50 protein-coding genes and 2 pseudogenes (1 of these 52 cut by a window edge) are annotated in these 56563 nt (G+C 67.5%); 25 read left to right on the forward strand and 27 right to left on the reverse strand.

Annotated features, from left to right (window positions below):
- Together AB4Z27_RS12085 and AB4Z27_RS12090 are read right to left on the reverse strand one after the other, a co-directional pair.
- Positions 1-419 (reverse strand): class II aldolase/adducin family protein (locus AB4Z27_RS12085; protein WP_441644538.1); only part of this gene is annotated, 419 nt, incomplete at its 3' end.
- Positions 420-471: 52 nt separating this feature from the next.
- Positions 472-1470, reverse strand: a complete 999-nt coding sequence (locus AB4Z27_RS12090; protein WP_092293938.1) for a Bug family tripartite tricarboxylate transporter substrate binding protein — start codon at positions 1468-1470, stop codon at positions 472-474.
- 146 nt (positions 1471-1616) lie between these two features.
- On the opposite strand from AB4Z27_RS12090, the gene AB4Z27_RS12095 reads away from it, so the two are divergent.
- A complete protein-coding gene (locus AB4Z27_RS12095) occupies positions 1617-2213 on the forward strand; it encodes a helix-turn-helix domain-containing protein (protein WP_092293936.1) in 597 nt (198 codons plus the stop codon).
- Positions 2214-2294: 81 nt separating this feature from the next.
- Here AB4Z27_RS12095 and AB4Z27_RS12100 read toward each other — a convergent pair whose 3' ends face one another.
- From AB4Z27_RS12100 to urtA, 7 genes are read right to left on the reverse strand one after another with little or no spacing between them, the layout of a single operon-like run.
- Entirely contained in the window at positions 2295-2609 is a 315-nt protein-coding gene (locus tag AB4Z27_RS12100; RefSeq protein ID WP_092293934.1) for a zinc ribbon domain-containing protein, read from the reverse strand.
- A gap of 37 nt (positions 2610-2646) precedes the next feature.
- The gene (gene fmdA / locus AB4Z27_RS12105) at positions 2647-3879 is read right to left on the reverse strand and encodes a formamidase (protein WP_092293932.1); all 1233 of its coding nucleotides are present in this window, start codon (positions 3877-3879) and stop codon (positions 2647-2649) included.
- 52 nt (positions 3880-3931) lie between these two features.
- Positions 3932-4621: an urea ABC transporter ATP-binding subunit UrtE gene (urtE, locus tag AB4Z27_RS12110; protein WP_441591257.1), complete on the reverse strand. Its 690-nt coding sequence runs from the start codon at positions 4619-4621 to the stop codon at positions 3932-3934.
- Between the two features lie 30 nt (positions 4622-4651).
- The gene (urtD, locus tag AB4Z27_RS12115; RefSeq protein WP_092293928.1) at positions 4652-5395 is read right to left on the reverse strand and encodes an urea ABC transporter ATP-binding protein UrtD; all 744 of its coding nucleotides are present in this window, start codon (positions 5393-5395) and stop codon (positions 4652-4654) included.
- Between the two features lie 12 nt (positions 5396-5407).
- Entirely contained in the window at positions 5408-6535 is a 1128-nt protein-coding gene (urtC, locus tag AB4Z27_RS12120; RefSeq protein ID WP_441644539.1) for an urea ABC transporter permease subunit UrtC, read from the reverse strand.
- 19 nt (positions 6536-6554) lie between these two features.
- Entirely contained in the window at positions 6555-7469 is a 915-nt protein-coding gene (urtB, locus tag AB4Z27_RS12125) for an urea ABC transporter permease subunit UrtB (protein WP_092293926.1), read from the reverse strand.
- 37 nt (positions 7470-7506) lie between these two features.
- Positions 7507-8787, reverse strand: coding sequence for an urea ABC transporter substrate-binding protein (urtA, locus tag AB4Z27_RS12130; protein ID WP_441644540.1), 1281 nt, complete (start codon positions 8785-8787; stop codon positions 7507-7509).
- Positions 8788-8955: 168 nt separating this feature from the next.
- Here urtA and AB4Z27_RS12135 point away from each other — a divergent pair, with 168 nt between their 5' ends.
- From AB4Z27_RS12135 to AB4Z27_RS12155, 5 genes are all read left to right on the forward strand, one after another.
- Complete coding sequence (locus AB4Z27_RS12135) at positions 8956-12303, forward strand: hybrid sensor histidine kinase/response regulator (protein ID WP_441644541.1); 3348 nt, start codon at positions 8956-8958, stop codon at positions 12301-12303.
- 22 nt (positions 12304-12325) lie between these two features.
- On the forward strand, positions 12326-12970 hold the full coding sequence (locus AB4Z27_RS12140; protein ID WP_441644542.1) for a response regulator transcription factor: 645 nt from the start codon (positions 12326-12328) through the stop codon (positions 12968-12970).
- Between the two features lie 125 nt (positions 12971-13095).
- Positions 13096-14079, forward strand: a complete 984-nt coding sequence (locus AB4Z27_RS12145) for a Bug family tripartite tricarboxylate transporter substrate binding protein (RefSeq protein WP_441591262.1) — start codon at positions 13096-13098, stop codon at positions 14077-14079.
- Positions 14072-14938, forward strand: a complete 867-nt coding sequence (locus AB4Z27_RS12150; protein ID WP_441644543.1) for a PhzF family phenazine biosynthesis protein — start codon at positions 14072-14074, stop codon at positions 14936-14938. Before AB4Z27_RS12145 ends, AB4Z27_RS12150 begins: the two co-directional genes overlap by 8 nt.
- Complete coding sequence (locus AB4Z27_RS12155; RefSeq protein ID WP_092293914.1) at positions 14935-15420, forward strand: RidA family protein; 486 nt, start codon at positions 14935-14937, stop codon at positions 15418-15420. The genes AB4Z27_RS12150 and AB4Z27_RS12155 overlap by 4 nt, the downstream gene beginning before the upstream one ends.
- Positions 15421-15439: 19 nt before the next feature.
- Here AB4Z27_RS12155 and AB4Z27_RS12160 read toward each other — a convergent pair whose 3' ends face one another.
- Positions 15440-16252, reverse strand: coding sequence for a helix-turn-helix transcriptional regulator (locus tag AB4Z27_RS12160; protein ID WP_369823413.1), 813 nt, complete (start codon positions 16250-16252; stop codon positions 15440-15442).
- A 125-nt stretch (positions 16253-16377) separates the two neighbouring features.
- A complete protein-coding gene (locus AB4Z27_RS12165) occupies positions 16378-17937 on the reverse strand; it encodes a methyl-accepting chemotaxis protein (protein WP_092293911.1) in 1560 nt (519 codons plus the stop codon).
- 291 nt (positions 17938-18228) lie between these two features.
- On the opposite strand from AB4Z27_RS12165, the gene AB4Z27_RS12170 reads away from it, so the two are divergent.
- The 6 genes from AB4Z27_RS12170 to AB4Z27_RS12195 all read left to right on the forward strand — a co-directional run bounded on the left by AB4Z27_RS12170 (position 18229) and on the right by AB4Z27_RS12195 (position 25520).
- Positions 18229-18882 (forward strand): PepSY-associated TM helix domain-containing protein, encoded by a 654-nt coding sequence (locus AB4Z27_RS12170; protein ID WP_092293909.1) that lies wholly within the window; start codon positions 18229-18231, stop codon positions 18880-18882.
- A 34-nt stretch (positions 18883-18916) separates the two neighbouring features.
- Complete coding sequence (locus AB4Z27_RS12175; RefSeq protein ID WP_092293907.1) at positions 18917-19438, forward strand: DUF2271 domain-containing protein; 522 nt, start codon at positions 18917-18919, stop codon at positions 19436-19438.
- A gap of 53 nt (positions 19439-19491) precedes the next feature.
- A complete protein-coding gene (locus AB4Z27_RS12180) occupies positions 19492-20325 on the forward strand; it encodes a DUF4198 domain-containing protein (RefSeq protein WP_441591264.1) in 834 nt (277 codons plus the stop codon).
- 9 nt (positions 20326-20334) lie between these two features.
- A complete protein-coding gene (locus AB4Z27_RS12185) occupies positions 20335-21357 on the forward strand; it encodes an FAD:protein FMN transferase (RefSeq protein ID WP_441644544.1) in 1023 nt (340 codons plus the stop codon).
- Entirely contained in the window at positions 21354-22949 is a 1596-nt protein-coding gene (locus tag AB4Z27_RS12190; protein ID WP_441644545.1) for a sulfite reductase subunit alpha, read from the forward strand. The genes AB4Z27_RS12185 and AB4Z27_RS12190 overlap by 4 nt, the downstream gene beginning before the upstream one ends.
- A 111-nt stretch (positions 22950-23060) precedes the next feature.
- Positions 23061-25520: a penicillin acylase family protein gene (locus tag AB4Z27_RS12195; protein WP_441644546.1), complete on the forward strand. Its 2460-nt coding sequence runs from the start codon at positions 23061-23063 to the stop codon at positions 25518-25520.
- A gap of 47 nt (positions 25521-25567) precedes the next feature.
- Here AB4Z27_RS12195 and AB4Z27_RS12200 read toward each other — a convergent pair whose 3' ends face one another.
- Together AB4Z27_RS12200 and AB4Z27_RS12205 are read right to left on the reverse strand one after the other, a co-directional pair.
- Positions 25568-26317, reverse strand: coding sequence for a creatininase family protein (locus tag AB4Z27_RS12200; protein ID WP_092293895.1), 750 nt, complete (start codon positions 26315-26317; stop codon positions 25568-25570).
- 20 nt (positions 26318-26337) lie between these two features.
- The gene (locus tag AB4Z27_RS12205) at positions 26338-27627 is read right to left on the reverse strand and encodes an MFS transporter (RefSeq protein ID WP_092293893.1); all 1290 of its coding nucleotides are present in this window, start codon (positions 27625-27627) and stop codon (positions 26338-26340) included.
- 141 nt (positions 27628-27768) lie between these two features.
- Here AB4Z27_RS12205 and AB4Z27_RS12210 point away from each other — a divergent pair, with 141 nt between their 5' ends.
- Together AB4Z27_RS12210 and AB4Z27_RS12215 are read left to right on the forward strand one after the other, a co-directional pair.
- Positions 27769-28698, forward strand: coding sequence for a LysR family transcriptional regulator (locus AB4Z27_RS12210; RefSeq protein ID WP_092293890.1), 930 nt, complete (start codon positions 27769-27771; stop codon positions 28696-28698).
- A 96-nt stretch (positions 28699-28794) separates the two neighbouring features.
- Complete coding sequence (locus AB4Z27_RS12215) at positions 28795-29247, forward strand: DUF2501 domain-containing protein (protein WP_092293888.1); 453 nt, start codon at positions 28795-28797, stop codon at positions 29245-29247.
- 22 nt (positions 29248-29269) lie between these two features.
- On the opposite strand, the gene AB4Z27_RS12220 is transcribed toward AB4Z27_RS12215, so the two are convergent.
- From AB4Z27_RS12220 to AB4Z27_RS12250, 7 genes are read right to left on the reverse strand one after another with little or no spacing between them, the layout of a single operon-like run.
- Positions 29270-29680, reverse strand: coding sequence for a VOC family protein (locus AB4Z27_RS12220; protein WP_092293886.1), 411 nt, complete (start codon positions 29678-29680; stop codon positions 29270-29272).
- A 36-nt stretch (positions 29681-29716) separates the two neighbouring features.
- A complete protein-coding gene (locus AB4Z27_RS12225) occupies positions 29717-30166 on the reverse strand; it encodes a helix-turn-helix transcriptional regulator (protein ID WP_441591269.1) in 450 nt (149 codons plus the stop codon).
- Positions 30167-30208: 42 nt separating this feature from the next.
- On the reverse strand, positions 30209-31678 hold the full coding sequence (locus AB4Z27_RS12230) for a porin (RefSeq protein WP_441644547.1): 1470 nt from the start codon (positions 31676-31678) through the stop codon (positions 30209-30211).
- 48 nt (positions 31679-31726) lie between these two features.
- Positions 31727-33091: an MFS transporter gene (locus AB4Z27_RS12235; RefSeq protein WP_441644548.1), complete on the reverse strand. Its 1365-nt coding sequence runs from the start codon at positions 33089-33091 to the stop codon at positions 31727-31729.
- 57 nt (positions 33092-33148) lie between these two features.
- On the reverse strand, positions 33149-34321 hold the full coding sequence (locus tag AB4Z27_RS12240) for an FAD-dependent monooxygenase (protein ID WP_441644549.1): 1173 nt from the start codon (positions 34319-34321) through the stop codon (positions 33149-33151).
- A gap of 14 nt (positions 34322-34335) precedes the next feature.
- On the reverse strand, positions 34336-35193 hold the full coding sequence (locus AB4Z27_RS12245) for a fumarylacetoacetate hydrolase family protein (RefSeq protein WP_092293874.1): 858 nt from the start codon (positions 35191-35193) through the stop codon (positions 34336-34338).
- Between the two features lie 38 nt (positions 35194-35231).
- Positions 35232-36284: a cupin domain-containing protein gene (locus tag AB4Z27_RS12250; RefSeq protein WP_092293872.1), complete on the reverse strand. Its 1053-nt coding sequence runs from the start codon at positions 36282-36284 to the stop codon at positions 35232-35234.
- 133 nt (positions 36285-36417) lie between these two features.
- On the opposite strand from AB4Z27_RS12250, the gene AB4Z27_RS12255 reads away from it, so the two are divergent.
- Entirely contained in the window at positions 36418-36897 is a 480-nt protein-coding gene (locus tag AB4Z27_RS12255) for a MarR family winged helix-turn-helix transcriptional regulator (protein WP_092293870.1), read from the forward strand.
- An 18-nt stretch (positions 36898-36915) separates the two neighbouring features.
- Here the strand turns inward: AB4Z27_RS12255 and AB4Z27_RS12260 are convergent, their stop codons facing one another.
- The 5 genes from AB4Z27_RS12260 to AB4Z27_RS12280 are packed head-to-tail and all read right to left on the reverse strand — an operon-like array spanning position 36916 to position 41263.
- Positions 36916-37323: a dTDP-4-dehydrorhamnose 3,5-epimerase family protein gene (locus tag AB4Z27_RS12260; RefSeq protein ID WP_441644550.1), complete on the reverse strand. Its 408-nt coding sequence runs from the start codon at positions 37321-37323 to the stop codon at positions 36916-36918.
- Positions 37324-37369: 46 nt separating this feature from the next.
- Entirely contained in the window at positions 37370-38305 is a 936-nt protein-coding gene (gene rfbD, locus AB4Z27_RS12265) for a dTDP-4-dehydrorhamnose reductase (RefSeq protein WP_441644551.1), read from the reverse strand.
- Positions 38295-39368, reverse strand: a complete 1074-nt coding sequence (gene rfbB, locus AB4Z27_RS12270) for a dTDP-glucose 4,6-dehydratase (RefSeq protein ID WP_441644552.1) — start codon at positions 39366-39368, stop codon at positions 38295-38297. The genes rfbD and rfbB overlap by 11 nt, the downstream gene beginning before the upstream one ends.
- A gap of 17 nt (positions 39369-39385) precedes the next feature.
- The gene (locus tag AB4Z27_RS12275) at positions 39386-40186 is read right to left on the reverse strand and encodes a 2OG-Fe(II) oxygenase (RefSeq protein ID WP_092293862.1); all 801 of its coding nucleotides are present in this window, start codon (positions 40184-40186) and stop codon (positions 39386-39388) included.
- 21 nt (positions 40187-40207) lie between these two features.
- Positions 40208-41263, reverse strand: coding sequence for a GlxA family transcriptional regulator (locus AB4Z27_RS12280; protein ID WP_441591272.1), 1056 nt, complete (start codon positions 41261-41263; stop codon positions 40208-40210).
- Between the two features lie 533 nt (positions 41264-41796).
- Between AB4Z27_RS12280 and AB4Z27_RS12285 the strand changes: the two genes are divergently transcribed.
- The 10 genes and pseudogenes from AB4Z27_RS12285 to rfbA all read left to right on the forward strand — a co-directional run bounded on the left by AB4Z27_RS12285 (position 41797) and on the right by rfbA (position 54492).
- Positions 41797-43326 (forward strand): mannose-1-phosphate guanylyltransferase/mannose-6-phosphate isomerase, encoded by a 1530-nt coding sequence (locus AB4Z27_RS12285; RefSeq protein ID WP_441591273.1) that lies wholly within the window; start codon positions 41797-41799, stop codon positions 43324-43326.
- 301 nt (positions 43327-43627) lie between these two features.
- Positions 43628-44224, forward strand: a pseudogene (locus AB4Z27_RS12290) (sugar transferase); the annotation flags it as partial.
- A 54-nt stretch (positions 44225-44278) separates the two neighbouring features.
- Entirely contained in the window at positions 44279-46534 is a 2256-nt protein-coding gene (locus AB4Z27_RS12295) for a GNVR domain-containing protein (protein WP_441591274.1), read from the forward strand.
- On the forward strand, positions 46531-47541 hold the full coding sequence (locus tag AB4Z27_RS12300; RefSeq protein ID WP_092293852.1) for a glycosyltransferase: 1011 nt from the start codon (positions 46531-46533) through the stop codon (positions 47539-47541). The genes AB4Z27_RS12295 and AB4Z27_RS12300 overlap by 4 nt, the downstream gene beginning before the upstream one ends.
- A 22-nt stretch (positions 47542-47563) precedes the next feature.
- Positions 47564-48577 (forward strand): annotated as a pseudogene (locus AB4Z27_RS12305) (glycosyltransferase family A protein); the annotation flags it as partial.
- Between the two features lie 561 nt (positions 48578-49138).
- Positions 49139-49714, forward strand: a complete 576-nt coding sequence (locus AB4Z27_RS12310) for a glycosyltransferase family 4 protein (protein WP_255370803.1) — start codon at positions 49139-49141, stop codon at positions 49712-49714.
- A complete protein-coding gene (locus AB4Z27_RS12315) occupies positions 49711-50979 on the forward strand; it encodes a glycosyltransferase family 4 protein (RefSeq protein WP_441644571.1) in 1269 nt (422 codons plus the stop codon). The genes AB4Z27_RS12310 and AB4Z27_RS12315 overlap by 4 nt, the downstream gene beginning before the upstream one ends.
- Before the next feature lie 6 nt (positions 50980-50985).
- Positions 50986-52260 (forward strand): oligosaccharide repeat unit polymerase, encoded by a 1275-nt coding sequence (locus tag AB4Z27_RS12320; protein ID WP_092294374.1) that lies wholly within the window; start codon positions 50986-50988, stop codon positions 52258-52260.
- A gap of 12 nt (positions 52261-52272) precedes the next feature.
- Complete coding sequence (locus AB4Z27_RS12325) at positions 52273-53568, forward strand: oligosaccharide flippase family protein (protein ID WP_092293848.1); 1296 nt, start codon at positions 52273-52275, stop codon at positions 53566-53568.
- Positions 53569-53604: 36 nt separating this feature from the next.
- Entirely contained in the window at positions 53605-54492 is an 888-nt protein-coding gene (gene rfbA, locus AB4Z27_RS12330; protein ID WP_092293846.1) for a glucose-1-phosphate thymidylyltransferase RfbA, read from the forward strand.
- Between the two features lie 22 nt (positions 54493-54514).
- On the opposite strand, the gene AB4Z27_RS12335 is transcribed toward rfbA, so the two are convergent.
- On the reverse strand, positions 54515-55765 hold the full coding sequence (locus tag AB4Z27_RS12335) for a right-handed parallel beta-helix repeat-containing protein (protein WP_441591275.1): 1251 nt from the start codon (positions 55763-55765) through the stop codon (positions 54515-54517).
- Between the two features lie 211 nt (positions 55766-55976).
- Positions 55977-56563, reverse strand: partial view of an FAD-binding and (Fe-S)-binding domain-containing protein gene (locus tag AB4Z27_RS12340; RefSeq protein WP_092293842.1) — the 3' portion only. It continues 2458 nt past the right edge of the window; the window shows 587 of its 3045 coding nt (coding positions 2459-3045); its start codon lies off the right edge, out of view — the gene reads right to left on this strand; the stop codon is at positions 55977-55979.

A 56563-nucleotide genomic window follows, 5' to 3' on the forward strand; every position in this document is an offset into this window, starting at 1 on the left:
TGGGAGATGGTCAGGGGAACCTCGAGCATGGCAAGCGCAGAGGCATGCGGCGCGTGGGAATGAACGATGCAGTTCAGGTCCGGACGCGCGCGATACAGCCAGGAATGGAAGCGGTTGGCAGGGTTCGGCATGCCGTTTCCGGAAAGCACTTCGAGATCCTCATTGACGAGCAACAGGTTGTCCGCGGTGATTTCATCGAAGCCAAGACCCAGGCGCTGCGTGTAGTACGTGCCGGGCGCCTCGGCCCGCGCGGTGATCTGGCCCGCGAGCCCGGAATCGTGACCGAACGCGAACAGGATTCGGCAGGTTTCCGCGACGGCCTCGCGCAGGGGCATCTTGTCAGCCCGGAGTTCCGTCTGCATCGTCTTGAGCGAAGCGGCGACGATCTCGCTTTTGCTCATTTGCATTGTGTCAGCCATGGTGTGTCCTTTCTGGGATGTGCTGGAGAGTATGGTGAGTAAGAAGCGGCTTTTACTTTGTCTTGTCGGCCGCGCCGAGCAGCGCCGACCATCGCTGATTCTCTTCTTCGATCAGCTTTCGGAATTGTTCAGGCGTCGAGGCCATTGGCTCGGTCCCTTGAGCGACCAGCGTGGCCTTGAACTTCGGATTTGCCGTGACGGTGCCTACCGCCGCATTGAGCTTCTTCACGATGGCGGGGTCGAGTCCCGCTGGTCCGATCAGCCCAGCCACCGAGCCTGACACCAGCGTCGGGAACCCCAGTTCGGTAGTCGAAGGAACCTGGGGTGCAGTGGACAGCCGGCGCGGATTCGCTACGGCGAGCGCGCGAAGCTTGCCCGAGGTGACGAACGGCATGACTTGAGGTGTCGCCTCAAAAGTCATGTTCACCTGTCCCGATACGACATTGGTGACGGACTCGGCGCCGCTCTTGAATGGCACATGGAGAAACTCGATTCTTGCCGCGTCCTGAAGCACGCGCATCCCTTGATAAGGCGAGCTACCGACGCCAGCGGTTCCAACGCTCACGGAATCTGGTTTGCGCTGGGCAAGCTTGATGAGATCGGCGAGCGTATTTGCCGGGACATCGGCACCCACCACGACCAGATGCGGTGTTGAGCCCACCAGGGAGATGTAGGTGAAGTCCTTCGCGCTGTCGAAGTTGACCTTGATGTCCGTGTGAGGATTGACGGCCAGGATGCCGACCGTGGTGAACATCAAGGTGTAGCCGTCCGGCCGTGCGCGCCGGACAAAGTCCGCCGCAATGTTCCCGCCCGCGCCCGGACGGTTTTCCACAACGATGGATTGACCGAGTTGCTCGGAAAGGGCCTTACCCGTGGCGCGGGCCACGAGGTCTGTAATGCCTCCCGCGCCAAACGGGACGACCAGGGTAATGGGCTTGTCGGGAAACTCTGCCGCGTGACCGGCAAGGGGTGCACTCAACAGTACGGCAGCGGAAAGGGTGACCACGAACGTCAGGTCACGACAGCGGGGGCGGCTGGGACTCACTTGCATTCTCCTTGGGGATATTGGAAACAAGTGTGTCTAGAATGACACCAAAGTGTCATGTGTGCAACTGCGTTGTCGTGAAAACGTTCGACCCTTACAATTGCGGTCTGTGGAAGCGCCTGTGCAGGCGCTTTGGAACTTCGATCCCCGGGATGACGAAAAAGCAAGAAGTGAGCGCAGAGCCCGCGACGCCGGGCATTGCTGAGCGCCTGGCTGAGCTACGCAAGCTGAATAGCTTGACGCTTGAAGAACTGGCGCAGCGCGCATCGCTGACGAAGAGCTACCTGTCCAAGCTGGAACGGGGGTTGTCGTCGCCGACCATCGGCACCGTGCTCAAGCTGGCTGAAGCGTTGTCAGTGACCGTCGATCAGCTCATCTCCAGGTCATCGCGCGCCAACGAGATCCTTCACGTAAAGGCCGGCGACCGCATTCCGTTCAGTCCGTCTACCGAGCGACATGGCTATACCTATGAAGCCATTGCGGCGGAGCGACCGGACAAGGCCATGCAGCCGTTTATCATGCTGCCGCCCTTCACATTGGCTGAGGATCAACCGATGGCCAGCCACGCTGGAGAGGAGCTGATCTTCGTGGTATCAGGGCAAATGGAGGTGTTGTTCGATGGCCGCACCGTGCGCATGAGTGCCGGTGACTCGCTCTACTTCAATGCCTCGATTCCTCACAGATCGCGCTCGGTGGGCAAAGTCCAGGCGCAAGCGCTAGTCGTGGTCAGCGATCGCAGGAAGATTTGATATTGGGCACGGGGAGACCGTGCCTCAACGGCGCTGGACGCCCCAGCACGTTGGCCGCGCTGGGGTCAGTCCCTGTGCTGCTCAGTGCGAGATCATCCACGGCCTGCCGCTGGTGCTCTTGGCCACGTCGGGCCGGCCGGCGAGCTTCGGCTGCGCGCAGCACCCGCAACCGGATCCATGCCGCGATGATTCCTTCGGCGCAGCCGCGCTGCGTTCGTTGACCGCATGGGCGGCCCGCGCCGACGCCGCCATGCTGGCGAGCGCCGGCGCGGCCACGAGTGCCCGCTCCGCACCCATGCCGCAGGCGGGGCACATGGCAGGCGCATCGCGCCGGGCCATCGGCCGGATCAATGCAAACTCGCCGCAGTCCTTACACCGGTAGTCATAGGTAGGCATCGCCGCTCCGCTGGGTGGATTGCAACATGGTGCCGGCTTAGACCACGTCTGGCGACAGTGGCAGATCCACGTCCCCCGCGATCATCCGCGTCGGCCCGCTGGCGCTGGGACGGATGTCGAAGTCGAAGATCTGGGTGGGCAACCACAGTGTGGCGCAGGCATTGGGAATGTCCACCACGCCACTGATATGCCCCTGCACCGGGGCGGTTCCGAGGATGGAGTACGCCTGCGCCCGCGAGTATCCGAACTTGGTCATGTACTCGATCGCATTCAGGCACGCCTGCCGGTAGGCGACCTGTACGTCCAGATAGTGCTGCTTGCCCGCTTCGTCGACAGAGATCCCTTCAAAGATCAGGTAGTCGTTGTAGTTCGGCGTGATGGGGCTCGGCTTGAAGATCGGATTGCGGATGCCGTACTTGGCCATGCCGCCCTTGATCAGCGACACGCGCATATGTACCCAGCCCGCCATCTCGATCGCGCCGCAGAACGTGATTTCGCCGTCGCCCTGCGAGAAATGCAGGTCGCCCACGGAAAGCCCGGCGCCATCCACATACACCGGGAAATACACCTTGGCGCCGCGTGAGAGGTCCTTGATGTCGCAGTTGCCGCCATGCTCACGCGGTGGCACCGTGCGTGCCCCCGTGGCGGCGGCCTGGTCGCGCGCATCGCCCTGCAGCTTGCCCATGTGCGCCGTCGCCGCGAAGGGCGGATTCGCCAGCGGTGGCACGCGGTCCGGTTGCGTGGCGATAAAGTCCATCTCCCGCTTGTTCCATGTCTCGAGCATGGCAGGGTCCGGCAGGCAGCCAATCAGCCCCGGATGGATCAGCCCGGCGAAGTTTACACCGGGGATATGCCGCGACGAGGTGTACAGGCCGTGGAAATCCCAGATCGACTTCTGCGCCTGCGGGAAATGATCGGTCAGGAAGCCGCCGCCGTTCTGCTTCGAGAAGAATCCGTTGAAGCCCCACTGGCTGTCAGGCTTCGCGCCGATGTCGAGCAGATCCACCACGAGGAGGTCGCCCGGCTCCGCGCCTTCCACGCCCACCGGGCCGGTCAGGAAATGGACGATGGAGAGATCGATGTCACGCACATCGTCGGCCGAGTCGTTGTTCTTGATGAAGCCGCCGGTCCAGTCGTAGGTCTCCAGGATGAAATCCTCGCCGGGCTTGACCCAGCAGGCCATCGGGATATCCGGATGCCAGCGGTTGTGGACGTTGGGGTTCTCGTACGGCGATTCGGCCAGATCGACCTTGATCAGGGTATCCGTCATGACGTTTGCCTCCTGGTAGCGGGGAAGATGCGGTGAAGATGCGGGATTGCGTTCAGACCGACAGCAGTTGCCGGATGTGCGCCACATCCGTGCTGTGGCGCTGGGTCTCGTGCACGAAGCGGCCGCCTTCGATGACCAGCAGCCGATCGGCCACGTCCATCGCGAAGCTCAGCACCTGTTCGGAGAACACGATAGTGATGTCGCGCGTGCGCCGAATCTCGTTCAGCGCGCGCGCGATGTCCTTGATGATCGAAGGCTGAATGCCCTCGGTGGGCTCATCCAGCAGCAGCACCTTCGGGTTGCTCACCAGCGCGCGGGCGATGGCCAGCTGCTGTTGCTGGCCACCGGACAGGTTGCCGCCCTTGCGGCGCCGCATGTCGAACAGCACCGGGAACATCGCGAAGATCTCGTCCGGAATCCGCAGCACGCGGCTTTGCTCCATGCCGGTGAGGATGTTCTCCTCCACGGTCAGGTGCGAGAAGATCATGCGGCCCTGCGGCACATAGCCGAGGCCGGCGCGCACGCGACGATAGCTTTCGTCGTGCGCCACGTCGCGGCCATCCACGGTAACCTGGCCCGAGCGTACCGGGAGCATGCCGATCATCGCCTTGAACAGCGTGGTCTTGCCCATGCCGTTGCGGCCCATGATGGCCACGGTTTCGCCTTGCGCTGCGGAGAAAGACACACCATGCAGCGCCTCGCTCTGGCCATAGTTCACCACCACGTTGTCCACGGAAAGCATGCGGGATTCTCCTTTGGCGAGTTGGCCGCGTCAGTGGCCGAGGTAGACGTCGATCACGCGGGGGTCGTTCTGCACCTGGGCCATCGAGCCTTCGGCCAGGATGCGGCCCTGGTGCATCACGGTGACCTTGTCGGCAATACGCTGCACGAAGTCCATGTCGTGCTCGATCACGATCACCGCGCGGCCCTTGCTGATGCGCTTGAGCAGGTCGGCGGTCAATTCGCGCTCGCGTACGCTCATGCCTGCGATCGGTTCGTCGAGCATCAGCAGCTTCGGGTCCTGCATCAGCAACATGCCGATCTCCAGCCATTGTTTCTGGCCGTGCGAGAGCTGGGCCGCCTCGCGCTCCAGGACATCGTCGAGCGCGATCTCCGCAGCCACCTCGGCCACGCGCTGGCGCTCCGCCTCGGTGGTGCGAAAGGTCAGTGCGCCCAGCACGCTGCGGCCGCGGGGGAACGAGACGGCCAGGTTCTGGAACACCGTGAGGTTCTCGTAGATCGAGGGCGTCTGAAACTTGCGCCCGACCCCGGCGCGTACGATCTGGTATTCGGGCAGGCCCGTCATCTCGCGATTGCGAAACTTGACGCTGCCGCCGCCGGCGCGCGTCTTGCCGCAGATCAAGTCGAGCAGCGTGGTCTTGCCGGCGCCGTTCGGGCCGATGATCACGCGGAGCTCGTCGCGGTCCACGTATAGCGTGAGGTTGTCGATGGCCTTGAAGCCGTCGAACGACACGGTCAAGTCCTCAACCGCCAGCATGAAGTCGGTATTGCTCATGATGTCTCCCGGTCAGGCCGTCTTGGCCGGCAGGGATTCCGGCTTGGGCGGCTCGGTGGTGCGGCGGCGACGGCCGATGTACTTGGCGTAGAGCCCTGCCAGCCCGTCGGGAAACGCCACCACCACGCCGATGAACAGCGCCGCCATCAGGAACAGCCACAGATCCGGAAAGCTCTCCGAGAAGTAGGTCTTGCCGGCATTCACCAGCAGCGTGCCCCACACCGCGCCCACCAGGCTCATGCGGCCGCCCACCGCGGCGAAGATCACCATCTCGATGGACGGTACGATGCCGACGAACGACGGCGACATGAACCCGACTTGCAAGGTGAACATGGCGCCGCCGATGGCCGCCAGCGCGGCCGCCAGGCAAAACACGAACACCTTGAACATCGACACGTCGTAGCCCGAGAACCGCACGCGGTCTTCCTTGTCGCGCATCGCCAGCAGCAGCACGCCGAGCTTGCTGCGCTGGATCCAACGGCACAGTGCGATGGCCCCGAACAGCAGCGCCACGGTGACGAAGTAGAGAATCAGCCGAGCGCTGTCGGTGCGGATATCCCAGCCGAGCAGCGTCTTGAGGTCGGTGATGCCGTTCACGCCGCCGGTATAGCCCTGTTGCCCGATGATCAGCACTGACAGAATGAGCGCCACCGCCTGCGTGATGATGGCGAAGTAGACGCCACCCACGCGCCGCCGGAACATCGCCACGCTGATGACGAATGCCAGCAGGGCCGGCACCACCACCACCCCGATCAGCGCGACCGGCAGATGGCGGAACGGCTCCCACCACCATGGCAGCGCCGTGAGCTGGTTCCAGTCCATGAAGTCGGGAATGCCCGGCGTGGACTGGATGGCGGTACTTTTGGCATCCGATGCCTCCAGCTTGAGGAACATCGCCATGGCATAGCCGCCGAGGCCGAAAAACACGCCCTGGCCCAGGCTCAGGACGCCGCCGTAGCCCCACAGCATCACCAGCCCCACGGCCACGAAGGCGTAGCTCAGGTATTTGCCGATCAGGTTCAGGCGGAACACATCCAGCGCAAGCGGCATGATCACCACCAGCACGAGCGCCAGCAGCGCGTAGCCGGCCCATGCGCCGCCTATGCCGCGCAGCCGTTGCAGTCGGGAAGAGTTGGACATCGTTTGTGCTCCTGGCATGTCAGCGCCGTACCGCCGGGGCGAACAGGCCCTGCGGACGAATCATCAGGATGGTCACGATCAGCAGCAGGGTCAGCACCCGTGCCATCGACCCGGTCATGAAGAACTCGGTGATGGACTGCATCTGCGCGATGCCGAACGCCGACGCCACCGTGCCGGCGAGGCTCGCTGCCCCGCCGAACGTGACCACGAGGAACGAATCGACGATGTACAGCGCGCCGCTGGTGGGGCCCGTGGAGCCGATCGTCGTGAATGCCGCGCCGGCCACGCCCGCGATGCCGCAGCCGATGGCAAACGTCAGGCGGTCGGTGCGCCGGGTATTGATGCCGGCTGCATTCGCCATCGGCCGGTTCAGCGTGGTGGCGCGTACGCGCAGCCCCCAGCGCGACCGGTACAGCGCGAGCCAGACAAGCCCCGCTACACAGAGCGTGAGCGCCATCACGAACAGACCGTTGATGGGGATGTCGAGCCCGGGTGCGGGTGACCATGAACCCATCAGCCAGTCGGGCAGCGTGGGGCTGACTTCCTTGGGGCCGAAGGTGGAGCGGAACGCCTGCTGCATGCCGAGCGACAGGCCCCAGGTGGCGAGCAGCGTATCGAGGGGCCGCTTGTAGAGATGCCGGATCAGCGCCCATTCGGCCAGCCAACCCGCGCCGAACGCGATGGCGAACGCGGCGCAGATGGCGATGGGAAAGTAGTAGGGCATCCACGTCGGCGCCAGGCGCTCCACCGTGGTGGAGGCCAGGAAGATGACATAGGCGCCGATGGTCATGAACTCGCCGTGCGCCATGTTGATGACGCCCATCTGGCCGAAGATGATGGCCAGCCCGAGCGCCATCAGGAGCAGCACCGAGAACAGGCTCAGCCCTGCAAAGCCCTGCATCAGGCCGATGTTCAGCATGTCCGACACGTTCATGACTCTTACTCCGTGGATCGATGGGACGGCGACGGGCTTACTGATAGCCCTTCGGGAACGGATTGGGCGGAATCAGTTGCGGCGACTCGGCCACCACCTTGAACTGGCCATCGAGCTGCGCCAGCCCGACGCGCGTCTTGCTCCACAGGTGATGATTCGTATCCACCTTGACGTAACCCTCGGGGGCGGACTTCAATTCGATGCCCGGCGAGGCCGCGACGACCTTGTCGATATCGAAGCTGCCGGCCTTCTCCACCGCGGCCTTCCACAGCCAGGGGCCGAGGTAGGCGGCCTGCGTGACATCGCCGATCACGGCCTTGCTGCCGAACTTGCTCTTGAATGCATCGACAAACTGCTTGTTGTTGGGGTTGTCGAGCGACTGGAAGTACTTCATGGCCGCGTAGTAGCCGGCGATGTTCTCGCCGCCGATGCCGAGCACTTCGTCCTCGGTGACCGAGATGGTCAGCAGGAACTGCTTGTCGGCGGTAATTCCGGCCGCCTTGAGCTGCTTGTAGAAGGCAACGTTCGAGCCGCCCACGACGATCGCGTAGATGCAGTCGGGCTTGGCGACCTTGATCTTGTTGATCAGCGAGTTGAAATTGGTGTGGCCGAGCGGGTAGTACTCCTCGCCCACGACCTTGAGCTTGAGGAAGTTTTCGATGTGTTTGCGCGCGATCTTGTTGGATGTCCGCGGCCAGATGTAGTCGGAGCCAATCAGGAAGAAGCTCTTGGCGTTCTTCTGCTTGGCGGCCCAGTCGAGGCCCCAGATGATCTGCTGGGTCGCTTCCTGTCCGGTATAGATCACGTTCTTGGACTGCTCGAGGCCCTCGTAGAACGTCGGGTAGTAGAGCAGGCCATTCTCTTTCTCGAAGACGGGCAGCACGGCCTTCCGCGAGGCGGAGGTCCAGCAGCCGAACACGGCCGCCACACGGTCGTTGACCAGCAGCTTGCGGGACTTCTCGGCGAAGGTCGGCCAGTCCGAGGCACCGTCTTCCTTGATGACCTTGATCTTGCGGCCGAGGATGCCGCCAGCGGCGTTGATCTGGTCGATGGCGAGCTGTTCGGCCTGGATCGACCCGGTTTCCGAGATCGCCATGGTGCCGGTGGCCGAATGCAGCTGGCCGACGGTGACCTCGGTATCGGTGACGGCGAGCCGGGTGGTATTCACGGTGCCGGTAGGCAGATTGGCACCGTGGGCCTGCGCGGCCATGCCGGCCAGCGGCAGCGCGGGCAGGGCGGCAAGGCCCTGCATGAGCCGGCGGCGGTGCAGGGAAGGCGGGGACCCGTTCTGTTCGTTATCGCTTTCGTTGTCACGCATGATCGACGCTCCGTTGGGGAAGAGGAATGCTGCGGAGCGATCATGCTGCGGGTGGGGGACGCCCAGCCATACGTCATTCAACGTAGTCGGGCCGGCCACTGGCGCACGGCACATCTCTTGCATCCGCAGCGCACGACCCATTGCCAGTGCGACCATGCACCCCTCTCCATGTCGAGCGTCCCCCAGCCCGTCCAGCGCATCAGCAAGATCCGGCGCGACTACAACCGCTGGGTGGCCGACGAGACCCTTGAGGACTACGCGCTGCGGTTTGCACCAAGGTCGTTCCGAAAATGGAGCGCGTTTCGGGTCGGAAATACCGCTTTTGGTGCAGTCGCGTTCCTCGCGCTGGAAGCCATCGGTGCCGCCATCACGCTCAGCTATGGCTTCACCAACGCGATGTGGGCCATCGGCGTGGTCAGCCTTGTCATCTTCCTGACCGGCCTGCCGATCTCCTACTACGCCGCGCGTCATGGCGTGGACATGGACCTGCTGGCACGGGGTGCGGGGTTCGGCTACCTTGGCTCCACCGTCACCTCGCTGATCTACGCCAGCTTCACCTTTATCTTTTTCGCGCTCGAGGCGGCCATCATGGCGCAGGCATTCGAGCTGCTGTTCGGTCTGCCGAGGTCCATCGGCTACCTGCTGTCCGCCATCGTGGTCATCCCGCTGGTCACCCATGGCGTGACGCTGCTGTCGCGTATCCAGCTCTGGACCCAGCCGCTGTGGCTCGTGCTGCTGATCCTGCCCTATGGGCTGATCCTGTGGCGCGAGCCGCAGCGCTATACCGAGTTTCTCTCGCTCAACGGGCGCCTGGCCGATGGCGACGGTTTCTCATGGGAAGCGTTCGGCGCCGCCGCCACGGTGGCCGCCGCGCTGATCGCGCAGATCGGCGAACAGGTGGACTTCCTGCGCTTCATGCCGCCGCTCACGCGGGACAACCGCGTGCGATGGTGGGGGGCGTTGATTGCGGCCGGACCGGGCTGGATCATCCTTGGTGCGGCCAAGATGGTTGGCGGAGCGTTTCTCGCCTTCGTCGTACTGCAGGCGGAATTGCCGATCGCCCACGCGCTGGAACCGACGCAGATGTACCTGGCAGGCTTCGCACTCGGGCTCGGCAACGGTTGGCCCGGCTGGGTGGCCGTGCTCCTGACAGGACTGCTGGTGCTGGTCTCCCAGACCAAGATCAACATTACCAATGCCTACGCGGGCTCGCTGGCGTGGTCGAACGTGTTCGCACGGCTCACGCACAGCCATCCGGGCCGCGTGGTATGGCTCGCGTTCAACGTGCTGATCGCGGTGATGCTGATGGCGATGGGCGTGTTCGAGGCATTGGAGCAAGTGCTGGCGCTCTACGCCCACCTGGCGGTGGCGTGGGTCGGCGCCATCTTTGGCGACCTTGTCATCAGCAAGCCGCTTCGACTGTCGCCGCGCGATATCGAATTCCGCCGCGCCTACCTGTTCGACATCAATCCGGCAGGCTTCGGCGCCATGGTGCTGGCCTCGGCGTTGTCGATGCTGGTGCATCTCGGCGTGTTCGGCGACACGCTGCGTCCCGCCTCGGTAGGGGTGGGTCTCGCGCTGGCGGTCCTGTTGCCGCCGGCGATTGCCTACCTCACGCAGAGCCGCTATTTCATCGCGCGGGCACCGGTCCACTTCGGCGCGCGGCACGCGGTCATCCGTTGCGCGATCTGCCGTAACCCGTTCGAGCAGGAGGACGTGGCAGCGTGCCCGGCCTATCGCGGCCCGATTTGCTCGCTGTGCTGCACGCTGGATGCGCGCTGCGGCGACCGGTGCAAGCCGGGGGCCAGCGCGCAGGAGCAGATCGCCTTCGCGCTCACGCGCGTGCTGCCCGCCGGCACGCCGCTGGTCATGGCACGCCGCATCGGTCAGTTCAGTCTTGTGTTGGCTGGGATGGTGTTCGCGTTCGGCACGTTGCTGTGGCTGCTCTATACGCAGGAGCAGCTATCGGGCCCATTGGTGCACAGCGCCGCGCCGCGCACCGACCTGTTTCTCAAGATTGGTGCCGGGCTGGTGCTGTTTGCCGCGGTCGCTTCCTGGTGGCTGGTGCTGGCCAACGAAAGCCGGACCGTCGCCCAGGAAGAATCGGAACGCCAGAACGGGCTGCTGCAAAAGGAGATCGATGCGCACCGCCGTACCGATGCGGCGCTTCAGCATGCCAAGGAAGTCGCGGAGCAGGCCAATGCCGCCAAGAGCCGGTTCATCACCGGCATGAGCCATGAGATGCGCGCGGGGCTCAACTCCATCCTGGGATACTCGCAGCTGCTGCTGCGGGCACCGGCGTTGCCGGCGGCATGCCGCGAGGATGTGCAGACCATCGGCCGCGCCGGCGAACACCTGTCCAGCCTGGTCGATGGCCTGCTGGAGCTGTCACGGATCGAGGCCGGCAAACTGCGGCTCGAGCACGACGCCGTGGCGCTGGAGGGCGTGTTCGACGACCTGGTACGCATGTTCCGCCCGCTGGCCGCGGCACGCGGGCTGACGTTTCACTATCGCGTATCCGGCGCCTTGCCGGCCCATGTGCATGGCGATTCCAAGCGATTGCGGCAGATTGTCATCAACCTGGTCAGCAATGCCATCAAATTCACGGAGCACGGCGCGGTCACGCTGGCGGTACGCCATCAGCGTGAGCTGGCGACGATCACGGTCAGCGACACGGGCCCCGGCATCGCGCCGGAAGACCAGGTGCGCATCTTCGATCCGTTCGAGCGCGCCACGGCCCATGACGACCGAGAGGGCATCGGACTGGGACTCGCCATCGTGCGGCTGCTGGTGGACCTGATGGGCGGCGAGGTCAGGGTGCGCAGTGCACCGGGCATGGGCAGCGAGTTCTCGGTGCGGCTCTATCTACCCGCACTGTCGGTACCGGTAACACGGCCACGGAGGGTCCCGGAGGCGCCGCTGCCGGCGAATGCAAGGGTGTTGATCGTCGATGACCGGCAGTCGCACCGGGCGGTGCTGCGCGGCTTCCTGTCACCGTTGGGGCTGGCGGTGCAGGAAGTCGGGGAGGGCGCCGCTGTGCTCCCGCAACTGCGGGCGTGGCATCCGCATCTGGTGCTGCTGGACCTGAACCTGCCGGATGCATCGGGTTGGGACCTGTGCCGTGAGATCCGCGCGGAGCCGGGCGCGTCGCAAGTGGTCATCGTCTCCGCCAACGCTCACGAGAACACCGAGGAGGCCAGGCTTCAGCATGGCTACCTCGGCTTCGTCAGCAAGCCGGTGCGCGAATCGGAGCTGATCGACATGGTCCGGCACGCGCTGACGCTGCCCGCCCAGCCCGCCGAGCCTGAGGCGCCGCCCCACGCCGAGCTGCTGCGCGAGATGCTGCAACTGGGCGCCACCGGCCGGCTGCGCGCGCTGGAGGCGCAACTGGCGGAACTTGCCGCCAGCGGCGGCGGCATCGGTGCGTGGGCGCGCAAGATGCTGACGCTGGCGCGTACCGATGGCGCTGCATTGAATGATCGACTTGGCGAGGCGCTCCGTGCATCCCGAACCTGAATCTTCTGCATCCGAAACACGTGTGCTCGTGGTGGACGACAACGCCGACGCGCGCAGCTTCCTGACCCGCGCGCTGGGCGGCGAAGCCATGCTGGTGCACACCGCTGCCAGCGGCAACGCTGCGCTCGGCGCGCTGGCCCACTTTTCCCCGGATGCGGTGCTGTTGGACGTGGATATGCCCGGGATGGACGGTTTTTCCACCTGTGCCGCGTTGATGGACCGCCACGCAGACCTCCCCGTCATCTTCATGACCGGCCTGGGCGATACGGTGCACATCGTACGGGGCTTCGAGGTAGGCGCGTGCGACTACGTCACCAAGCCGGTGGCCATCGCCGAGGTGGTGGCCCGCGTGCGGTCCCACGTCGGCAAGGCGCGGCAGGCGCGCGCGCTGCGCGAGGCCATCCTGCGCAGCCATGGCGAAGCGGAAGGCGGCGCCGACATGCTCGCGTCCACGGCGGCACTCACGCGGCGTGAGGCCGAAGTCATGTCGTGGGTAGCCCGTGGCAAGACCAACCGCGATATCGCCGACATCCTCGGCATGAGCCCGCGAACCGTCAACAAGCACCTGGAGCACATCTTCGAGAAGCTCGGCGTGGAAACGCGCACTGCCGCCGTGGCAGCCAGCGCAGCACGCGCCAGGGGGCATGTACCGGCACCGGCCGATTGATCTGTCGGGCGCTTTGGACGCTGGATCTGCCGCGAGCGCATTTCGGATCGCTGAACGTCGCATTCCGGTTTGAGGGCGGGTCGACGCGTTTCTAGACTGCATGCATTCCAACAAGGGGAGTGCACATGTCCATCCTGTCCATATCCACGCGCAGGGCCTGGTGCGCCCTGCTGGCGGGCGCTGTCGCAGCGTGTTCCGTCGCCGCCCATGCGGAAACCTGGCCGGCGAAGCCCATCACCATGGTGGTGCCATTCCCGGCTGGTGGCGGTACCGACCTCGTGGTTCGCTCGATCCAGCCGCTGCTGCAGCGCGAACTCGGGCAGCCTGTCGTGATCGACAATCGCAGCGGGGCTGGCGGCACGATCGGTTCGGGCTTCGTGGCGCGGGCCGCCGCCGATGGCTACACGGTGGGCGTGGTCACGACGAGCACGCATGCGGTAAGCGTCGCGCTCTATCCGAAGCTGGCCTACAACCCGGCGAAGGACTTCGCCTATGCGGGCTTCATCGGCACATCGCCTTATGTGCTGGCCGTCCACAACGCCATGCGCGTGGCCGATGCCCGGACGCTCGTCGCCCGGTTGAAGGCGGACAAGTCGCAGCACAGCTTTGCGTCGGTAGGCGTTGGCACCGTGTCGCACCTGATGGGCGAACAGTTCCAGAAGTTCGTTGGTGTGCCGATGGTCCACGTCCCGTATCGTGGCGCGGCACCGGCCTACACCGATCTGATTGGCGGTCAGGTGCAGATCATGTTCGACAACCCGGTCGGATTGGCGCCCTACATCAAGGCTGGGAAGGTTGCCGCCATTGCTGTGACGGCCTCCACGCCGTTGTTGCCGGAAGTTCCGACGTTCGCCAGCCAGGGTGTGCCCGGCTTCGAGCAGCAGCTGTGGTACGGCATCGCCTTTCCGAAGGGGACGCCCGCTGCGATCGTCGATCGCTTCAATGCCGCGTTGAACAAGGTGCTCGCCGACAAGGCGGTCGCCGACGATCTTGCCGGCAAAGGCGTGACCGCGCGCCCCGGGACGCCGTCCGCGCTGCAGGCTGCCGTCCAGCAGGACATCCCATACTGGGGCAAGATTGCCAAGTCCGTGGGAGCCATAGGTGAGTGACGTCAATCTGATCCGGGTGTTCGTGCGCGATGGGCAAGGCGGCAATCCGGTGCCGTTGGTCGCCGACGCGCGTGGCATGAGCGCGCCGGCAATGCAAAGCGTTGCCGCAACGCATGGACACGAGTCGGCATTCGTATTGCCGAGCGAGATCGGCTGCGATTGGCGCTTTCGCTTCTTCGTGCCGCAGCACGAGATGGAGATGTGTGGTCATGCCACGGTGGGCACGCTGTGGGCGCTGCGCCAGTGGGGGCGTTGGACCACGCCGACGGCGCGCATCGAAACGCTGAGTGGCATCGTGCTGGCGTATTGGGACGACGCATCGCAGCGCGTCTGGATTTCGCAGCCGGCAGTGCGTACCGAGGTGCTGGATGCCGGGGCGTCGGACCGCGTGGCCATGCAGCTCGGCCTGCCTGCCGGCAGCTATGCGGCCATCAATGCCGCGACCAGCCGCGTGAAGACGCTTGTCTGCCTGCCATCCGTGGCGATGCTCGACGGTTTGCAGCCGGATTTCTCGACCATGGAGCCGCTATGCGCGTCGATCGGCTCGACTGGCCTCTATCCCTATGCGTTCGGGGCGCCTAAAGCGGACGGGCAGCCCGTCGTCCATGCGCGGCAGTTTCCGAAGTCGTCGGGCTATCCCGAAGACGCCGCCACCGGCATCGCTGCGGCGGCGTTGTGGGGGTATCTGAACCAGGCGGACCCACTGCGTGGCCAGGGTCGAACGGTGTCGTCCATCGCAGTCCGGCAGGGCGATGCCATGGGCAGCCCTTCGGAAATCCTCGTGGCTCCACGCCATGCCGACTCAGGCGAGCCCGACGGCTGCTGGCTCAGTGGCGGCGTGGCATGGAGCCACGCATGACGGTCAGTTCTCCCGAAGCCTTGCTTGCTGCCGCAGGATTTGCCATGCCCGCGGTGTCCAGTCCGCGTGGTAGCTATGCGCCGTATCGCGCGGTGGAGGTGGGGCCATCGCGTTGGGTGTCGATCGCCGGGCAGGTATGCCGGCAGCAAGGCGTGGCCATGGCAGGCCAATGCCAGAGCGAAGCCGATGTGGAACCCGCCCGCCGTGCTGCCGAAGTATCGATGCTGAACGCGCTGGCGGCGCTTCGGGTGGCTTGCGACGGCGAGTTGTCACGCGTCATCCAGATCGTCCGCCTGCGCGGCTTCATCCGCGCGGCGTCAGACTTCACCCATCATCCGGCCGTGCTCGATGCGGCCTCGGCCGTCCTGCGTACGGCATTCCCCGATCAGCCCCTGCCCGCTCGCAGCGCGCTGGGTGTGTCGAGCCTGCCGGATGGGGCGTGGACGGAGATCGAGATCGATGCTGTCGTGATGGCGGGATGAGGTCGCCAGTCCGCCGCGCCTATGACGGATCGGCGGCCTCGCGCAGCAAGCGGTGCAGATGTCCGCTGGATGAAAAGCCGAGGTCCAGGCTGACGCTGGCGACGGATTGACCTTGCGCGATCAGGGCGCGTGCATGCGTAGCCAGGATGCGACGCCTGAGTGCCACGGGCGTCACGCCGAACTCGATCTGGCAAGCGCGCTGCAAATGCCGGATCGAGACGCCCAGCTCGCTGGCCACGGTATCGATCGAAGGCAAGGGCAGGTCGCGTTCGAGCGCCTGATGGAAGCGCCGGACCATGCGCAGTGCCACGGATGCCGGCTCTTCGGGTATCGCCAGCGGCCGGCTGCTCATCAGTTGCTCCACGATGGCGCGCACCAGCCAGGAAGCGCTCGTCGCCGAGATCCCCGGCGCCAGCAGCGCCTCGAGCATTGCGATGGTCGCGGCGTCCAGATGCATGGCGCCAAACGGTCGACCGGCGGGCAGGCGGTCGGGCGGCAGGTATAGCTCCCCATGCTGTTGGCGCCCGCGCTCGGATGCCGTCAGATGCGAGATCGACGCCGGCAGCAGCACTGCGGTGCCGCGCACCAGCGAAACGGCATGCGGCGAGTCCGGCTCGCCGGACACATCGTTCCATGTCGTCTTGAGTCTCCCCATGCGCGGCCACAGCAGCATGCCGCAGTCGTGGATATGCCATCCCCGGTGAAAAACGGGCTGGCGGCTGTCATGCAGCGCGAATCCATGCTTCGCAGTCAGATGCAGCTTGGGAGACAGGTGAGGATCGTTGGTCATCGGGGGCGCTTCGGCAGCCATCGGCAGCATGCCGTCGATCATACGCTGTTCCCGGTCTCTCCCAGTTCACCAGAACCGGGCGTTCCGGCGATTCCACGACAACCCACAAAAAAAGCCCGCAGCCAGACCGGCCTGCGGGCTTCAACACCCTTGTCGAAACACCTGTTTCAGATTGCCCCTGCCAACCTGAACTGCCCCACGGCCCGGTGCAGGGCGTCTGCCTGATCTTCCAGCGACGCCGCTGCGGCCGTGGCTTCCTCCACCAGCGCCGCGTTCTGCTGCGCCATCTGGTCCATTTGCGACACCGCCTGGTTCACCTGCTCGATGCCGCCCGTCTGTTCTTCGGTGGCGGCGCGCATTTCGCCCATCAGGTCGGTCACGCGCTTCACCGCTTCGACGATCTCTTCCATGGCGCGGCCGGCGCCTTCCACCAGCACCGAGCCGTCTTCCACGCGCTGGGCCGAGTTGTCGATCAGGGCCTTGATCTCCTTCGCCGCCGTGGCCGAGCGCTGGGCCAGGCTGCGCACCTCGCCGGCCACCACGGCGAAGCCGCGGCCCTGTTCGCCCGCGCGGGCGGCTTCCACTGCCGCGTTCAGCGCCAGGATGTTGGTCTGGAAGGCGATGCCCTCGATCACGCCGATGATGTCCACCACTTTGCCGGACGCCGCCTTGATCTCGCCCATCGTGCCCACCACCTGGTGCACGATCTGGCCCCCGCGCACGGCGATGTCCGAGGCGCCTTCGGCCAGCCGCGACGCCTGCCGGGCGTTGTCGGCGCTCTGGCGGACCGTGCTCGTCAGCTCCTCCATGCTTGCGGCGGTTTCCTCGAGCGAGGCGGCCTGCTCCTCGCTGCGGCGCGACAGATCCACGTTGCCCGCCGCGATCTGGCGTGCCGCGCCGGCGATCGAATCGGCCGAGCCTCGGATTTGTCCGATGGCCCCGGTCAGGCGCGCCTGCATCTGCTGCATGTTGTAGAGCACGCTTTCGCGGTCGTTGGGCTTGGTTTGCACATGCGAGGCGAGGTCGCCCTCAGCGATGCGCGCCGCGATCTGCGACGTCAGCGCGGGCTCACCGCCCAGCTGCTTCTGCAGGCTGATGGAGACCCGCACCATCACCACGCTCATCAGCGCGCCCACGCCCAGCAGCCAGCCCAGCGCTTCCCAGAGCGACCGGCGGAATTCGGCGTGGATGTCATCGAGGTACAGCCCGGCGATGAAGTCCCAGTCCCACGGTTTGAAGTTCAGCACGTAGCTCAGCTTGGGCTGGGGGGCCTCGGCGCCCGGCTTGGGCCAGAGGTATTCGACGAAGCCGTGGCCCGGGTTCTTGCCCAACGCGGCGATCTCGCGGAACAGGTAGACCCCGTTGGGGTCCTTCATGTCGCCCATGTTCTTGCCATCCAGCTCCTTCTTGATGGCATGCATGAGCACCACGTGATCCGAACGCATCACGGTGAAATAGCCGTCCGCGCCAAAGCGCAGCGCGCGCACGCGGTCCAGCGCCTGCTTCTGGGCTTCTTCCACCGGCAGCTTGCCGGCCCGCGCCATCGCTTCGTATTCGGTGACGATGGAGTTGGCGACATCGGTGACATGTTCGAGTGACAGCTTGCGGTCCTCGAACCGCAGCGCGCGCATTTCCCAGGCGTTCCAGAGGGTAATGGCCAGCAGGCAGATCCAGCTCAGCACCAGCGGCAGCATGAGCTTTTTTCTCAGGCTGAGATTTTGCAGCATTCGTTTTCCTCCTTTTCCTTGTCTGAACCCGCTCGGGGCGATCGATTTGTCGCCCTCTATGGGTGCCATAACGGCGCGGTCATCAAGGATCTTGATCGGGGGGAAACACTGATAGGGTAAGGTGATGCAAGAGGCGCACGGGGTGTAACGCACCGTAACCATGACAGCGTGTCGACTACGTCATGTCAGATTGCCTCAACAAATGAGAACCATTACCATCTAGGTGTTGCGGCTAATCGACATGCCGCCGCGCCCCCCGCGCGCGCCCCGCGCGCCCCCTTTCTCACCCGCATGACAGACAACCCGCCGGCCTCCGGCCAGCAGCGCCGCGCCTTTTGGCTCAAGCATCTTCATCAATGGCACTGGATCAGTTCCGCGATCTGCCTGATCGGGATGATGCTGTTCGCCATCACCGGCTTCACGCTGAACCATGCCGGCCAGATCGAGGCCCGGCCCAGCGTGGTCACCCGCAGCGAAACCGCACCGCGTGACGTGCTGGCCGCCCTCCGACGCGCGGCCCCGGCCGGCGCCGCCCAGAAGAACGAAAAAGCGCCCGTGCCGCCCGTGCTGGCCCAATGGCTGTCGGAATCCCTCCATGTGGATGCCGAAGGCCGCGAGGCCGAATGGTCCGCCGATGAACTCTACGTGGCCCTGCCACGCCCCGGCGGCGACGCCTGGGTCAGCGTGGCGCTGGACAGCGGCGAGGTGCAGTTCGAAGCCACCTCGCGCGGCTGGATCTCCTATTTCAACGATCTGCACAAGGGCCGCAACACGGGCCATGCGTGGAGCCTGTTCCTCGATGTGTTCGCCTTCGCGTGCCTCGTCTTCAGCCTCACCGGGCTGTTCCTGCTGAAGCTGCACGCCGGTGGCCGCATGGCCACCTGGCCGCTGGTGGGGGCGGGGCTGGTGGTGCCGCTGCTGCTCGCCATCGTGTTCATTCACTGATTTGCATTCCATCCAACCAGAAAAGGTAGTTCCGATGCGCCGACTCCTTACCGTGACCATGACCGGCCTGGCCGCCGCCCCGCTTGCGCCCGCCATGGCCGCCGACCTGAACGTCAAGGTGGATATTCCCCGCCTCACCGTGGCCGAGTACCACCGCCCCTACGTGGCGATGTGGGTGGAGCGCGCCGATCAGAGCCCCGTTTCCACGCTGGCGGTCTGGTACGACGGCAAGAACAAGGACGGGGAGGGCACCAAGTGGCTCAAGGACATGCGCCAGTGGTGGCGCAAGGCGGGCCGGGACATGCAGATGCCGGCCGATGGCATCTCCGGCGCCACGCGTGCGCCGGGCGAGCAGGCGGTGTCGTTCTCCGCCGGCAAGTCGCCGCTCGGCAAGCTGCCCGCCGGCGACTACCAACTGGTGGTGGAGGCCGCGCGCGAAGTCGGGGGCCGCGAACTGGTGCGCGTGCCGTTCACGTGGCCGCCGCAATCCGCGCAGACGGCCCGTGCCAAGGGCGAACACGAACTCGGCGGCGTCACCGTCGAACTGAAGCCCTGACCCGCACCCCATCCGTTCTCACCCCGAATCACTGGATTGACTGGAGCCTGACGATGAACAAGCCTGCCCGCTTCCCGCAACGCCTTGCCATGCGCGCCGCCGTGCTGGCGCTGGCCGCCCTGGCCCCGCTGGCCGCCCACGCCCACCGCCAGTGGCTGCTGCCGTCGGCCACCGTGCTGTCTGGCAACGACGCCTGGGTGACTGTGGACGCCGCCGTCTCCAACGACCTGTTCTACTTCGAACACGTGCCGATGCGGCTCGATAACCTCGTCGTCACCGGCCCGGATGGCGCCGCCGTGAAGGCCGAGAACGCCTCCACCGGCAAGTACCGCAGCACCTTCGACCTGCACCTGACGCAGCCGGGCACCTACCGCGTGGCCGTGATCAACCAGGGTGTGTTCGCCTCGTGGAAGGAAGGCGGCCAGACCAAGCGCTGGCGCGGCACCGCCGAGGCGCTGGCCAGCAACGTGCCGGCCAACGCGCAGGACCTGCAGGTGACCGAGAACGCCGGCCGCGTGGAAGCCTTCGTGACCGCCGGCAAGCCGTCCAAGCAGGCGCTGTCGACCACGGGCCGCGGCCTGGAGCTGGCCCCGATCACCCACCCGAACGACCTCGTGGCGGGCGATACGGCCAGCTTCCGCCTGCTGCTGGACGGCAAGCCCGCCAGCAACCTGAAGGTGGAGATCGTGCCGGGCGGCATCCGCTATCGCGACAAGCTCAACGACCTGAGCGTCACCACCGACGCGGACGGCAAGTTCAGCGTCAAGTGGCCGGCCCCGGGCATGTACTGGATGGAAGCCGATGTCCGCGACGACAAGACCTCGGTCAAGCAGGCCAAGGCCCGCCGCGCGGCCTACGCGGTGACCGTGGAAGTGCTGCCCCAGTAAGACCGATCGATGCCGCGCGTGCTGATTCCCACCTCGCTCTCCGCGCCGCCGCCCACCCCGGCGGCGGGCGGGCGCGTGCGGCAGTGGGCCGGCCAGACCATGGGTACCACGTGGTCGGTGTCGGCGGTGCAGGCGGGCGGGGAGGATGCAAGCATCGGGGATGGCATCGAGGCGGCGATCGAGGCGGTCCTGGCCAACGTCATCGCCCAGATGAGCAACTGGTCCGAGACCTCGGACCTGAGCCGCTTCAACCGCGCTGCCGCCGATGCCTGGGTCACGCTGCCCGAGGATTGCTTCGCGGTGCTCCAGGCCGCGCTGCAGGTGGCGCGCGACAGCGGCGGCGCCTACGATCCGAGCGCCGGTCCGCTGGTGGACCTGTGGGGCTTCGGCCCCGCAGGTCTGGCGCATGCGCGCCAGACCGCGCCCACACCGGACGACGTGGCGCGCGTGCGCCAGCCCTGCGGCTGGCAGCGCATCGAGGTTGATGTGCCGAACCGCCGGGCGCGCCAGCCGGGCGGGCTCGCGCTGGACTTTTGCGCCATCGCCAAGGGGTTTGCTGTCGATGCGGTGTCCCGCCATCTGGACGCCCGCGGCGTCACCCATCATCTGGTCGAGATCGGCGGCGAACTGCGCGGTCAGGGCCTCAAGCCCGACGGCATGCCGTGGTGGGTGGAACTGGAATCGCCCGAGGCGAACGCCCACGGCGCCGCCCGCACGCTGGTGGCGCTGCTCGGGCTGTCCATCGCCACGTCCGGCGACTATCGCCGCTACTTCGAGCAGGACGGCCGACGCTTTGCCCACACCATCGACCCGCGCACCGGCTACCCGGCGGCGCACGCGCTGGCTTCGGTGACGGTGATCCACCGGGACTGCATGCTGGCCGATGCCTTGTCCACGGCGCTGACCGTGCTTGGGCCCCAGGCGGGCATGGACTTCGCGCAGCGCCATGCGCTGGCGGCGCGCTTCCTCGTTCGCACGCCGCGCGGCTTCGATGAACTCACCTCGCCGGCATTCGCCGCCATGCTGTCATGACCGTCGCTCGCCTGTGGCCCTGGGTTGTTTGCCTCGCCGGCGTTGCGCTGGCCGTGCTGTCTCCCAGCCGGATGACGATGGCGGCCGGCGTGGTGGCGGCCTATGCGGGCTTCTGCGCCGCCATCCTCGCCCAGCATCGCCGCCGCCGCGCCGCGCGGGCAGCGCTTGTGCCGGATGACAACGGCGCCGGGCGCCCCACGCTGATCGCCTACGCCAGCCAGACCGGCTTCGCCGAGCAACTGGCGACGCAGACCGCCCGCGCGCTGCGAGGCGCCGGCGTGCCGGTGCAACTGCTGTCCTTCGCCGAACTGGACGGTGCGCGGCTGGCCGCGTGCGGGCAGGCACTGTTCCTGGTCAGCACGACGGGCGAGGGCGATGCGCCCGATACCGCCTCCGGCTTCACGCGCAAGCTGGTGTCCGGCGCCGCGCCGGAGTCGCTGCGGCAGCTCCGCTTCGGCATTCTCGCGCTGGGCGATAGCAGCTACGCGCGCTTCTGCGCCTTCGGGCACACGCTGTCCGGCTGGTTGCAGCGCCACCACGCCCAGCCGCTATTCGACATGGTCGAGGTCGACAACGGTGACCCCGGCGCGCTGCGCCACTGGCAGAACCATCTGTCGGCGCTCGGCGGCGGCGCGGAGATTGCCGACTGGGAGCGCCCGCGCTATGGCCGCTGGCAACTGGTGGAGCGCCGCCTGCTCAACCCCGGCAGTCACGGTGCGCCGGCCTGGCACCTCGCGCTGGTGCCGGAAGATCCGAGCGACCTGGCGTGGACGGCCGGCGATATCGCCGAAGTCGGCCCCTGCCAGCCACCGGACGTCGTGGCGAAGCTGCTGGTCCGTCTCGCCCTCGATGGCGCCACCCCGGTGCGCTGCGACAGCCGCCCGATGACGCTGACCGAGGCGCTGGCCACGCGCCTGCCGCTGCCCGACGCCCATCTCGACACCATGGCCGGCCTGGCCCCGCAGGCGCTGATCGACGCCCTGCCGGCCCTGCCGCACCGCGAATACTCGATTGCCTCGCTGCCCGCCGATGGCCGGCTCGAACTGCTCGTACGCGAGACCCGTCATGACGATGGCCGGTTGGGGCTGGCGTCCGGCTGGCTGACCGTCCATGCCCCCGAGGGCGCGCATATCGCGCTGCGCGTGCGCGCCAATCGCGCGTTCCATCCGCCTGCCGATGACCGCCCGCTGATCCTGATCGGCAACGGCACGGGCCTCGCCGGCCTGCGCGCGCTGCTGAAGGCCCGCGCGGCGGCCGGGCATCGGCGGAACTGGCTGCTGTTTGGCGAGCGCTCCGCCGCCCATGACGACTTCCACGGGGCAGAACTGCGCGCGTGGCAGGAACAAGGTGTGTTGCAGCGCATCGACCGCGCGTGGTCGCGCGATGGCGGCGGGCCGCACTACGTGCAGGACGCCGTGACGGCGCAGGCCGACGCCCTCCGCGCGTGGCTGGCCGAAGGCGCGGCGATCTATGTCTGCGGCAGCCTGCAGGGCATGGCGGGTGGCGTGCACGCGGCGCTCGTCGAGATCGTCGGCGAAGACGCGCTGCAGGCGATGACCGAGGACGGGCGCTACCGTCGGGACGTTTACTGAACCTGAAACGCCTGTATTGCGGCAGCGCACGATCGCCGTATCGGCCACATCGGCGCCACATTCGTCTATCCTCATGGGTCCTGATTTAACAGGCCCCGAAGAGGAGACACAATGCTTCACCATTCCCGTCCGCTGCGGCGCGCTGCCGTCGCGCTCGCTTGTCTTGCCACGCTCTCCACGACCACCGCCGCCCTCGCCGCCGGCCCCGACCGTTTCGCGGTGCCGGGGCTGGAGAAGCCGGCCAGCATCCTGATCGATAAATGGGGCGTGCCCCATATCTACGCCGGCACGCTCTACGACGCCTTCTACGCGCAGGGCTTCATGGCCGCGCGCGACCGCCTCTGGCAGATCGACCTCTGGCGCAAACGCGGGCTGGGCGAGATGGCCAAGGACTTCGGGCCGGCCTATGTCGAAGGCGACCGCATGGCGCGCGCGGTGCTGTTCCGGGGCGATATGTACCGGGAGTGGCTGGCCTACGGCTCCGACGCCAAGCGCGTGGCCGAGGCCTTCGTGGCCGGCGTGAACGCCTACGTGGCGCAGACGGAAGCCAACCCGGCACTGCTGCCGCCCGAGTTCCGCGTGCTGAACTACAAGCCGGCGCTGTGGCGTGCCGAAGACATCGTGCGGATTCGCCACCACGGCCTGACGCTCAATTTCACGGGCGAGATCGACCGCGCGGCGGTGTTCTGCGAGGGCAAGGCCAACGGGGTGCGCGCCGACTGGGTGCGCCGCGAACTCGATCCGCCGGTCGAGCCGAAGCTGCCCGAGGGGCTGGACCCCTGCGCGCTGCCGGTGGCCGAGCTGAAACAGGCCTACGCGCTGGCCACGGCCGCGCCGCGCTTTCCGAAGGAGTGGTGGACACCGGGCGCCAGCAAGGCTGCGGCCGCAGGGGCCGGGAACGTGCCGGTCGACCAGCTCTATGCGATGGTCGATGCGTCGAGTGACACCGGGCGCAGCCTGGGCTCGAACAACTGGGTCATCGCCGGCAGCCGCACCACCACGGGCCGGCCGATCCTCGCCAATGACCCGCACCGCGCGCACGGCGCCCCGAGCCTGCGCTACATCAGCCACCTGAACGCGCCGGGCCTGTCCGTGATCGGCGCCGGCGAGCCGTTCCTGCCGGGCATCTCGATCGGCCATAACGGCACCATCGCCTTCGGCCTGACCCGGTTCTACATGGACCAGGAAGACCTCTACGTCTACGAGACCAACCCGGGCCAGGCGCGCGAGTATCGCTACAAGGGCCGCTGGGAGCCGATGGAAACCGTCACCGAGCAGATCGCGGTGCGCGGGGAGGCCACACCGCGCACGGTGACCATCGACTACACGCGCCACGGCCCGGTGCTCTACGCCGACGCCAAGACCCAGCGCGCCTGGGTGCTGCGCGCCGCGTGGCTGGACTACGGCATGGCGCCGTATTTCGGGTCGATGGACTACATGCGCGCGCGCAACTGGGACCAGTTCCGTGCGGCGATGAACCGCTGGGGTGCGCCGGGCGAGAATCAGGTCTACGCGGACACCTCGGGCAATATCGGCTGGATTCCGGGCGGGTTGACCGTGAACCGGCCCAACTGGGACGGCCTGACGCCGGTGCCCGGCGATGGCCGCTACGAGTGGGCCGGCTATCGCAACATGGACGAACTGCCGTGGGCGTATAACCCGACGCCGGGCTACGTGGTCACCGCCAACGAAAACAACATCCCGGCCAACCATCCGGCCGCGAAGATCGGTGTGGGCTATGAGTGGAGCGACAGTTCGCGCGCCCAGCGGCTCAAGGCGGTGGTGGGGGCCAAGTCGCGCAGTTCGGTGGCGGACTCGATGGCGTGGCAGAACGACACGGTGTCCCTGCCGGCCCAGCGCGTGGTGGCGCTGCTCAAGCCGCTCAACAGCCCGGACGCGCAGGTCCAGCGCGGGCTGGACCTGCTGCGCAACTGGGACGGCAACGAACGCGCCAACAGCGCGGCGGCGGCGCTGTTCGAGGTCTGGTTCAGCAAGCACCTGCGCACGGCCATCGTGCGCGGGGCGCTCTCGCCGGAGGCGGCCAAGCTGGTGGGCGCGGGCGATGCCACCCGGGTGATCGCGGTGATGGAGCAGCCCGACACCTGGATGACCGTCGAGCGCCGCAACGAGATCATGTTCGCCACACTGAAATCGGCCATGGCCGAGGTGGAGAAGGCGCTCGGGCCGGACCCGGCGGCGTGGCAGTGGGGCAAGCTGCACACCGCCGTGTTCAACCATCCGCTCAACGCCCTTCTCGACCCCGCCCAGCGCCAGCAGTACGACGTGAACGCGGGGCCGATCGGTGGATCGTCGTTCACGCCGATGAACACCAGCTATCGCAACAATGACTTCCAGCTGACCGCCGGGGCCTCGTTCCGGATGGTGCTGGACGTGGGCAACTGGGACGCCTCGCGCGCGGTGAACACGCCGGGGCAGTCGGGCAATCCGGCCAGCCCCCACTACCGCGATCTGGCGCCGCTGTGGGCCAAGGGGGAATACTTCCCGCTGGTCTACACGCGCAAGGCGGTGGAAAAGGCGACCGCCGAGCGCGTGGAACTGGTGCCGCGCTGAGCGGCGGGCGGCCCGAGGGGCAACCTCGGGCCAACCTGACGACAACCTCAGGCCGGCGGCCGTTCCTGGCTGAATGCCGCCAGCTCGCGTGCCAGGCTCTGCGCCGCGAGTTCGACCAGCGCGCGGCCCCGTTCGCGCGTGGCCAGCCCCGGGTTGGAGCCCAGCCGGCCGTCAGGGAAGCGGGCGCGGAAGTCCAGCGCATCGCGGATCGGGCCGGACGGGGCGATGGGCGGCGCGTAGTCCGCCGTCTTCACCGACTCCGGGAAGGCCCATTGCGTGATGGCGATCTCGGAGGGCGTGGCGTGCGCGCCATGCCCGGTCGGGAACTGGTCGCGCGCCAGTTCGCCCACGCCTTCCAGATCCCACCAATTGGCGAGTTTCAGCGCGAAGCCGGCCGGGCGCCGCGCGAAGCTGGCTTCCGCGTACAGCTCCGAGAACGCCGCCTCGATCGAGGCCACATTCCCGCCGTGCCCGTTCAGGAACAGGATCTTCTCGAAACCGTGCAGGGCGAGGGAGCGTACCCAGTCGCCAATCGCGGCGATGAACGTCGACGGGCGCAGCGAGATCGTGCCCGCAAAGGCCAGGTGATGCTGGGCCATGCCGATATTGAAGGTCGGGGCGATCAGGATGTCGGCCGATTTCTCCGCCTCCCGCGCGATGATCTCGGGACACAGCCAGTCGGTGCCCAGCAGGCCGGTCGGGCCGTGCTGCTCGTTGGAGCCGATCGGCACGACGATCGTGCGGCTGCGCTGGAGGAACGATTCGATTTCGGCCCAGGTGGACATGTGCAGTTGCATGGGAATCCTCTTATGGGTGGCTACCGGTGGGCCGGCAGCTTGTTGGTGATGACGATCAGGGCGGCAAGGACAGGCAGCGAAGCCATGACCAGCACGCCGAGGTGCAGGTTGCCGGTGGCGGTCTTCGCCCAGCCGATGATGGCCGGACCCCAGAAGCCGCCGGACAGCCCGATGGTGTTGATCAGCGCGATGCCGCCCGCGGCCGCCGGCCCCTTGAGATAGGCGGGCGGAATCGCCCAGAAGACCGTGTAGGTCATCCACAGCGCCGTGGTGCCCAGCGTCAGCAGCGCCAGCGTCAGGAACAGGTGGCCATCCGCAAGCGTCGAGGCCGCCAGCAGCACGCCGCCGGCCAGCGCGGGCACCGCGCAGTGGAAGCGCCGCTCGTTCTTGCGGTCCGAGCGCCGGCCCATGTAATACATCCCGAAGGCCGCGCCGATATAAGGCACCGCCGCGTACCAGCCGAGCTGCACGGTATCCGTCACGCCCTGCGCCTTGATCAGGGTGGGCAGCCAGAAGCTGATGGCGTAGATCGCCGCGATGATGCAGAAGTAGGCGAAGGCCAGCACATAGATGCGCTTGTCGCGCGCCACGGCCCGGAACGAGTGGCTGTGGGCGGCGCCGACATGGCCGAGATCGGCCTCCAGCATGCGGCGCTCCTGATCGGTCAGCCAGGTGGCCTCGGACGGCTTGTTCGGCACCAGCTTCAGCGCCAGCAGGCCCAGCACCACGCAGGGCAGGCCCTCCACCAGGAACATCCATTGCCAGCCGGCGAGGTTGCCGGCGCCGGCGAGCGAGGTCATCAGCCACGCCGAGGCCGGCGCGCCGAGAATGCCGCCGATCGGCCCGGCCAGGAAGACGATGGCGATGGCCCGCGCCATGCGCTGCGGCCCGTACCAGCACGACAGGTAATAGATCATCCCCGGTGCGAAGCCTGCTTCGAAGATGCCGAGCAGGAAGCGCATGGCGTAGAACATCGGCACATCGCGCACGAACAGCATGCAGGCCGAGGTAATGCCCCACAGCACCAGGATGCGGCTGAAGGTCTTGCGCGCGCCGATGCGCGGCAGCATCAGGTTGCTCGGGATCTCGAACAGCACGTAGCCGATGAAGAAGATGCCCGCGCCCACGCCGTAGGCCGCGTCCGAGAAGCCGAGGTCGCTCTGCATCTGGAGCTTGGCGAAGCCGATATTGACGCGGTCCAGGTAGGCGAACAGGTAGCAGATCAGCAGAAAGGGCAGCAATCGCCAGTTGATCTTGCTGTACAGCGCGGACGTGTCGTCGACTGCACTTTCTTGGGGGATGGCTAGCATTGCTTGTCTCCAGTCTGTCTCTGTTCTCTCTACGGGTGCCCTGCGTGGGGTCTCTCGATAGTGGCAGCGGCGCGCCCACCTACCAACAGCAACAAAGTTCACGTATCGTTGCTGCTCAGGCAACGCAAGGGATACGGCGAGATGCGCGAGATCAATCAGCAGCGGTTGCGGTACTTCCGGGAGGTGATGGCGCACGGGACGATCCGGGGTGCGGCGGAGCACCTCAACACGTCACCGTCGGTTATCACCCGGCAGATCCGGCTGCTGGAGGACGAACTGGGGTCGACGCTGTTCGAGCGCCAGCCGCGCGGGCTGCGGCCCACGGAGGCGGCGGCGCATCTGCTCGAGTTCTGGCGCGGCTATCGCTCGCACCAGGAGAAGCTGGAGGATCAGCTCCACGCCTTGCAGGGGCTCCAGCAGGGCGAGGTGCGGCTGGTCATCAGCGAGGGGTTTGCCGATGCGCTGGTCAACGAGGTGCTGGCGCCGTTCTGCGCGCGCTATCCGAAGCTCGAGATCCACATGGTCAGCCTGCCCGTGGACGACGTGCTGAACGAGGTGGCCGAGAGCCGCGCCCATATCGGCCTGGCCTACAACCCACCGCCGCACCCGCGCGTGGAATACCGCGCCAGCGTGGCCCAGCCGGTGGTGCTGCTGGTGCGGCGCGATCACCCGCTGGCGCTGCGTGGTGGCCCGGCGAGCATCGCCGACATGCAGGCCTACCCGCTGGCGCTGATGCCGCCGTCGTTCGGCATCGGCCATGCGGCCAAGATGCTGGAGTTCGCCGAGAACATCTCGATCCACGCCACGCTGACCACCAACTCGCTGCCGGCGCTCAAGCAGATCGTGGCGTACGAGAACTTCATGACGCTGATCGGCGAGTTCGCGGCCTACCGGGAGATCGCGGCCGGGCAACTGGCCGTGGTGCCCATCGACCATCCGCTGTTCCGGGGCACGCAGGCCCGGGTGCTGGTCAAGGCCGGCCGGCCGCTGCCGGGCGCGGCGCTGGCGCTACTCGCGCAGATCACGGATGGGATGTCGATGTTCCGGGGACATGCGTCGCATGACGCATAAGCCACACGGGATCTCAAAAACGTTCAGATCGGATCCGGCGGACGGCGGCATATAGTGGTGAGGCCACTCCCGGCATGACCGGACAAGGAGTCTCGCATGGCCAAAATTTCCGTCCCCGCTACGCTGCGCCGCGCCGCGTGGCTGACCCTTCCCGCGTGCTGCGTCGCGCTCTCCGCCCTCTCGGGCGTGGCCCACGCGCAGCTCGGCGACATGATGAAGTCGGCCCCCACCGGGGCGATCGGCGACATCAGCGGGATGTCGATGTCATCGCTCACCGCCGGTAGCGCCGGCAACGCCGCCGGGGTGATCGAATATTGCATGAAGAACAACTACCTCAACGCCGACTCGGCAACTTCGGCGGTGAAGGACAAGCTGCTGGGCTCCGTGCCGGGCGGCACCAAGGACGCCGGCTACAGCGACGGCTCGCGCGGCGTGCTTTCCACCAGCAACGGCCGGCAACTCGACCTCAGCAACACGGCCGCCATGAAGGCCGAAGTCAAGAAGCAGGTCTGCGACAAGATCCTCGCGCAGGGCAAGTCGATGCTGTGAGGCGGGGCGGGCCCGCCCGGTCTTACTTCAGCTGCTGGATGCGGATCATGTTGCCGGCCGGGTCGCGCACGCCCAGGTCGCGCACGCCGTAGGGCTGGTCGGTCGGTTCCTGGACGATCTCGGCGTCCCAGTCCTGCAGGCGCTGGAAGGCGGCGTCGAGGTCCGTCGCGCCAAGCAGCAGCATGGCGTAGGTGCCCTTGGCCATCATTTCGGCGATGGTGCGCTTTTCGTCGTCGGTGACGCCCGGCGTGGCGTTGGGCGGAAACAGGACGATGGAGGTCTCGGGTTTGCCCTTCGGTCCGACCGTGATCCAGCGGTTGCCGCCGAAGGCGACGTCCTTGCGGATTTCGAAGTCGAGCGCGTCCCGGTAGAAGGCCAGCGAGGTTTCCGGGTCGGTGTGGGGCAGGAAGGCCGAGTGAATGCTGAGGTCCATGAGGGGTTTCCGTTTCCGTGTTGGGGTCCAGGCAGTCTAGGCCGGCTGCTTTTTCGGCGCTTCTCGATTCCTGATCGGTCGCGTGACCTGCCGGGCGACGCAGGGCGGCATGCCCTCGGCCTCGCCGGCGGCCTCGCGCCGGTAGCGGCTCGGCGAGACCCCGACCAGTTCGGTGAACCGGGTGCTGAAGGTGCCCAGCGATGAACATCCCACCTCGAAGCAGACCTCGGTGACGCTGAGGTCGCCCCGGCGCAGCAGCGCCATCGCGCGTTCGATGCGCCGCGTCATCAGGTAGGCATAGACGGATTCGCCATAGGCCAGCCGGAACTGGCGGCTGAGGTGGCCCGCCGACATGTGGACACCCTGCGCGAGCGCCTCGACGTCCAGCGGCTGGGCATACTCGCGGTCGATGCGGTCGCGTACGCGGCGCAGGCGGGCGAGGTCCCGGAGAGTGGTATCGGAGGGAATATTGGCGGCGACGGGCATCGGGCCATGCTGTCATGCCCGCCGGGGGGATTCAACCCGGCATCACTTGCCGTCCCCGCGGATGGCCGCCTCGATCTTGGCGATGTCGATCTTCTTCATCGTCATCATCGCGTTAAACGCCCGTTTGGCCAGCGCCTTGTCCGGGCTGGTGACGGCCTCGACCAGCACGCGCGGCGAGATCTGCCACGACAGGCCCCATTTGTCCTTGCACCAGCCACAGGCGCTCTCCTGCCCGCCATTGCCGACGATGGCGTTCCACAGGCGGTCGGTTTCGGCCTGGTCGTCCGTGGCGATCTGGAAGGAGAAGGACTCGTTGTGCTGGAAGTGCGGGCCGCCGTTCAGGCCGACGCAGGGAATGCCGGCGACGGTGAACTCGACGGTGAGGACATCGCCCTCCTTGCCGTCCGGATAGTCGCCCGGCGAGCGGTGGACGGCGCCCACCGCGCTGTCGGGGAAGGTCTTGGCATAGAAATTGGCGGCATCGAGCGCGTCGCGGTTGTACCACAGGCAAATGGTGTTCTTGCGGTTATCGATATAGCCGACCGTGCCGTAGACCATGGTGCGCTTGGAGAAGGCGTAGTTGGCGCGCGCCGCGAACAGCCAGGCCTTGTTGCTGCTGTCGTGAAAGCGCAGGTGGAACGCCTCGGCGTCCACGCTGAAGGCTGGCGTGACGGGATAGGACAGGCCGCCGAAGTACAGGTCGCTGCGCGGCGTGATGCTAGCGCGGTTGTCGCGACGGATCCAGCCGGCGCCGACCTTCGCCTTGCCGATCATGGCGTAGCCGTTCACCGTCAGCCGGTCGTCATGCAGCGCGCTGCTGGTCAGGCCGGCGAACGCGCCGGGCCCGCCGCGCAGGGAATCGTAAGTCACATTGGCGCTCCACCGGGCAGTTTCGTAGCGCAGCATCGCCGACCATTCGCGGCACTGCCGGCTGTCGGCCGGGTTCTCGCCCGCGCAGTTGGTGCCGGACGGGCTCGGGCCGGCGTTGACGCTGTCGCGGCCAACGCTGTATGTGCCGCCGACCGTGAAGCCGCCGAACGTGCCCTTGTAACCCACAGCGTTGTCGGTGCGGGCGTTGGGGATGTAGCTGTCTAGCGAGCCCGAGCTAAAGGTGTTGGGGCCGAGGATGTCGGAGTCGAGGGTCGACCAGAACAGCATCGTGTACTGGCGGCCGAGCGAGAGCTGGCCCCACTGCCCCGATAGCCCGACCCATGCCTGTCGGCCAAACAGCCGGCCGCCCTGGTTGCTGACGCCACTGTTGGGCGCGAAGCCGGACTCGAGCACGAACTGCGACTTCAGCCCGCCGCCGAGGTCCTCCGTGCCGCGCAGGCCCCAGCGGGACGGCACCGTGCCGGACAGGTTGGGCATCCGCACGACGTTGTCGTGCGCACTGCCGATGCGGTTGACGAACTCGACGCCGGTATCGACGACGCCGTACAGCATGACCGATTGCGCGCAGATTGCGGACGAGGCGAGCGCGAGCGCGCCTGCCATGGCGGCATGACGAAACATGGATATCTCCCGGATTGTTGTTATGGGGTTCGACTGAGGTGCTACGGATCAGCGGGCCGACGAGGGCATCGAAGGCGTGGCGCGCCGCGCGGCGCGGGCCTCGCCAGCCAGTGCCGCGGCGAACAGCACACCCGCCAGCAGCATTGGCGCGGCCAGCGCGGCCGAGTACGCCGTGCGCGACCAGCCGGCGGCGATCAGCAGGCCCGCCAGATACGGGCCGAGGGTGCCGCCGAGCCGGCCGAAGCCCAGTGCCAGGCCCGTGCCGGTGGCGCGGACTTCGGGCGGGAACACGCGTGGGGCCAGCGCATAGAGGCAGACCACGGCGCCGTTCATGAAGAAGCCGATCAGCGCGGCCATGGCGATCAGGTTGGCCGTGCTGGGCGGGATCCGCGTGAAGACCACCACACAGGCAAAGCACAGGCTGAAATAGGCAATCGCCATGCGTTTGAGGCCGTAGCGGGCGGTCAGCCAGCCCAGCGCCACCCCGCCAACCACGCCCGACAGGTTCATCACCACCGAGCCCGAGATGCCGCGCTCCACGGTGAGCCCCATATCGACCAGCATCTTGGGTGTCCAGCTCAACAGGAAGTAGAACGTCAGCATCACCAGCATGAAGGCCGCGGAGGCGATGACCGTGCTGCGGCGCTGCGTGCCGCCCAGCAACTCGCCGAAGCCACGCCGCCCTGCCGCCTCACGCTGGGGCGGCAGCGCGGCCAGCGCGGCCTGCCCCAGCCGGCCGAGGATGCGGTTGATCTTGTCCAGCGCCCCGGCCGGGCGGCGCGCCGCCAGGAAGTCGAGCGATTCCGGCAGCATGGCCAGCGCCACCGGGAACATGGCGATCGACAACACGCCGCCGGCGAGGAAGACTGAGCGCCAGCCGTGATGGGTGACGAGGTACACCGAGGCCAGGCCGCCCAGCGTGGCCCCCACCGAGTAGCCCACCGTCATCATGCTGATGTTGAGGTCGCGCCGCCGTGCCGACGAGTACTCGGCAACCAGCGTGTTGATGCTCGGGAGCACCCCGCCGATGCCCAGCCCCGTGACGAAGCGCAGCAGGCCCAACTGGGTCACGTCCTGGGCGAACGCCGAGGCGATCATGCCCAGGCTGAGCAGCACCAGACAGGCGAGCACCGTGGGACGTCGTCCGGCCCGGTCGGCCACCGGCGCGATGGTCAGCGAGCCGATGGCCATGCCGGCGAGGCTCGCGCTGAACAGCACGCCGAGTTCGGTCGGCTTGAGGCCCCAGTCGCGGGCAATGGACGGCGCGGTCAGCGCCAGCGCCAGCACGTCGAAGCCATCGAGCATGTTGATGGCCACGCAGATCGCCACGGCAGCGATCTGGAACCACGACATGTCGCGATCGAGAATCAAGGCATCCAGTCTGGACGCACCTTGGGCGGTATGGGTTTGCATGGTTTGTCTCCCGTTATATTGCGTCGGCCTGTCTGGGCAGGCCGTTCGTTGCCACGCCTAGGCGGCGTAGAGCCAGTTCACCGGTGTGTAGTCGTCGGCCTGCCGGCCGGCCAGCAGCGTATTGCGCACGGCGGCGCCCACGCGTTCCATGTGGATGATGTCGCCGAAGATCCGCGCCGTATGCTGGACCCGCGCGGTGCGGGCGCGGCGCACGCCGGCATAGGTGTCGAGCGCGGCAGGGGTGTCGCCTGCATGCGTGGCGAACGCATCCGCCAGCGCGCAGGCATCTTCCAACGCCTGCGCGGCGCCCTGGGCGAGGTATTGCAGCATCGGATGGGCGGCGTCCCCGAGCAGCGCGATGCGGCCACGGGTCCATTGCTGGATCGGCGCGCGGTCAAAGAGCGGCCAGCGACGATTGGTAGCGATCATGGTCAGCGCGTCCTTCACCTCGGTGCAGGCGTCCGCGAAGCGGGCGGACATCTCGTCCTGCGTGCCCCAGTCGTCGTGGTCCGGGCTGTAGCGGTCGCTGCGGAAGACGGCCACCTGGTTGTACAGCTCGCCGCGTCGCACCGGGTACTGGACCAGATGCATGTCGGGGCCGGTCCACATCATCACGTTGTCGCTGCCGGCGTGGGAGGACATGCGCGCCACCGGGATCGTGCCGCGATAGGCCACGTAGTGGGAGCAGACCGGCTCCCCCGGGCCGGCCAGCATGCCGCGCACGGCGGAGCGCAAGCCATCTGCGCCGATCAGCAGGCCGCAGCGGTAGACCGAGCCGTCGGTGCAGCGCGCCTCCGCCATGTCGCCATGGTCGGCCACTTCCACCACATGCCGGCTCGTTTCCAGCGAGATTCGCGCATGCGCGCGGCAGGCGTTGAGCAGCGCGTCCAGCAGATCGCTGCGATGCATGACGATGTACGGGTAGCCGTAGCGCGACTGGAACGGCTCGCCCAGATCCATGGCGGTCACCTGGGTGCCGCTCAGGGCGTCCATCCAGACCAGCCGCTGCGGGAAGACCGCTGTCTTGCGCACGTTGTCCAGCACGCCCAGCCGGTCCAGCGCGCGCGAGGCGTTGGGCGCAAGCTGAAGCCCCGCGCCGACTTCGGCGAACGCATCGGCCCGCTCGATCACGTGGACCTGCTGGCCCTGCCGGGCCAGGGCCAGCGCGGCGGCCAGTCCGCCAATGCCACCGCCCACGACCAATGTGGAAACTGTCTTGATATCGCTCATCACTATTCCTGTCTTCAGCCGGCGCGCACGCGCACGTCCATCTGGCCGACCTTGTCGATGCGCGCGCTAATCACGTCGCCCGGCACCACGGGGCCCACGCCGTCCGGGGTGCCGGTGAAGAGCACGTCGCCCGGCAGCAGCGTGTAGTAGCTGGAGGCCCAGGAAATCAGCTGCGGAATGCCGATGACGAGGTCGCGCGTATTGGCGCGCTGGCGGAGTTCGCCATTCACGTGCAGTTCGATATCGAGGCTGGCCGGGTCGGGTACCTCGTCGGCGGTGGTCAGCCATGGGCCGAGCACCGAGTACGTGTCGATCGACTTGCGCAGCGAGCGCTCCTCGGGGCCGCGCACGGTCATGTCCAGGCCGATGGCGTAGCCGGCCACGTAGTCGAGCGCCGATGCCACCGGCACGCGATCCGCCGTCTTGCCGATGACGACCGCCAGTTCCAGTTCATGGTCGTTGCGGCGGTCCAGGTGGCGCAGCGCCACGCCGTCGCCGGGGCCCACCAGCGAGCTGCTGGCCTTGAGGAAGAGGCCGACTTCCTCGATGCGCTTGAGGTGATGGGCGTGGAAGGTGGCCGGGTCGCCCTGCGCCTCCGCCATGTGCTTGAGGTAGTTGACCGGCGCGGCGGGCAACTTGCTGGCGTAGCTGACCGGGCTGTTCAGTGTGACGGCGGCCAGCGGCAGGCGCTTCGCGCTGGGCGCCAGGTCGCGTGCCACCTGCATGACCTGGGGCAGCGCCGCGATCAGCGGATCGCCCTGCGGTACGGGCCAGCGGTGGGTGGGCAGCACTTCGAGGGCGGCACTGATGTCGAGGATCTCGTCGCCCTGGACGAGGCCGAGCTTGTCATGGTTGAAGCGGCAGATGCGCATGGTGACTCCGATAATTCCAATACTTGGATGGGTACGGCTCAGGCGAACTTCCGTTCCTGGAAGAAGCCGAGCTTGCGATGCAGGGGTTCGTCGTCGATCCGCAGCAGGAAGCTCGGACCGCTGTGGATGCCGGCGCGATGGGCCAGGTCAGCGAACGCCGGCGCGGTGAAGGTGTCGCCGGCGCTCCACGAGAACGACTTGCCGTCCACGGTGGTTTCGCCGTCGCCTTCGATCACATGGAACACGGCGCCGGGCGAGCGCGGCACCGGCGATAGCGTGCGGCCGGCGGGCAGCTGCATCGCGGTAAAGCCCATGATCGGCAGGCAACTGTCACCCGTTTCCGGATTGACATAGGCGACTTCGATGGGCGCGCCCGCCGGCGCATGGCGGGCGAGGTCAAGCAGCGCGGCCCGCGTGCGTTGCCAAGGAAAGCGCAGCATCGGATAGGGATTCGGCCGGCGCAGCGCGGCGGGCACGGCCAGGCCATCGCGTAGCAGGCGGCTCTGGAGCGACGCCAGGGCGTCCCCGACGTTGCAGCCCGGCGTGGCGGCCTCCGCGTAGGAGGCTTCCACGGCGGTGAAAACCGGCAGGTCGAGCACATCGAGCCACGTGAAGGGTCCGGTGCCGTGATGACCGTGGTCATGCCACTGGCCGGATGGCGTGAGGATGACGTCGCCGCGCTCCATCTCGCAACGCTGGCCATTCACGACAGTGAAGCCGCCGTTGCCTTCGATCACGACGCGCGCGGCGCTAGGTGAGTGCCGGTGGGTCGGCGCCGTCTCGCCGGGCAGGATCAACTGGATGCCGGCATAGATGCCGCCGGTCGCCTGCATGGCGGTGGGCCCCCGGCCGGGATCGCTCAGCACCAGCACGCGCCGTTCGGCCTTCTCCACCGGCACCTGCTCACCAGCCTGCAGCAGCAAGGGGCGGATGTCCCGGTAACGCCAGTGGTTGGCCCGGGTCAGCCCCGCCGGCCGGCCGTGCGGGAGCGCGCCGGAGAGATGCTCCCAGAGCGGCGTCAGGCCCGCACTGGCCAACTGGTTTCGATAAGTGGCCGAAAGGGCGGCCGAAAGCGCCGTTGTCTCATGCATGTCCAGATCCTCGGTGTTGGGGGCTGTCACCGCCCGTCAATCAATCACCGATATGATAGTCACAATTATGACGATCAGTACTGGGGTTAACCTGAGGTACCATGTGGCTCGATTCAAACCGCCCGCGCACGCCATGACAGCCCACGACCTCGAAGCGATCCTGTACAACAAGCCGGGGCATCTGATCCGGCGGCTGCAGCAGATCGCGACCACGGTATTTCTCGAGGAAACAGCGGATTACGACACCACCCCGGTGCAGTACGGTGCCCTGGCGGCTATCCGCGCCCATCCGGGCATCGACCAGCTTCGCGTGGCACAGGCGATCGGCTTCGACCGGAACACAATTTCAGGCGTGGTGGAACGGCTGGAGATCAAGGGGCTGATATCGCGCTCGACCGGTACGGACCGCCGCACCAAGCTGCTCTACCTGACGGCGGAGGGCGAGGCGCTGCTGGACCAGATGTACCCGGCCACGGAACGCGCGCAGGAGCGCATGCTGACCGGCCTGAACAAGACCGAACAGCAGGCGTTCATCAAGATGCTGAAGCGGCTGGTCGATGCGAACAACGAAGTCAGCCGCGTGCCGGTCTCGGCGCCGGGCCGACGCGACTGACCGCCACGGGGCGCAGCCCTAGGCAAATACCTCCGCCTCCCGCAGCGCCTTGCCGCCCGCGTCCTTCGCCGCGAGCAATGGCTCGCCCTGGAGCGGCCAGTCGATGTGGAGCGTGCTGTCGCGCCAGAGCAGGGAGCGCTCGTGCTCGGGGTACCAGGTGTCCGTGGTCTTGTAGAGGAATACCTCCCCCATCACCACGCGTACCAGCTTGCCCTGCGGATGGCGCACCTGGTAGTGCAGCCCCCGCAGGACGTTGCGTGCCGAGCGCGAATGGTTGTCCTGGACGAAGTTGGTCTTCACCCCGGTCAGGGCCTCGAACTCGGGGCCGTTGAAGCTCTCGTAGAAGAAACCGCGATCGTCGCCGAACACTTTTGGTTCGATGACCAGCACGTCGGGAATATCGGTTCGGGTCACGTTCATGGTCATGGGGGGCTCCAGGCTGACAGGCGGAAAGGCTCACAGGCGGAAAGGCTTACGGGCGCAGTTGGTCCAGCAGCAGGTGCAGCCCCTCCTGCCAGTCCGGCAGGTGGATGCCGAACGTGCGGCGCAGCTTGCTGGTATCGAGGCGCGAATTTGCCGGGCGCGGCGCCGGCAGCGGGTAGTCGGTGGCGGGAATGGGGGCGATGCGTGCCGGGTCCGCCTTCAGCGGGAAGCCATGCGCGGCGGCGTAGCGGATCACTTCCGTGGCGTAGCCGTGCCAGCTGGTTTCCCCGGCGGCGGCCAGATGGTAGATGCCGGCCGGGAACGCCGCACGGTTGCCGGCCAGCCAGTGGCGGGCCACGACCTGCGCGGTGACATCGGCGACGAGCGCGGCGGTGGTCGGGGCGCCGAACTGGTCCGCCACCACGCGCAGGCTGTCGCGCTCGGCGCCGAGCCGCAGCATGGTGCGGGCGAAATTGGCGCCATGCGCACCGGCCACCCAGCAGGTCCGCAGGATCAGCGCCGGCGCGTCCACGGCAGCGATGGCATGCTCCCCGGCGAGCTTGCTCCGGCCGTAGACCGACAGCGGGCCGGTCGGGTCGCTCTCTATATAGTAAGCACCGGCTTTTGCCCCATCGAACACATAGTCGGTCGAGTAGTGCACCAGCAGGCTGCCGTGCGCGCGGGCCGCTTCCGCCAGCACGCCGACGGCCTTGCCGTTGATCAGGAAGGCGGTGTCGCGCTCGGTCTCCGCCTCCGCCCGGTCCACGGCGGTGTAGGCGGCAGCGTTGACGATCACGTCGGGGCGGACTTCGCGCACCACGCGCCGGAGTTGGTCGAGGTCCGACAGGTCGCAGCCGGCGCGGTCCAGCGCCACCACGCGGCCCAGCGGCGCCAGGCTGCGGCGCAGCTCGAAGCCGACCTGGCCGTTGCTGCCGGTGACCAGCAGGGTGGGGATCTCCCGATCATTGGGGGCGTCAGGCGGCATATTGCCTCGCCACCCAGTTGCGGTACTCGCCCGAGGTCACGTCCTTGACCCAGCCGGGGTTGTCCAGATACCACTGCACGGTCTTGCGCAGGCCGGTTTCGAAGGTCTCGGCGGGCCGCCAGCCCAGTTCGCGCTCCAGCTTGCGGGCGTCGATGGCGTAGCGGCGGTCGTGGCCGGGGCGGTCGCCGATAAAGGTGATCTGCTGGCGGTAGGAGCCGCTCGCCTTCGGGCGCAGCGCGTCGAGCAGGTCGCAGAGCGTGTGCACCACGTCCAGGTTGGTCTTCTCGTTCCAGCCGCCGATGTTGTAGGTCTCGCCGACCCTGCCGCGCGCCAGTACCGTGCGGATGGCGGTGCAGTGGTCACCCACGTAGAGCCAGTCGCGCACGTTGAGGCCGTCGCCGTAGACCGGCAGCGCCTTGCCGGACAGCGCGTTGGTGATCATCAGCGGGATCAGCTTCTCGGGGAAGTGGTAGGGGCCGTAGTTGTTCGAGCAGTTGGTGGTCAGCACCGGCAGCCCGTAGGTGTGGTGGTAGGACCGGACGAGGTGGTCCGACGCCGCCTTGGAGGCCGAGTAGGGGCTATTGGGCTGGTAGGCCGTGGTCTCCGAGAACGGCGGGTCTTCGGCGCCGAGCGAGCCGAACACCTCGTCAGTGGAGACGTGCAGGAAGCGGAAGTGGTCGGCATCGGCCGCATTCATCCGTCCCCAATAGGCCCGGGCGGCTTCCAGCAGCGTGAAGGTGCCGACCACATTGGTCTGGATGAAGGCGCCCGGGTCGGCGATGGAGCGGTCCACGTGGCTCTCCGCCGCGAAGTGCACCACGGCTTGGGGCCGGTGGGTGGCCAGCAGCGCGTCCAGCGCGGCCCGGTCGCAGATATCGGTCTGGGAGAAGACGTGGCGGGACTGGCCCCCCTCGACGTCAACGGCGGCCAGGCTGCGCCGGTTGCCCGCGTAGGTCAGCTTGTCGACGTTGACGATGCGGTCGGCGTGGTGCCGGCGCAGCCAGTCGAGCACGAAGTTGCTGCCGATGAAGCCGGCGCCGCCGGTAACGAGGAGGGTTGCCATCGTAGTTCGCCTGTCTGCTATCGCCCGACGATCCGCTTGGCCAGCGCCTTGGCGTACGGGGGCGTCATGCCATGCAGGATGTCTCGCGCGGTGATGGTGAAGCGCTCGCCCGGCCGGGCGTGGAAGCGCGTGGTGTGTTCCTCGGAGGCCTGGTCCGGGCGGCCGTTGGTGTAGTAATAGAGCGCGATCGAGCGCCGCGTGACCCCGGGCGGGCAGGCCAGCGGCACCGGGTGGCCGTGCCACGAGCACTCGTTGGTGCTGAAGACCACCAGCCGGTTGCCGATGGGCGAGATGTTCTGCACGCAGTGCTGGACTTCCTCGTCCCATAGCTGGAGATGGCCGGCCCAGTTGTCGTCCCACTCGTCATTCAGGTACAGCAGCACGTTGAGGCGCCGGTCCAGCTTCCATTCGAGGTGGTAGTTGTAGTCGATATGGAGCCCGAGGCGGCCGCCCGGCAGCGTCTGGTGCAGCCCGCCGCCGTGCAGGTGGGGGTCCGGCACCAGCCCCTGGATGCCCGAAAGCTGCTCCAGGAAGCGGATGAAGCCGGGACTGTTGAACTCGACGATCAGGGACCGCAGCGCGGGCGGAATCGCGTAGAAGTCCTGGATCTGGAGCTTCAGGTTCTCGGCGGCGGAGCGGAAGGTGAACCACACCTTCTCGTCGGCGCTGGGGAAGGCGGCGCTGGCCTCGCGGTAGATGCCGTCGTCCAGGAAGTTATCGATACAGACATGCGGAAACGGCGCGGCGGCACTGTACGACTCAGAAAGCTCGCGCGAGATCCAGTCCAGCTTTGCAACATCCAGCAGATCTTGGTGCATGACTCTTGCCTCCTCCTGTGGCTAGGCTGCGTCTGGCAGCGCGGTCTTGTCGAGATTGCGGTACGCGGTGGGGGACAGCTCGAAGCGTTTTCGGAAGATCTTGGCCAGGCGGTCGCCGTTGCCCATGCCGCAGCGGCGGGCGATCTTGTCCACCGGCAGGTCGGTTTCCTTAAGCAGCCGGCAGATCATCTCCAGCCGGGCGCGGATCAGGTATTCGGAGGGGGTCATGCCCAGCGCGCACTTGAAGCGGCGCAGGTAGTTGCGCTCGCTCATGGCGGCGATGCGGGCGGCGTCGGCCACGGAGATCTCTTCCGCGTAGTGCGCGGTGATCCAGCGGGCCGAGGCGCGCACTTTCTCCAGCGCTTCGGAGGAGGCGGCGATGTCGGGGACGTCGTCGGGTTCGGGGGTTTCCTGGCGGGCCAGGGGGGTGTCGCGCTGCGGGGCCAGGCGGCGGGCCACTTCGGTCGCCATCACGAAACCGAGGTCGAACTCGATCTGTGCCAGCGCCATGTCGGCGGCCGAGGGCATCACGTCCGGCGCGGAGACGGCGCCATCGCGGCACCAGAACACGGACGAGGTGACGTGGCTGATCCCGGCTACCTCGTCCACCTCGACAATCTTCTGGGGAACGGCGCGCGATACGCGGGGCTGGGCGGGCTGGGTGCGCTGGCCGCTCCGGGGGCTGCGCTCCAGTACCGAGGCGCTCACCTCGATCATGGCGTTCATCAGGCGGGCATCGCGCTCGCCGGACGGCTCGCGCTCGCTGCAGCCGATGAAGATGGCGTTGAAGCCACGCTGGCCCAGCACGTCCAGCCCCTGCGTCCAGACCCGCACCGAGGAGGAGCAGGCGACGATGCCGCCCCGGTGGGACAGCAGGGACAACTGGTAGGCGGGTCGGCCGGTGCGCTGCAGGGCGATTTCGTTCGCCATGCGGAACGCCTCGGCAATGATGCCGGCGGTCAGCAGGGAGCAGCCATCGAACAGCATCAGGCCGATGCGCAGGATCTCGCGCTGGCCGGTCATCGGGATCGGGCCGATGGTGCGCATCGGCGTTGGCGACTCGACAAGGTATTCCATAGCCACTTGCTCCCCTGATGTCGAATAAGAAAACCGCATCTGCTGCGTTGCATCATAACGAATATAACCTGGCGGGAAAATCCGGCTGGCCGATAACTGCGCGATGTTGGCGGAACATGACGTGTACGCCGTCGCATAAAGGAGAATAAGCGGCGCCGCCGCCATCCGATGTTTCCAAGGTGAATCACTATTTTCATTTGAATGCGCGGAAACGCACGAAGCGCTGTCGCCGAATAGCCGCAATCCCTTGTGTGCACGGGCTTAGGGCATTGCGATGAACTAAATACATGCATCGCCGCATATTGGTGCGGGATATTGTAAATATGCCGTGCCGATTCATCATTTTGATATTCGGCCAGTGTTTTGTCTGATCAAAGTGGAGGCTTAATTACTTTCAAAAGTGTTACGCCTTCATTATTCGGACAAAGATTCTGCATTTTCCGCCGCGCGGTCAGATCTGCTTTTTCGGGCATCTATGCTTCGCTGCAACAAACGGCCTTTCGCCAGTTGCAGCCCCCCGGACAGGAGCAGACATGCGTACTACGGACACCACGATCGAATCCACGGACCTCATCACGGACACCGCGGATATCGCGATAGCGGCGCCCGCCGTACGCACGCGGCTCGCCGCGGTGGTGCTCGCCGGCGGCTCGGGCACCCGGCTCTGGCCCCTCTCGCGCAAGCACTTTCCCAAGCAACTGATCGACGTCCTTGGCGGTGACACGCTGCTCCAGACCACTGCGCGCCGGCTGGCCGGGCTGGTGGAGGGGGGCGGTGCGATGGGTGAGATGGCGCCGATCATCGTCTGTGGCGAAGCGCACCGCTTCATGACCGCCCAGCAGCTGACCGAAGCCGGCGTGGTGGCGCGCATCGTGGTGGAGCCGACCGGGCGCAACACCGCTCCGGCCCTGACCCTGGCCGCGCTGCTTGCCTGCGCGGAGGGCGACGACTGCATTCTCGTGGCCATGCCGGCCGACCATGTGATTGCCGACAACGGCGCCTTCCAGCAGGCCGTGCTGCGCGCAGCGGGGTTTGCCGAGCAGGGCGCGATGGTCACGCTCGGCGTGCCGCCGACGCGCGCCGATACCGGGTTTGGCTACATCCGACTGGGCGCGTCGCTCGACGATGCCGCGCGCCGGATCGACGCCTTCGTGGAAAAGCCCGCCGCCGAACTGGCGGCGCAGTACGTGGCCTCGGGCGAGTACTGGTGGAACAGCGGCATCTTCGTGGTGCGCGCCAGCACCTGGCTGCGCACGCTGCAACAGCTCCAGCCGGCCATGCACGCGGCCTGCGCGGATGCCTTCGCCACCGGCCGCAGCGACGGCGCGGTGTTCCATCCCCATGCAGCGGCGTTCGCGGCGGTGCCGTCGGACTCCATCGACTACGCGGTGATGGAGCAACTCGCGCGCGCCGATGGCGTGCCGGGCGTGGTCGTGCCGCTGGACGCCGGCTGGTCCGACCTCGGCTCCTGGGACGCCGTGTGGGACGCCATCGACAAGGATGGCGAAGGCAACGCCGCCCGGGGCCGCGTGCTGTTCGAGGGCGCCACCTCCTGCTACGCCCATTCCGAGGGCCGCTTGGTCGCGTGCGTGGGCACCACCAACGTGATCGTGGTGGAGACCGCCGACGCCGTGCTCGTGGTGGACCGCTCCCATGTGCAGGGCGTGAAGGGGCTGGTCGAGCGGATCGCGCGCCAGCGGGGCACCGAGGCGGACTCCCACCGCAAGGTGCAGCGGCCCTGGGGCTGCTACGACTCGCTCGACACCGGCGAGCGCTTCCAGGTCAAGCACATCGTCGTGCGCCCGGGCGCCAAGCTCTCGCTGCAACTGCACCACCATCGCGCCGAACACTGGACCGTGGTGCGCGGCACCGCGCTCGTCACCCGTGGCGAAGAGCAGTTCCTGCTCAGCGAAAACGAATCCACCTACATCCCGATCGGCACCACGCATCGGCTCGAGAACCCCGGAAAGCTGCCGCTCGAGATCATCGAAGTGCAGTCCGGCGCCTATCTCGGCGAAGACGACATCGTGCGCATCGAGGACACCTACGGGCGCTGCGCCTAGACCCCCTGACCACCTGAAAACAGTCGCCGCGCGGCCGCCCAGCCGGCCGACGCGCGCCTCCTGGAGACATCGATCGCAAGTTAACCCTGGCCACGGGAGAGTCGCCATGTTCCAAGCTTTCAAATCGCTGTTCACCGAGTCCGGCGTCGCCACCCGCCGCCTGACGCCCCCCGTGCCCGGCGGCGCGGGCAGTGCCGGGAGGACGGGCGAGTTGCCCGGCGCCATGGCGACCTTTGTGCCGCCTGCGCTCGATGGCCCGGCGGACATGTCGATGCGGCTGCCGCCCGCGCTGGGGCTGGGCGTCAAGCGCGCCTTCGACGCGGCGGCCGCGCTCACCCTGTTGCTGCTGCTCTCGCCGCTGATGCTGACGGTGGCGCTGATCGTGATGAAGGATGGCGGCCCCTGCCTGTTCGGCCATACGCGCATCGGCGCCAACGGCCGCAAGTTCAAGTGCCTGAAGTTCCGTTCGATGGTGATGAACGCCGACGTGGTGCTGAAGGAGCTGCTGGCCTCGGACCCCGTGGCGCGTGCCGAGTGGGAGCGCGATTTCAAGCTGCGAGACGACGTGCGCATTACCCGGCTGGGCCGCTTTATCCGCCGCACCAGCATCGACGAACTGCCGCAGCTATGGAACGTGGTGCGCGGGGACATGAGCCTGGTCGGCCCGCGCCCCGTGGTGGAGAAGGAGCTGGAGCGCTACGGCGACGCAGCGGCCTACTACCTGCGCGTGCTGCCCGGCATCACCGGCCCGTGGCAGGTCAGCGGTCGCAACGAGACCGACTACGGCACGCGCATTTCGCTCGACGTGGCCTACGTGCGCAACTGGACGTTCGTGGGGGACATCGTGATTCTGTTCAAGACCGTCGGAGTCGTCCTGCATGGCCGTGGCGCGTACTGACATACACAAAAACGACCCTCGCCCGCGCGGGCGGGGGCGATACGGGAGAACGGCATGAATTCGCCTCAGATCTTTCACGCAGGCCACGACATGCCGGGGCGGCACTTTGCCCGCTCGATGAACATCCGCACGACGATCCTGGCCTCGCGCTGGCTGATCGCCGGCACCACCGCGCTGTGCCTGCTCGGGGGCGTGGCCTACGCGCTGTTTACCCGGCCGGTGTACCGCTCGGACCTGTTGATCCAGGTGGAGCCGAGCGCCTCCGAGTCGCGCTCCCCCTCCGGCGACGTGCGGCCGATGCAGGAGCTGAAGCCGGACACCACCTCGGAAATCCAGGTGCTGAACTCGCGCATGGTCGTGTCGCGGGCGGTGGAGACGCTGAAGCTGTATATCGATGCCGCGCCGCGCTACGTGCCGGTGATCGGCTGGTGGCTGGCCGCGCGCAGGGACGGGCTGTCCCAGCCGCTGCCGGGTGGCTACGTGCATGGCGCGGAGCGCATCGACGTGGCCCGCTTCGATGTGCCGGCCGGCTGGCAGGGCAAGACCTTCGTGATGACGCTGGGGAGGAACGGGTCCTACGTGCTCACGCTGTCGCAGATGTGGGGCGAGCCGCTGCTGACGCTGCGCGGCAAGGTCGGCGTGCCGCTGCACGCGGACACCGCGCGCGGGCCGGTGGACCTGCTGGTGAAGACCGCCGACGGGGAGCCCGGCGCCACCTTCACGATCAAGCGCTACTCGGAGATCGCCACCACGGAATGGCTGCAACGCTCGCTGTCGATCTCGGAGCGCGGCAAGCAGTCGAGCATCATCGGCGTGGCGCTCGATAGCGTCGATCCGGTGCGCGCCAGCCAGATCCTGAACGTGGTGGGTACCGAGTATGTCGAGCAGAACGTGCGGCGGCGCTCCGAAGAGGCGGACAAGTCGATCCGCTTCCTGGACGAGCAGCTGCCGCAGCTCAAGCAGCAGGTGGAGGAATCGGAGAGCGCCTACAACGCCTATCGGGCCAAGGAAGGTGCCGTGGATACCAGCGAGGAGGCGCGCACGCTGCTGGAGCAGGCCGTCACCATGGAAACCCGCCAGCTCGACCTCAAGGAGAAGCGCCGGGAACTGATCACGCGCTATACGGACGAGCACCGCTACGTGCGCGCGCTGGACGCCCAGCTGCAGGAGGGTGCCGCCGCGCTGGCGATCAACCAGGCGCGCACGCGCAACCTGCCGCTGATCGAGCAGACGCTGTTGCAGCGCCAGCGCAAGATGAAGGTGGACACCGAGCTGTACACCAATCGCCTGAACGCCCGTCAGCAACTGGCGCTGGTGCGCGCCGGCAAGGTGGCGAACGTGCGGCTGATCGACCCCGCCACGCCGCCCGAGACGCCGTTCATGCCGCGCCGGGGCGTGGCCGTGGGTGGCTCGCTGCTGGCGGGCCTGTTCGCCGGGCTGGTGCTGGCCACGTTCCGGCGCCGCATGGCCGGCGCCGTGCAGGACCGCGAGGAGATCGAGATCGCCACGGGCCTGCCCGTGTACGCCACCGTGCCGCGCAGCCGGCTGACCAGCGAGACCAAGCCCGGCCGGGCCAACTGGCCGCTCCGGCTGGCCAGCCCGGCGGAGCGCGCCGTGCTGCCCGATGCCGCCATCGAAAGCCTGCGCACCATCCGCACCACGCTGCACTTCGCCCTGAGCGAAGCGCCCAACCGCGTGGTGCTGATTACCGGGCCGACCGCCGGCATCGGCAAGTCCTTCGTCGCCGCCAACCTGGCGACGCTGGCGGGGGCCTCCAAGCGCCGCGTGCTGCTGATCGACGCGGACCTGCGCAACGGCGCGCTGCACCGGCGCTTTCACGTCGACCGGGGGCCCGGCCTGTCCGAGGTGGTGGCCGGCACGCACCGGCTGGAGGACGTGGTGCGCCGCGATGTCTCATACGGGCTGGACCTGCTGTCCACCGGCCTGCACATGGCGGGGCCGAGCGAGCTGCTGCTCCAGCCGGAGCTGGCCGCGCTGATCGAGCGCGTGGCGGCCCAGTACGACATGGTGGTGCTGGACGGCCCGCCGCTGCTGCCCGTGGCGGACGCGCTGGTGCTGGGCCGCTTGGCCGGCACCGTGCTGATGGTGGCGCGCCACCGCGTGACCACGGTCGACCAGATCGACGAAAGCACGCGCCGGCTGGCCCAGGCCAACGTCGCCGTGCAGGGCGTGATCTTCAACGACTTCACCGGCACCCTGCATCGCTACAGCTATGCCTATGGCACCAACGCAGAGCCCCAAGCGCCCCGCCCGGCCACGCCGGGCTCCTCCCCAAGCGAGCCGTCATGACTTTCTCCCACAACAAGCGCATCACACTGGTCACTGTCACCTACGGGGACCGGCTCCACTACTGCGTGGAACTGCTGCGCCGCGCCTTCGACGAAGAGGGCGTGCGGCACGCCGTGGTGGTCAGCAACAACTCGGCATCGGACCTGAGCCTGCTCGAAGCGCGCTGGGGGCGCCGCATCACCGTGGTGCACCTGCCGACCAACACCGGCTCGGCCAACGGCTACGCGGTCGGCATCGAGACCGCGCTGCGCGGCGATACCGACTACCTCTGGCTGATGGATGACGACAACGCGCCGTGCCCCGGCGCGCTGGGCGTGCTCTGCCATCAGCTGGACGTGCTGACCCGCGAAACCGGCCGGGGCCGCGCGGCGGTGCTCGGCTTCCGGCCCGACCATCAGGGCGACATCGCCATGGGCGTGCCGGGCGCGCTGGCCTCGCCGCCGCGTTCGAGCTACTTCGGCTTCCACGTCGCCCGCATCCCCTACAAGATCTGGCGCCGCACGCCGTGGGGAAAACCGCGTCCGCGCGCGCTGCCTGCGGTGGTGTCGATGCCGTTCGCGCCGTATGGCGGCTTCCTGGCTCACCGGGACGTCTACACCGACCTCGGCCTGCCGGACCCGAATCTGGTGCTCTACGCGGACGACATCGAATACACCTGGCGGCTGACCGCCCGGGGCGGGCGCATCGCGCTGGTCACCGGCGCGCAGCTGGAGGATCTGGAGGGCTCCTGGAACGTCAAGCGCAACTGGAAGAACCACTTCGAGTGCCTGCTGCTGAGCGGCTCGGACTTCCGCGCGTACTACAGCAGCCGCAACCAGGCGTGGTTCGACAAGAACTACTGGTCCACGTCCGGTTTCACCTATCGGCTGAACCGGCTGGTGTTCCTGATCCTGCTGCGGTTCTACGGCAAGCGCCGCAGCGCGGCGGCGCGCCTCAGCCTGCTCGAACGCGCCATTGCCGATGGCGAGGCGAACCGCCTGGGCTTTCATGCCGATTATTCCCTGTAGTCGCTCCCCCACCGAGACCCCCATGCCGTCCCACCCGGAATCCGCGAGCCTGACCATCGTCATCTGCAACTACAACTACGCGCGGTTTCTGAGGGGGGCGATCGACTCGGCGCTGGCCCAGACCCAGACCGCGCCGGCGGTGAAGGTCATGGTCATCGACGATGGCTCGACGGACGGCTCGCGCGAGATCCTGCCCGGCTACGGCGACCGCATCGAGGCCATCTGCCAGGCGAACGGCGGACAGGTCTCGGCCTACAACCACGCGCTGCGCCGCGTGACCACGCCCTACGTGATCTTTCTCGACGCCGACGATCTGCTGGAGCCGGACGCCGCCGCGACGGTGCTGGCCGCCTTCGCCGCCGGCGACTACGCCAAGGTGCAGTTCCGGCTGGAAGTGATGACCGGCGATGGCACGCTGACCGGCGTGCAGGTGCCGCAATCGAACGCCGTGACCGACTGTGGCGCGCTGCTGCGGCAGGGCTGGCTCTACCCGTCGCCGCCGGGTTCCGGCAACGCCTATCGCGTGGAAGCTCTGCGCCGCATCTTTCCTGTGCCGGTGACCGCCGACAACATCCACGGCGCCGATTTCTATGCGATCTATGGCACCGCGCTGGTCGGCGACGTGTTCGCCATCGATCGGCCGCTTGGCCGCTACCGGGTGCACCGGCAGGACAACGGCGGGCTGTCGCTGGCCAATGCGGAAGACGCGCTGGCGGGCGCCCGGCAGTCCACCCGGCGCTGGGTGCTGCTGCGCGAGATTGCGCGCCAGCGGCTCGGCATCACGCTGCCGGCCGCGCCGCTCGACTTCGCGCTGGAGAAGGCGCTGTTCGCCACCGCGCTGTACGGGGCGCCGCTCGGGCAGCGCTGGCGCTGGTTCCTGCGCGAGTCCGGCCGCTACTTCCATACCGTCACCGCGAACCCGTACTGGAGCCTGCGCAAGAAGCTGGCGGTGTCCGGCCTGACGGCGCTCGCGCTGGTGCCGGTGGCGGCGGTTGGCGACCGCGCGATCCGCTATATCGCCAACCCGCTCGCGCGCAGCGGGGCGCCGGTGCGGCCGGTGGCGCCAGCGGGCGGTGACCCGACCATCGTGTCGATCAATGGCCGCTATCTGGGCCGGCGCCCGACCGGGGTGGACCGCTTTGCGAACGAGGTGATCCGCAGCATCGACGAACTGGTCGCCACGCAGGCACCCGCCGTGGCGGGGCTGTCGTTCGAGTTGCTGATCCCGCCGTCGGTGCAGGTCGAGCCGGAACGCTTTCCCAACCTCCGCATCCGCACCGTGCCGGGCGGCAACGGCCAGTACTGGGAGCAGGTCTGCCTGCCGCTGGCGGCGCGCGGCACCTTGCTGCTGAACCTGTGCAACGCCGGACCGCTGCTCTATCGGAATCAGGTGACGGTCATGCACGACGCCGCGCCGATGCGCGTGCCGCAGGCGTACACGCGGGCCTTCCGGGCCTGGTATCGGATGATGGCGCCGTGGATCGGCCGCATCGCCCGGCGCGTGCTGACGGTGTCCGAGTTCTCGCGCGGCGAGCTGATCCAGGCGTATCACATCCCGGGCCGCAAGATCGGCGTGCTGCCGATGAGCGGCGACCACATGCTGCGGCTGCCGGAGGAGGCGGACGTCCGCGAGAAGTTCCACTTGTCTGGCCGGCCGTACATCCTCGCCGTCAGCAGTGCCAGCCATCACAAGAATTTCCGGCTCGTGGTGGAGGCCATCGAGCTGCTCAAGGCCACCGACTACGACGTGGTGATCGTCGGCGGCGGCATGCCGATGCTGAAGGCGGTGCAACAGGTGTCGCCAGACTTCGTGAAACGGGTGGGCTATGTCGACGATGGCGATCTCAAGGCCCTGTTCCGCCAGGCCGCCTGCTTCGTGTTTCCGTCGCTGTACGAGGGCTTCGGGCTGCCGCCGGTGGAGGCGATGACGCTGGGCTGCCCGGTCATCGCGTCCAACCTGCCCTCGGTGCGCGAGGCCTGCGGCGATGCGGCGATCTACTTCCGCCCGACCAGTGCGGCGGAGTGCGGCGAAGCCATGATGCACGTGATGCACGACAGCGCCCTGCGTGACCGCCTGCGCACGCAGGGCTTCGCCAACGTGCAGCGCCGCTCGTGGCGCCTGACCGCCGACCGGCTTCTCACCGAGATTTCCCCATGGCTGCCCCAGCGATGACCCCCGCCCCGAATTTCGCCCCGAATTTCGTCCCGACTCCCTTTCCCGGCGAGTTCGGCAGGGTGGCCGTGGTGCACGACTGGCTGACCACCTATGCCGGCTCCGAGCGCGTGCTGGAGCAGATTCTCAAGATCTGGCCCGACGCCGACCTGTTCAGCGTGGTCGATTTCTTCCCGGACGACCAGCGCCACGTGCTGCAGGGCAAGCACGCCAAGACGTCGTTCATCCAGCGCCTGCCGCGCGCCCGGAAGTCGTTCCGCAACTACCTGCCGCTGATGCCGCTGGCAGTGGAACAGTTCGACCTCTCCGACTACGACCTCGTGATCTCGTCCAGCCATGCCGTGGCGAAGGGGGTCATCACCGGGCCGGAGCAACTCCACGTCAGCTACATCCATTCGCCGATCCGCTACGCCTGGGACCTCCAGCACCAGTACCTCGACGAATCGCGCCTGACGCGCGGGCTCAAGAGCTGGATCGCGCGGGCCATCCTCCATTACATGCGGATCTGGGACCATCGCACCGCCCATGGCGTAGACCTGCTCGTGGCCAACTCGGCCTACGTGGCGCGGCGCATCCGCAAGGTCTACGGCTGCCCGGCCACGGTGGTGTTCCCGCCGGTCGATGTCGAACGCTTCGGCCTCGGCCAGTGCCGCGAGGACTTCTACCTGACCGCTTCCCGGTTGGTGCCGTACAAGAAGGTCGCGCTGATCGTGGAAGCCTTCGCGGCCATGCCGGACAAGCGGTTGGTCGTGATTGGCGATGGGCCGGACTTCGCGCGCATCCAGGCCATGTTGCCCCCCAACGTGAAGATGCTGGGCTACCAGTCGACCGAGATACTGATCGACCACATGCAGCGCGCACGCGCCTTCGTGTTCGCCGCCGAGGAGGATTTCGGCATTGTGGCCGTGGAGGCGCAGGCTTGCGGCACGCCGGTGATCGCGCTGGGGCGGGGCGGTGCCAGCGAGACGGTGGTCGACGCCGGCAACGCCGGCACCCGCACCGGCGTGTTCTTCCCGCGCCAGACCGTGGAGGACATCGTGCGCGCGGTCTGCCGCTTCGAGGACAGCGGCTGGTTCGACCCGGCCGTCTGCCGTGAGAACGCGCTGCGCTTCACGCCGGAGCGTTTCCGCAGCGAGTTCCTGGCCGTGGTGCGGCAGGCCATGGCCGGGCAGGGCGGCCGGCCCCGCACCGCGTCGCCCGAGCCGGAACCCCCGGCGCCCACGGAACCGTTCCACACCGATGACCTCGCGGTCGTCCCCAGATAGATGCCGATGCCACATCCGACCCCGCCCCGCGACTTCCATGACGGCTACTGGTGGGAAGACCCCACCCGGCTGCTGCTGTATTTCATCCTGCCGCTCTATGTGCTGATCTCGGTGTCGCTGCTGGGCGACCAGAAGGCCATCGAGCGGGTCTATTTCACCAGCTTCTACGCGCTGGCCGGCGGGCTGTTCCTGGTGGTGCTGACGGTGGCGTCCTACGCGGGCGATTCGCTGGCCCCGCTGGCGCCCCGGCCGCGCGCCGAGATGCCCGTGCACATCCTCGACGCGCTGTTCTGGCTCGCCCTGATCGGCTATCTGGTGATGATGGGCGGCGTGATCGCCCGGCCCGCCGTGCTGATCTCCTTCCTGACCGGCTCCGCCAGCACCTACGACGTCCTCGAACTGAAGGGCCGCATCGCCGGCATCAGCACGCTCACGCAGGCCGGCGTGGCCTATGTGCCGCTCTACTTCTACATCTTCCGCCAGCCGGTGCGCGGCCTGAACCGCTACAAGGTCTTCCTGGCCGTGCTGCTGGTGCTGACGGTGCTGCGCAGCTTCATCTTCGCCGAGCGGCTGGCGCTGGTGGAACTGGTGCTGCCGTGGGTGCTGATGGTGATGCGGTTCCGCAACGTGCCCCGGCGCAACTGGCTGCTGCGGCTCGGGCCGTTCGCGGCCATCGGCCCGCTGATCGGCTTCTTTATCGCCAACGAGTACAACCGGTCTTGGGAGACGCACTACGTCAATCTCTACGACAACATCTTCGAGTTCGCGCTGGAACGGCTCGGCATGTACTACTCCACCTCGCTGAACAACGGCGCCGGGCTGCTGGCGATCATGGGCTGGGGCGCCGGCGACGCGGTGTTCACCTTCGACTGGCTGGTCAAGTTCCCGGTGGTGGGCGAGTTCATGCGCCCGCTGGTCGGCAATGGCGACAGCTACACGATGTTCCTGAGCGACTTCGGCGACCCGGAGTTCAACAATCCGTCCGGTATCTACGTGCACTTCCACGAGTGGGGATGGTTCGCGCTGCTGCTGGCGGCGGGCATGGGCTGGCTGCTGTCCCGCAGCTACGCGGGCTGGCGCGCGGGCGATGGCTTCTGGTGCTGCGCGCACGCTGTGCTGCTGGTGTCGCTGCTGGAGATCCTGCGCGTGCCCAACCTGTTCAGCGGGCGCAACTTCGTGCCGCTGGCGCTGCTGTGGCTGATCTTCCAGATGGCCGGCCAGCCGGTGCGACGACGGTTGCCGCCGGTGCCGCGTGGTGTGATCCGTCCCGGTCCCCGCTGACGCTACGCCGCCATGCCGACCTCCATCCGCGCCACCGCGACCTATCTCCTGCTGATACAGGCCGGCAACTACCTGTTCCCGCTGCTCCTGCTGCCGCTGCTCGGAAGGGTGCTCGGGGTGAAGGAGTTCGGCGTGCTGGCCTACTGCCAGGCGCTGGCGCAGTACCTGATCCTGCTGACCGACTACGGCCACAATCTCACCGCCACGCGGCTGGTGTCGTTGGGGCGGGACGACCGCACGGTGGTCGACCGCGTGTTCTCGGCCACGATGGCCGCCAAGCTGACCCTGACGCTGGCCGCCGCGCTGCTGATGGCCGGCACGCTCGGGCTGGTGCCGAGCCTGCGCGAGCACTGGACCATCCTCGCGGCGGCCTTCGTCGGCGTGGTGGCCAACGCCTTCACGCCGATCTGGCTGTACCAGGGGCTGGAGCGCATGAAGGTGCTGGTGGTGCCGAATTGCATCGCCCGCGCGGTCAGCCTGGGGTGCGTGCTGATGTGGGTGCGCGGGCCGGGGGACGCCGCACTGGCGGCACTGGGCATTAGCGTTGGCACGGTGCTGCTGGCGGTGGCGGCGCTGTGGGGCATCCACCGGCAGCGGCTGGCGTCGCTGGTGGCCGTGTCGGTGCGCGAGGTGGCCATCTCGTTCCGCGAAGGCTTCCCGGTGTTTCTCTCGCTGGTGCTGGTGAGCTTCTACGTCACCTTCAACGCCATCCTGCTCAACTACTTCCACGGGCCGGTGGCGGTGGGGCAGTTCTCCATGGCGGACAAGATCCGCGTGGCGGCCCAGACCATCTTCACGGTGGTGGGCACGGCCTTCTTCCCGCGCATCAGCCAGTACAACGTCACGGACCCGGAGGCGGCGCGCGCCCTGCTGCGCAAGGCGACGCTGGCGGTGTTTGCCTGCGCCGGCGCGCTGGCCATCGGCATCGAGCTGTTTGCCGATGTCGGCATCCGCATGTGGCTGGGCGAGCCGTTCCACGACGCCATCCTGCTGCTGCGCCTGGAGGGCGTGCTGCTGCCGGTGACCAGCGTGGCCTTCGTCTTCGGCAACCTGGGCCTGCTGGCGCTGGGCCGCCACCGGCTGGTGCAGAACATCTACGCCGCCGTGACCGTGCTCCACCTGCTCTACGTGGTGCCGCTGGTGATGCTGATGGGCGCCCGGGGCACGGTGATCTCGATCATCCTGACCGAGGTGTTCGGCGCGCTGGCCTTCTTCATCTGCTACCGGCGCGAGGCGACTGCCCGCGCCACGGCCCGGGGCGTGGACCCTGTGGCGCCCATTCCCGCACCGCTTGAAAGAGCGACCTGAACAGACTTCACCACCATCGACCTGGGAGATTCAGACATGAACCGCAAAGGCATCATCCTGGCCGGTGGGTCCGGCACGCGGCTGTACCCGATCACGCAGTGCGTGTCCAAGCAACTGCTGCCGGTCTATGACAAGCCGATGATCTACTACCCGCTCTCCACGCTGATGACGGCGGGCATCCGCGAGATCCTGGTCATCTCCACGCCGCAGGACCTGCCGCGCTTCGCCACCATGCTGGGCGACGGCAGCCAGTGGGGGCTGGACATCCAGTACGCGGAGCAGCCCTCGCCGGACGGGCTGGCGCAGGCCTTCATCATTGGCCGGGACTTCGTCGGCAAGCACCCTTCGGCGCTGATCCTCGGGGACAACATCTTCCACGGCAACGACCTCGCCCGGCTGCTGGCGCGCACCAACCGGCGCGAGGAAGGCGCCACCGTGTTCGCCTATCACGTGGACGACCCGGAGCGCTACGGCGTGGTGGAGTTCGACGAGGACTTCCGCGCGCTGTCGATCGAGGAAAAGCCGGCCGTCCCGCGCTCCAGCTACGCGGTGACCGGGCTGTACTTCTATGACAACGCGGTGTGCGACATCGCGGCGGACATCCGGCCCTCGGCGCGCGGCGAGCTGGAGATCACCGATGTCAACTCGCGCTACCTGGAAGCCGGTAAGCTCGCCGTGGACATCATGGGGCGCGGCTACGCGTGGCTGGACACCGGCACGCACGACTCGCTGGTGGAGGCGGCGCTGCTGGTCTCGACGCTTCAGAAGCGGCAGGGCCTGATGGTGGCCTGCCCGGAGGAAATCGCCTACCGGCGCCGCTGGATCGATGCCGAGCAGCTCGGCCGGCTGGCCAAGCCGCTGGGCAAGAGCCACTATGGCAAGTACCTCCAACGGCTGATCGCCGAGACGCCGCGCGTGCGGTGAGTCCGCTACGTCCGAGGAGGGCTCATTGCTGCCGCAGCGCCGTGCGCACCTGCGGCATCCGGGTCCGGTCCGCGCCCGACACCTGCGGCGCGCCGGTCCCGTTGCAGCCGGTCAGGGCGATGCCAGTGCCGTCCAGCGTGTTGCCGTCGCAGGTCCAGGCGTCCGTCGGGCAGTTGCGCACCTGGAGGGACAGCGCCGCGCCGCCAATCGTCACGAACCGGTTGCGCGAGACCCGCACGTTGCAGACATTGCCGACCGCCCGGAAGCCATCGTAAGTGGCGCGCGTGACCTGGTTGCCCGCCACCAGCACCCGCGCGACGCTGCCCGTCCCCGTATTGATGTCGATGGCCGCATGGCCCGCCGCCAGCCGGTTGTTGCCCGGCTGCGTGGCGTTCTCGATATCCGAGATCATGTTGTCCGTCACCTGCACATTGGTCACGCCTGCCGTGCGGTAGCCGTCCTCCTGCGCGATGAGCACCGCCGCCGCCTTCTGCACCCCTTCGATCCAGTTGTTGGCCAGGGTCACGTCGGTGCCGCCGACGATGGACGCACCGCGCCCCCAGGCGTTGCCGGCCAGGTAGTTGGCGCTGACGAGGATGTTCTGGTTGATCGTGCCGTCGCGCTGGTAGCTGACGATGCCGATCATGTCGTCGCCGGTGGCGGTGACGGAGTTGTCCTGCACGAGCACGTCGCGCGAGCCGCCGGTGATGTGGATGCCATCGGCCAGCGTGCCGTTGACCTTGTTGCCGACCAGCGCGATGCTGTTGCCGCGCGAGACGAAGATGCCGGCGCTCGCCCCGCCACGGATGGTGACGTCGAGCACCTGGATGCCGTAGCCGTCCACGGAGACCTTGGCGGAGGTGGACGATTCGAGCCGCTGCGTGCCGGTGCCGACCAGCGTGACGCCGACCAGCGTGGCGTTGCGGCCGGTGATCTCCACCGCCTGCGCGTCCGGGCTGGTGGCGGTGAGCGTGGCGCCGTAGCCGGACACCACGACCTGCTCGCCACGGATGGCCAGCACGTTCCCCACGCGATAGTTGCCCGGCGCCAGCACGAGGCGCTGGCCCGGCTGCAGGCTATCCAGGGCCGCCTGCAGGGCAGCGGCCTGGTCGGCCCCGCCGGCTATCGGCTGGACCGCCACATCGGTTGTGGCGCCGACCGCGTCGATCGAGCCGCCCGGCGCCTTGCGGCTGCCAAGCCACAGCACGAGCGCCGCCAGCGCCACCGCTGTCAGTACGCTGGCCGCAGCGCCCTTGCGCTGGCGCCCCGTCATGTCGCCCGGCCTGCCGGGGCATCAGGCGAGACCTCCAACTCGATTGCGATAGTGCCCATGGCTTTGGTTCTCCGTCCACTCTCCGTCCAGACCGCTGGTTCGCCGTTGCATCATAGGCGCTGCGCTGGCCCGGGCCGGCCGCTTTGTCCGCCAGGACCGGGAACTTGGCGGATTTGGACGGAGAATCTGTTGCGTGGGCGTTGGGTGTGCGCTATCCGGCTGCCGTTGCCGCCGTCGCCATGGCCCGCTCCAGCACCCGCGCCACGTGCAGCGCCTCCCGGCCTGCACCATCGTGGATCTGATGTCGGCAACTCGTCCCATCGGCCACCACGAGAGTGTCGCCATCGGCCTTGCGCACCGCCGGCAGCAGCGACAGCTCGGCCATCTTCATCGAGGCCTCGTGATGCTCGGCCTCGTAGCCGAAGCTGCCGGCCATGCCGCAGCACGACGACTCCACCAGCTCGGTCTTCAAGCCCGGAATCCAGCCGAGCACCTGTTCCACGGGGCGTACGGCATCGAACGCCTTCTGGTGGCAGTGGCCGTGCAGCAGGGCCCGGGCCGTGCCGATGGGCTGGAGCGATGGGGCGAAGCGGCCGGCGGCGTGCTCGCGGACCAGGAATTCCTCGAACAGGAACGCGTTGTCCGCCAGTTGGCGCGCGGCGTCACCGTAGCCGTACTGGAGGAATTCGTCGCGCATCGACAGTAAACAAGACGGTTCGAGCCCCACCACGGCCACGCCGCGCGCGACGAAGGGCAGCAGCACGTCGAGCGCGCGCCGGGCCTCGGCCTTGGCTTCAT

Source organism: Cupriavidus sp. KB_39 (assembly GCF_052114485.1).
In the GTDB taxonomy this organism is placed as follows: domain Bacteria; phylum Pseudomonadota; class Gammaproteobacteria; order Burkholderiales; family Burkholderiaceae; genus Cupriavidus.

What these genes read in the sequence shown, in the direction of transcription:
- AB4Z27_RS12145 (WP_441591262.1), top strand. Translation starts at nt 13,096, where the DNA reads ATGTCCATCCTGTCCATATCCACGCGCAGGGCCTGGTGCGCCCTGCTG.
- AB4Z27_RS12155 (WP_092293914.1), top strand. Translation starts at nt 14,935, where the DNA reads ATGACGGTCAGTTCTCCCGAAGCCTTGCTTGCTGCCGCAGGATTTGCC.
- AB4Z27_RS12215 (WP_092293888.1), top strand. Translation starts at nt 28,795, where the DNA reads ATGGCCAAAATTTCCGTCCCCGCTACGCTGCGCCGCGCCGCGTGGCTG.
- AB4Z27_RS12165 (WP_092293911.1), bottom strand. Translation starts at nt 17,937, where the DNA reads ATGCTGCAAAATCTCAGCCTGAGAAAAAAGCTCATGCTGCCGCTGGTG.
- AB4Z27_RS12315 (WP_441644571.1), top strand. Translation starts at nt 49,711, where the DNA reads ATGACCCCCGCCCCGAATTTCGCCCCGAATTTCGTCCCGACTCCCTTT.
- urtA (WP_441644540.1), bottom strand. Translation starts at nt 8,787, where the DNA reads ATGCGTGACAACGAAAGCGATAACGAACAGAACGGGTCCCCGCCTTCC.
- AB4Z27_RS12335 (WP_441591275.1), bottom strand. Translation starts at nt 55,765, where the DNA reads ATGACGGGGCGCCAGCGCAAGGGCGCTGCGGCCAGCGTACTGACAGCG.
- rfbA (WP_092293846.1), top strand. Translation starts at nt 53,605, where the DNA reads ATGAACCGCAAAGGCATCATCCTGGCCGGTGGGTCCGGCACGCGGCTG.
- AB4Z27_RS12135 (WP_441644541.1), top strand. Translation starts at nt 8,956, where the DNA reads ATGTCGAGCGTCCCCCAGCCCGTCCAGCGCATCAGCAAGATCCGGCGC.
- AB4Z27_RS12240 (WP_441644549.1), bottom strand. Translation starts at nt 34,321, where the DNA reads ATGAGCGATATCAAGACAGTTTCCACATTGGTCGTGGGCGGTGGCATT.
- AB4Z27_RS12280 (WP_441591272.1), bottom strand. Translation starts at nt 41,263, where the DNA reads ATGGAATACCTTGTCGAGTCGCCAACGCCGATGCGCACCATCGGCCCG.
- AB4Z27_RS12185 (WP_441644544.1), top strand. Translation starts at nt 20,335, where the DNA reads ATGCCGCGCGTGCTGATTCCCACCTCGCTCTCCGCGCCGCCGCCCACC.
- urtB (WP_092293926.1), bottom strand. Translation starts at nt 7,469, where the DNA reads ATGAACGTGTCGGACATGCTGAACATCGGCCTGATGCAGGGCTTTGCA.
- AB4Z27_RS12245 (WP_092293874.1), bottom strand. Translation starts at nt 35,193, where the DNA reads ATGCGCATCTGCCGCTTCAACCATGACAAGCTCGGCCTCGTCCAGGGC.
- AB4Z27_RS12230 (WP_441644547.1), bottom strand. Translation starts at nt 31,678, where the DNA reads ATGTTTCGTCATGCCGCCATGGCAGGCGCGCTCGCGCTCGCCTCGTCC.
- urtD (WP_092293928.1), bottom strand. Translation starts at nt 5,395, where the DNA reads ATGAGCAATACCGACTTCATGCTGGCGGTTGAGGACTTGACCGTGTCG.
- AB4Z27_RS12205 (WP_092293893.1), bottom strand. Translation starts at nt 27,627, where the DNA reads ATGCTAGCCATCCCCCAAGAAAGTGCAGTCGACGACACGTCCGCGCTG.
- AB4Z27_RS12260 (WP_441644550.1), bottom strand. Translation starts at nt 37,323, where the DNA reads ATGACCATGAACGTGACCCGAACCGATATTCCCGACGTGCTGGTCATC.
- urtC (WP_441644539.1), bottom strand. Translation starts at nt 6,535, where the DNA reads ATGTCCAACTCTTCCCGACTGCAACGGCTGCGCGGCATAGGCGGCGCA.
- AB4Z27_RS12300 (WP_092293852.1), top strand. Translation starts at nt 46,531, where the DNA reads ATGACTTTCTCCCACAACAAGCGCATCACACTGGTCACTGTCACCTAC.
- AB4Z27_RS12095 (WP_092293936.1), top strand. Translation starts at nt 1,617, where the DNA reads ATGACGAAAAAGCAAGAAGTGAGCGCAGAGCCCGCGACGCCGGGCATT.
- AB4Z27_RS12195 (WP_441644546.1), top strand. Translation starts at nt 23,061, where the DNA reads ATGCTTCACCATTCCCGTCCGCTGCGGCGCGCTGCCGTCGCGCTCGCT.
- AB4Z27_RS12250 (WP_092293872.1), bottom strand. Translation starts at nt 36,284, where the DNA reads ATGCATGAGACAACGGCGCTTTCGGCCGCCCTTTCGGCCACTTATCGA.
- AB4Z27_RS12255 (WP_092293870.1), top strand. Translation starts at nt 36,418, where the DNA reads ATGACAGCCCACGACCTCGAAGCGATCCTGTACAACAAGCCGGGGCAT.
- urtE (WP_441591257.1), bottom strand. Translation starts at nt 4,621, where the DNA reads ATGCTTTCCGTGGACAACGTGGTGGTGAACTATGGCCAGAGCGAGGCG.
- AB4Z27_RS12310 (WP_255370803.1), top strand. Translation starts at nt 49,139, where the DNA reads ATGCTGCGGCTGCCGGAGGAGGCGGACGTCCGCGAGAAGTTCCACTTG.
- AB4Z27_RS12235 (WP_441644548.1), bottom strand. Translation starts at nt 33,091, where the DNA reads ATGCAAACCCATACCGCCCAAGGTGCGTCCAGACTGGATGCCTTGATT.
- AB4Z27_RS12225 (WP_441591269.1), bottom strand. Translation starts at nt 30,166, where the DNA reads ATGCCCGTCGCCGCCAATATTCCCTCCGATACCACTCTCCGGGACCTC.
- AB4Z27_RS12275 (WP_092293862.1), bottom strand. Translation starts at nt 40,186, where the DNA reads ATGCACCAAGATCTGCTGGATGTTGCAAAGCTGGACTGGATCTCGCGC.
- AB4Z27_RS12320 (WP_092294374.1), top strand. Translation starts at nt 50,986, where the DNA reads ATGCCACATCCGACCCCGCCCCGCGACTTCCATGACGGCTACTGGTGG.
- AB4Z27_RS12325 (WP_092293848.1), top strand. Translation starts at nt 52,273, where the DNA reads ATGCCGACCTCCATCCGCGCCACCGCGACCTATCTCCTGCTGATACAG.
- AB4Z27_RS12170 (WP_092293909.1), top strand. Translation starts at nt 18,229, where the DNA reads ATGACAGACAACCCGCCGGCCTCCGGCCAGCAGCGCCGCGCCTTTTGG.
- AB4Z27_RS12100 (WP_092293934.1), bottom strand. Translation starts at nt 2,609, where the DNA reads ATGCCTACCTATGACTACCGGTGTAAGGACTGCGGCGAGTTTGCATTG.
- AB4Z27_RS12190 (WP_441644545.1), top strand. Translation starts at nt 21,354, where the DNA reads ATGACCGTCGCTCGCCTGTGGCCCTGGGTTGTTTGCCTCGCCGGCGTT.
- AB4Z27_RS12200 (WP_092293895.1), bottom strand. Translation starts at nt 26,317, where the DNA reads ATGCAACTGCACATGTCCACCTGGGCCGAAATCGAATCGTTCCTCCAG.
- AB4Z27_RS12180 (WP_441591264.1), top strand. Translation starts at nt 19,492, where the DNA reads ATGAACAAGCCTGCCCGCTTCCCGCAACGCCTTGCCATGCGCGCCGCC.
- AB4Z27_RS12220 (WP_092293886.1), bottom strand. Translation starts at nt 29,680, where the DNA reads ATGGACCTCAGCATTCACTCGGCCTTCCTGCCCCACACCGACCCGGAA.
- AB4Z27_RS12295 (WP_441591274.1), top strand. Translation starts at nt 44,279, where the DNA reads ATGAATTCGCCTCAGATCTTTCACGCAGGCCACGACATGCCGGGGCGG.
- AB4Z27_RS12285 (WP_441591273.1), top strand. Translation starts at nt 41,797, where the DNA reads ATGCGTACTACGGACACCACGATCGAATCCACGGACCTCATCACGGAC.
- rfbD (WP_441644551.1), bottom strand. Translation starts at nt 38,305, where the DNA reads ATGCCGCCTGACGCCCCCAATGATCGGGAGATCCCCACCCTGCTGGTC.
- AB4Z27_RS12160 (WP_369823413.1), bottom strand. Translation starts at nt 16,252, where the DNA reads ATGATCGACGGCATGCTGCCGATGGCTGCCGAAGCGCCCCCGATGACC.
- rfbB (WP_441644552.1), bottom strand. Translation starts at nt 39,368, where the DNA reads ATGGCAACCCTCCTCGTTACCGGCGGCGCCGGCTTCATCGGCAGCAAC.
- AB4Z27_RS12090 (WP_092293938.1), bottom strand. Translation starts at nt 1,470, where the DNA reads ATGCAAGTGAGTCCCAGCCGCCCCCGCTGTCGTGACCTGACGTTCGTG.
- AB4Z27_RS12210 (WP_092293890.1), top strand. Translation starts at nt 27,769, where the DNA reads ATGCGCGAGATCAATCAGCAGCGGTTGCGGTACTTCCGGGAGGTGATG.
- AB4Z27_RS12175 (WP_092293907.1), top strand. Translation starts at nt 18,917, where the DNA reads ATGCGCCGACTCCTTACCGTGACCATGACCGGCCTGGCCGCCGCCCCG.
- fmdA (WP_092293932.1), bottom strand. Translation starts at nt 3,879, where the DNA reads ATGACGGATACCCTGATCAAGGTCGATCTGGCCGAATCGCCGTACGAG.